The organism is Proteus genomosp. 6, from assembly GCF_040139785.1.
Classification (GTDB): Bacteria; Pseudomonadota; Gammaproteobacteria; order Enterobacterales; family Enterobacteriaceae; genus Proteus.
This window is the reverse complement of record NZ_JBEEVJ010000002.1, coordinates 1-52,762: the sequence shown is the minus strand read 5'-3', so window position 1 is coordinate 52,762 and position 52,762 is coordinate 1. Positions and strand designations below refer to the sequence as shown.

The 52,762-nt window shown below is 38.7% G+C and carries 49 protein-coding genes and 1 tRNA gene; 33 read left to right on the top strand and 17 right to left on the bottom strand.

Annotated features, from left to right (window positions below):
• Positions 1-35 precede the first annotated feature (35 nt).
• Positions 36-112: transfer RNA gene (locus ABN212_RS02835), tRNA-Met, on the bottom strand.
• A 296-nt stretch (positions 113-408) separates the two neighbouring features.
• Between ABN212_RS02835 and mltA the strand changes: the two genes are divergently transcribed.
• Both mltA and tcdA read left to right on the top strand, forming a co-directional pair.
• Positions 409-1,503 (top strand): murein transglycosylase A, encoded by a 1,095-nt coding sequence (mltA, locus tag ABN212_RS02830; protein ID WP_198620946.1) that lies wholly within the window; start codon positions 409-411, stop codon positions 1,501-1,503.
• 110 nt (positions 1,504-1,613) lie between these two features.
• Entirely contained in the window at positions 1,614-2,462 is an 849-nt protein-coding gene (gene tcdA / locus ABN212_RS02825) for a tRNA cyclic N6-threonylcarbamoyladenosine(37) synthase TcdA (protein ID WP_198630374.1), read from the top strand.
• 77 nt (positions 2,463-2,539) lie between these two features.
• Here tcdA and csdE read toward each other — a convergent pair whose 3' ends face one another.
• A complete protein-coding gene (csdE, locus tag ABN212_RS02820; RefSeq protein WP_198620945.1) occupies positions 2,540-2,980 on the bottom strand; it encodes a cysteine desulfurase sulfur acceptor subunit CsdE in 441 nt (146 codons plus the stop codon).
• A 5-nt stretch (positions 2,981-2,985) separates the two neighbouring features.
• Complete coding sequence (csdA, locus tag ABN212_RS02815) at positions 2,986-4,197, bottom strand: cysteine desulfurase CsdA (protein ID WP_198632346.1); 1,212 nt, start codon at positions 4,195-4,197, stop codon at positions 2,986-2,988.
• 663 nt (positions 4,198-4,860) lie between these two features.
• Between csdA and ABN212_RS02810 the strand changes: the two genes are divergently transcribed.
• Genes ABN212_RS02810 through rlmM form a run of 3 tightly spaced genes read left to right on the top strand, consistent with a single transcriptional unit; the run spans position 4,861 to position 7,310 of the window.
• The gene (locus ABN212_RS02810; protein WP_023582728.1) at positions 4,861-5,781 is read left to right on the top strand and encodes a transcriptional regulator GcvA; all 921 of its coding nucleotides are present in this window, start codon (positions 4,861-4,863) and stop codon (positions 5,779-5,781) included.
• A 43-nt stretch (positions 5,782-5,824) separates the two neighbouring features.
• Positions 5,825-6,220, top strand: a complete 396-nt coding sequence (locus tag ABN212_RS02805) for a DUF423 domain-containing protein (protein WP_036913817.1) — start codon at positions 5,825-5,827, stop codon at positions 6,218-6,220.
• The gene (gene rlmM, locus ABN212_RS02800; RefSeq protein WP_109373102.1) at positions 6,213-7,310 is read left to right on the top strand and encodes a 23S rRNA (cytidine(2498)-2'-O)-methyltransferase RlmM; all 1,098 of its coding nucleotides are present in this window, start codon (positions 6,213-6,215) and stop codon (positions 7,308-7,310) included. The genes ABN212_RS02805 and rlmM overlap by 8 nt, the downstream gene beginning before the upstream one ends.
• A 132-nt stretch (positions 7,311-7,442) precedes the next feature.
• Here rlmM and xni read toward each other — a convergent pair whose 3' ends face one another.
• The 3 genes from xni to queF form a co-directional block, all read right to left on the bottom strand.
• On the bottom strand, positions 7,443-8,192 hold the full coding sequence (gene xni, locus ABN212_RS02795; protein WP_349442840.1) for a flap endonuclease Xni: 750 nt from the start codon (positions 8,190-8,192) through the stop codon (positions 7,443-7,445).
• A 6-nt stretch (positions 8,193-8,198) separates the two neighbouring features.
• Positions 8,199-9,566: a nucleotide 5'-monophosphate nucleosidase PpnN gene (gene ppnN / locus ABN212_RS02790; protein ID WP_109373104.1), complete on the bottom strand. Its 1,368-nt coding sequence runs from the start codon at positions 9,564-9,566 to the stop codon at positions 8,199-8,201.
• Between the two features lie 90 nt (positions 9,567-9,656).
• Entirely contained in the window at positions 9,657-10,502 is an 846-nt protein-coding gene (gene queF / locus ABN212_RS02785; RefSeq protein ID WP_349442839.1) for an NADPH-dependent 7-cyano-7-deazaguanine reductase QueF, read from the bottom strand.
• 156 nt (positions 10,503-10,658) lie between these two features.
• On the opposite strand from queF, the gene syd reads away from it, so the two are divergent.
• The 6 genes from syd (at position 10,659) to ABN212_RS02755 (ending at position 16,716) form a co-directional block, all read left to right on the top strand.
• The gene (syd, locus tag ABN212_RS02780; protein WP_196532763.1) at positions 10,659-11,210 is read left to right on the top strand and encodes a SecY-interacting protein; all 552 of its coding nucleotides are present in this window, start codon (positions 10,659-10,661) and stop codon (positions 11,208-11,210) included.
• A gap of 465 nt (positions 11,211-11,675) precedes the next feature.
• Positions 11,676-11,999, top strand: a complete 324-nt coding sequence (locus ABN212_RS02775; protein WP_109373107.1) for a YqcC family protein — start codon at positions 11,676-11,678, stop codon at positions 11,997-11,999.
• An 8-nt stretch (positions 12,000-12,007) separates the two neighbouring features.
• Positions 12,008-12,772, top strand: coding sequence for a tRNA pseudouridine(65) synthase TruC (gene truC, locus ABN212_RS02770; protein WP_198626189.1), 765 nt, complete (start codon positions 12,008-12,010; stop codon positions 12,770-12,772).
• Positions 12,773-13,073: 301 nt separating this feature from the next.
• A complete protein-coding gene (gene ptsG, locus ABN212_RS02765; RefSeq protein ID WP_198620940.1) occupies positions 13,074-14,519 on the top strand; it encodes a PTS glucose transporter subunit IIBC in 1,446 nt (481 codons plus the stop codon).
• 158 nt (positions 14,520-14,677) lie between these two features.
• Positions 14,678-16,183 (top strand): hypothetical protein, encoded by a 1,506-nt coding sequence (locus tag ABN212_RS02760; RefSeq protein ID WP_349442838.1) that lies wholly within the window; start codon positions 14,678-14,680, stop codon positions 16,181-16,183.
• Positions 16,184-16,272: 89 nt separating this feature from the next.
• Positions 16,273-16,716, top strand: a complete 444-nt coding sequence (locus ABN212_RS02755; protein ID WP_349442837.1) for a flavodoxin — start codon at positions 16,273-16,275, stop codon at positions 16,714-16,716.
• 146 nt (positions 16,717-16,862) lie between these two features.
• Here ABN212_RS02755 and ABN212_RS02750 read toward each other — a convergent pair whose 3' ends face one another.
• The 4 genes from ABN212_RS02750 to map form a co-directional block, all read right to left on the bottom strand.
• The gene (locus ABN212_RS02750; protein ID WP_006535910.1) at positions 16,863-17,249 is read right to left on the bottom strand and encodes a DUF3461 family protein; all 387 of its coding nucleotides are present in this window, start codon (positions 17,247-17,249) and stop codon (positions 16,863-16,865) included.
• Between the two features lie 70 nt (positions 17,250-17,319).
• The gene (gene dapD, locus ABN212_RS02745) at positions 17,320-18,144 is read right to left on the bottom strand and encodes a 2,3,4,5-tetrahydropyridine-2,6-dicarboxylate N-succinyltransferase (RefSeq protein WP_160230642.1); all 825 of its coding nucleotides are present in this window, start codon (positions 18,142-18,144) and stop codon (positions 17,320-17,322) included.
• 34 nt (positions 18,145-18,178) lie between these two features.
• Complete coding sequence (gene glnD / locus ABN212_RS02740; protein ID WP_198626185.1) at positions 18,179-20,824, bottom strand: bifunctional uridylyltransferase/uridylyl-removing protein GlnD; 2,646 nt, start codon at positions 20,822-20,824, stop codon at positions 18,179-18,181.
• A gap of 157 nt (positions 20,825-20,981) precedes the next feature.
• On the bottom strand, positions 20,982-21,779 hold the full coding sequence (gene map, locus ABN212_RS02735; RefSeq protein WP_075671708.1) for a type I methionyl aminopeptidase: 798 nt from the start codon (positions 21,777-21,779) through the stop codon (positions 20,982-20,984).
• Positions 21,780-22,376: 597 nt separating this feature from the next.
• On the opposite strand from map, the gene rpsB reads away from it, so the two are divergent.
• The 19 genes from rpsB to tilS all read left to right on the top strand — a co-directional run bounded on the left by rpsB (position 22,377) and on the right by tilS (position 44,394).
• Complete coding sequence (rpsB, locus tag ABN212_RS02730) at positions 22,377-23,102, top strand: 30S ribosomal protein S2 (protein WP_023582712.1); 726 nt, start codon at positions 22,377-22,379, stop codon at positions 23,100-23,102.
• A gap of 135 nt (positions 23,103-23,237) precedes the next feature.
• A complete protein-coding gene (gene tsf, locus ABN212_RS02725) occupies positions 23,238-24,089 on the top strand; it encodes a translation elongation factor Ts (RefSeq protein ID WP_109373115.1) in 852 nt (283 codons plus the stop codon).
• Positions 24,090-24,225: 136 nt separating this feature from the next.
• Entirely contained in the window at positions 24,226-24,954 is a 729-nt protein-coding gene (gene pyrH, locus ABN212_RS02720) for a UMP kinase (RefSeq protein WP_023582710.1), read from the top strand.
• A 112-nt stretch (positions 24,955-25,066) separates the two neighbouring features.
• Complete coding sequence (gene frr, locus ABN212_RS02715) at positions 25,067-25,624, top strand: ribosome recycling factor (protein ID WP_109373116.1); 558 nt, start codon at positions 25,067-25,069, stop codon at positions 25,622-25,624.
• Positions 25,625-25,816: 192 nt separating this feature from the next.
• Positions 25,817-27,010, top strand: a complete 1,194-nt coding sequence (gene ispC, locus ABN212_RS02710; RefSeq protein WP_198626184.1) for a 1-deoxy-D-xylulose-5-phosphate reductoisomerase — start codon at positions 25,817-25,819, stop codon at positions 27,008-27,010.
• A 283-nt stretch (positions 27,011-27,293) separates the two neighbouring features.
• Positions 27,294-27,995, top strand: coding sequence for a polyprenyl diphosphate synthase (gene uppS, locus ABN212_RS02705; protein ID WP_232797595.1), 702 nt, complete (start codon positions 27,294-27,296; stop codon positions 27,993-27,995).
• A gap of 1 nt (position 27,996) precedes the next feature.
• Positions 27,997-28,860: a phosphatidate cytidylyltransferase gene (cdsA, locus tag ABN212_RS02700; protein ID WP_198620934.1), complete on the top strand. Its 864-nt coding sequence runs from the start codon at positions 27,997-27,999 to the stop codon at positions 28,858-28,860.
• A 9-nt stretch (positions 28,861-28,869) separates the two neighbouring features.
• Complete coding sequence (gene rseP / locus ABN212_RS02695) at positions 28,870-30,222, top strand: sigma E protease regulator RseP (RefSeq protein ID WP_349442836.1); 1,353 nt, start codon at positions 28,870-28,872, stop codon at positions 30,220-30,222.
• A gap of 39 nt (positions 30,223-30,261) precedes the next feature.
• Positions 30,262-32,655, top strand: a complete 2,394-nt coding sequence (gene bamA / locus ABN212_RS02690) for an outer membrane protein assembly factor BamA (protein WP_109373120.1) — start codon at positions 30,262-30,264, stop codon at positions 32,653-32,655.
• A gap of 92 nt (positions 32,656-32,747) precedes the next feature.
• Positions 32,748-33,245, top strand: a complete 498-nt coding sequence (locus ABN212_RS02685) for an OmpH family outer membrane protein (protein ID WP_036934019.1) — start codon at positions 32,748-32,750, stop codon at positions 33,243-33,245.
• Positions 33,246-33,248: 3 nt separating this feature from the next.
• Complete coding sequence (gene lpxD / locus ABN212_RS02680) at positions 33,249-34,277, top strand: UDP-3-O-(3-hydroxymyristoyl)glucosamine N-acyltransferase (protein ID WP_109373121.1); 1,029 nt, start codon at positions 33,249-33,251, stop codon at positions 34,275-34,277.
• 123 nt (positions 34,278-34,400) lie between these two features.
• The gene (gene fabZ, locus ABN212_RS02675) at positions 34,401-34,853 is read left to right on the top strand and encodes a 3-hydroxyacyl-ACP dehydratase FabZ (RefSeq protein WP_006535887.1); all 453 of its coding nucleotides are present in this window, start codon (positions 34,401-34,403) and stop codon (positions 34,851-34,853) included.
• Between the two features lie 3 nt (positions 34,854-34,856).
• Positions 34,857-35,660, top strand: coding sequence for an acyl-ACP--UDP-N-acetylglucosamine O-acyltransferase (gene lpxA / locus ABN212_RS02670; RefSeq protein WP_088494703.1), 804 nt, complete (start codon positions 34,857-34,859; stop codon positions 35,658-35,660).
• A gap of 7 nt (positions 35,661-35,667) precedes the next feature.
• On the top strand, positions 35,668-36,840 hold the full coding sequence (gene lpxB, locus ABN212_RS02665) for a lipid-A-disaccharide synthase (protein ID WP_349442835.1): 1,173 nt from the start codon (positions 35,668-35,670) through the stop codon (positions 36,838-36,840).
• Positions 36,840-37,430: a ribonuclease HII gene (rnhB, locus tag ABN212_RS02660; RefSeq protein WP_006535883.1), complete on the top strand. Its 591-nt coding sequence runs from the start codon at positions 36,840-36,842 to the stop codon at positions 37,428-37,430. Before lpxB ends, rnhB begins: the two co-directional genes overlap by 1 nt.
• Before the next feature lie 21 nt (positions 37,431-37,451).
• On the top strand, positions 37,452-40,934 hold the full coding sequence (gene dnaE, locus ABN212_RS02655) for a DNA polymerase III subunit alpha (protein ID WP_198620932.1): 3,483 nt from the start codon (positions 37,452-37,454) through the stop codon (positions 40,932-40,934).
• Positions 40,935-40,946: 12 nt separating this feature from the next.
• Positions 40,947-41,906 carry an acetyl-CoA carboxylase carboxyl transferase subunit alpha gene (accA, locus tag ABN212_RS02650; protein WP_109373124.1) on the top strand — a complete coding sequence of 320 codons (960 nt, stop codon included), beginning with the start codon at positions 40,947-40,949 and terminating at the stop codon, positions 41,904-41,906.
• Positions 41,907-42,146: 240 nt separating this feature from the next.
• Positions 42,147-42,890, top strand: coding sequence for an SDR family NAD(P)-dependent oxidoreductase (locus ABN212_RS02645; RefSeq protein WP_349442834.1), 744 nt, complete (start codon positions 42,147-42,149; stop codon positions 42,888-42,890).
• Between the two features lie 172 nt (positions 42,891-43,062).
• Entirely contained in the window at positions 43,063-44,394 is a 1,332-nt protein-coding gene (gene tilS, locus ABN212_RS02640; RefSeq protein ID WP_349442832.1) for a tRNA lysidine(34) synthetase TilS, read from the top strand.
• 33 nt (positions 44,395-44,427) lie between these two features.
• Here tilS and rof read toward each other — a convergent pair whose 3' ends face one another.
• Positions 44,428-44,688 carry a Rho-binding antiterminator gene (rof, locus tag ABN212_RS02635; protein ID WP_109373127.1) on the bottom strand — a complete coding sequence of 87 codons (261 nt, stop codon included), beginning with the start codon at positions 44,686-44,688 and terminating at the stop codon, positions 44,428-44,430.
• A gap of 262 nt (positions 44,689-44,950) precedes the next feature.
• Here rof and nlpE point away from each other — a divergent pair, with 262 nt between their 5' ends.
• The gene (nlpE, locus tag ABN212_RS02630) at positions 44,951-45,631 is read left to right on the top strand and encodes an envelope stress response activation lipoprotein NlpE (protein ID WP_160230640.1); all 681 of its coding nucleotides are present in this window, start codon (positions 44,951-44,953) and stop codon (positions 45,629-45,631) included.
• Between the two features lie 89 nt (positions 45,632-45,720).
• Here the strand turns inward: nlpE and proS are convergent, their stop codons facing one another.
• The 6 genes from proS to metN form a co-directional block, all read right to left on the bottom strand.
• Positions 45,721-47,436: a proline--tRNA ligase gene (gene proS, locus ABN212_RS02625; RefSeq protein WP_198620929.1), complete on the bottom strand. Its 1,716-nt coding sequence runs from the start codon at positions 47,434-47,436 to the stop codon at positions 45,721-45,723.
• Between the two features lie 479 nt (positions 47,437-47,915).
• Positions 47,916-48,623: a tRNA (N6-threonylcarbamoyladenosine(37)-N6)-methyltransferase TrmO gene (tsaA, locus tag ABN212_RS02620; RefSeq protein ID WP_349442830.1), complete on the bottom strand. Its 708-nt coding sequence runs from the start codon at positions 48,621-48,623 to the stop codon at positions 47,916-47,918.
• Positions 48,620-49,030, bottom strand: a complete 411-nt coding sequence (gene rcsF, locus ABN212_RS02615; RefSeq protein ID WP_109373131.1) for an Rcs stress response system protein RcsF — start codon at positions 49,028-49,030, stop codon at positions 48,620-48,622. The genes tsaA and rcsF overlap by 4 nt, the downstream gene beginning before the upstream one ends.
• Before the next feature lie 130 nt (positions 49,031-49,160).
• Positions 49,161-49,976 (bottom strand): MetQ/NlpA family lipoprotein, encoded by an 816-nt coding sequence (locus ABN212_RS02610; RefSeq protein WP_109373132.1) that lies wholly within the window; start codon positions 49,974-49,976, stop codon positions 49,161-49,163.
• A gap of 66 nt (positions 49,977-50,042) precedes the next feature.
• Positions 50,043-50,696: a methionine ABC transporter permease MetI gene (locus tag ABN212_RS02605; RefSeq protein ID WP_109373133.1), complete on the bottom strand. Its 654-nt coding sequence runs from the start codon at positions 50,694-50,696 to the stop codon at positions 50,043-50,045.
• Positions 50,689-51,720: a methionine ABC transporter ATP-binding protein MetN gene (gene metN, locus ABN212_RS02600; protein ID WP_099074391.1), complete on the bottom strand. Its 1,032-nt coding sequence runs from the start codon at positions 51,718-51,720 to the stop codon at positions 50,689-50,691. Before metN ends, ABN212_RS02605 begins: the two co-directional genes overlap by 8 nt.
• A 192-nt stretch (positions 51,721-51,912) precedes the next feature.
• Here metN and gmhB point away from each other — a divergent pair, with 192 nt between their 5' ends.
• Together gmhB and ABN212_RS02590 are read left to right on the top strand one after the other, a co-directional pair.
• Positions 51,913-52,479: a D-glycero-beta-D-manno-heptose 1,7-bisphosphate 7-phosphatase gene (gmhB, locus tag ABN212_RS02595; protein ID WP_109373134.1), complete on the top strand. Its 567-nt coding sequence runs from the start codon at positions 51,913-51,915 to the stop codon at positions 52,477-52,479.
• A gap of 86 nt (positions 52,480-52,565) precedes the next feature.
• On the top strand, positions 52,566-52,762 hold a 197-nt coding region (locus ABN212_RS02590; protein WP_349442829.1), incomplete at its 3' end, for a hypothetical protein.

Genomic DNA, 52,762 nt, shown 5'->3' with positions numbered 1-52,762 from the left:
CCGCGACTGATACTATAACTTACTGCTTTGTGAATTGGTTGCGGGGGCCAGATTTGAACTGACGACCTTCGGGTTATGAGCCCGACGAGCTACCAAGCTGCTCCACCCCGCGTCTCCACAGAGGGGCACTATACTCAGGATCTGCCGAGTTGCAAGTTTTTTATGAAATTTTTACAGTTTTCTTTTAAAAACGGTCAGAAATAACACATCAAGATGCAAATTTAGGCAGTTATACTCGTCATACTTCAAGTTATTTAGAGAGTATATACTTGATGTTTAAAAGTCATATTGATTGGGTGATAATAGAACGCAGGTACAACATGTATATTCATTATCTTTATTGATTTGGCTTTGGTATCTTTCTCATTCAAAATCAGTACTCAAATTTAGTTATTAAGCGGGAAAAAAATGGTTACTTGGCGAAAATCGTTAATTTTAGGTATGTTAGCGCTTGCCTTGACTGGATGTCATCGTCCAACAGAGCAAGGGCAACAGTATAAAGATGGAAAGCTTAAGCAAGATCTCATTGAGGTAAGTTCGCCAAATACACAAGGTACACCCATTAATGGCCCTGATTACTTACAACAAGTAAGCCAGATAAACCAAACATCATCCCGTTTATACAATAGCAATAAAGAAACTTATCAAGCGGTAGAAAACTGGTTACGATCTGGTGCTGATACTCGCCAATTACGCCAATTCAATCTTTCTGCATTTCAAATGGAAGGGGTTGATAAGTACGGTAATGTTCAATTTACTGGATATTACACACCTGTTCTTGAAGCCCGTTTAACGCAACAAGGTGAATTCCAATACCCTCTTTATAAAATGCCAGCTAATAGCCGTTCAAAGTTGCCGTCTCGTGCTGCTATTTATAATGGTGCATTAAGCCAATCTTTAATTGCAGCTTACAGTAACTCCATTATGGATAATTTTATGATGGAAGTTCAGGGAAGTGGTTATGTTGATTTTGGTGATGGTAAACCTTTAACGTTCTTTGGTTATGCAGGGAAAAACGGACACCCCTACCGTAGTATTGGTAAAGTGCTTATTGATAATGGCGAAGTAGAAAGAAAAGATATGTCTATGCTGGCTATCAGAGAGTGGGCAGATAAACATAGTGATACCGAAGTGAGAAAATTATTAGAAGAAAACCCTTCATTTGTTTTTTTCAAACCAGAGCCTTTTACACCGGTTAGAGGCGCTAGTGCTATCCCACTTGTTGCACTTGCCTCTGTGGCTTCTGACAGAAGTATTATTCCTGCCGGAACTGTGTTGCTTGCTGAAATTCCTGTACTTGATAATACCGGTAATTTTACAGGCGAATATCAAATGCGTTTAATGGTGGCATTAGATGTAGGTGGGGCAATTAAAGGGCATCATTTCGATATTTATCATGGAATTGGTAAAGATGCGGGTCATATGGCAGGTTTTTATAATCATTATGGGCGTGTTTGGGTATTAAAAAAATCACAACTTAACTCATTAAATCCTTCGTCATAAAAACGATTTGCTATTTATCTGTTCGTTATTAACGGTAAAATTATGCAAACGACATGGCTATGGATATTAAGAGCCATGATTATTTCTGTTATTTAGGTTGTTATCGCATTATGCAAAATTCATTATCAGATTCATATTTACAACGCTTTTCTGGAATAGGGCGACTCTATGGGCAAAACGCGTTGTCTTATTTTGCTCAGGCTCATATCTGTGTCGTGGGTATAGGTGGAGTTGGCAGTTGGGCTGCTGAAGCATTAGCACGTAGTGGTATTGGTGCCATCACCTTAATTGATATGGATGATGTGTGTGTGACTAACACTAATCGTCAAATACATGCGTTAAAAGAAAGCGTGGGTCAGCCTAAATGCGATGTGATGAAACAGCGTATTTTAGAAATTAATCCAGAATGCAAAGTGACTAGTATTGATGATTTTGTCACGGTTGATAATGTCGCTGAAATGATGAATAACGACTTTGATTATGTTATTGATGCAATTGATAGTGTAAGACCAAAGGCTGCATTATTAGCTTATTGTCGCCGTTATAAAATTCCGGTGATCACAACGGGTGGTGCTGGTGGACAAATCGATCCAACACAAATCCAAGTGGTGGATTTAGCAAAAACAATTCAAGATCCGTTAGCCGCTAAATTAAGAGAGCGTTTGAAATCTGATTTTAATGTCGTAAAAAATAGTAAGGGAAAATTAGGGATTGATTGTGTTTTCTCAACAGAACAACTCGTTTATCCACAAGGCGATGGTACGGTTTGTGCGGCAAAAAGTACGGCGGATGGTGTGAAACGTATGGATTGTTCAGCCGGTTTTGGTGCTGTAACGATGGTAACGGCATCGTTTGGTTTTATTGCGGTGTCTCATGCTTTGAAGAAGATGCTAGCAAAGGCGCAGCGTGCTCGTCATACTTCAAGTTGTAGCGTTGTTGACGGCGTTCATTCACACTAGTCACATACTGATGTATGCTCCTAGCGACTCATTCACTTTTCGCCTAGCTACATCTTGAATTATTTAGAGTATAAAACTTAATGCTGGGATGTGAGTGATTTCAATCGCGCGATAATTGCATTCACTCCGTCAGTGCGAGATTGGCTAATTTGATTAGCCAATCCTAATTGTTCAAAAATCGCTAACATATCGATATCAGCTATTTCTTGTGCCGTTTTATTTTCAACAGCGACTAAAATAATAGCCAGTAAGCCTTTTACAATACGACCATCGCTATCACCATAAACATGGTATTTGCCGTCATTATTTAATTCAACGCCTAGCCACACTCTGTTCTCACATCCTTTGATTTCTTTTTCTGTTGTTTTTAATTCATCAGGTAATGCAGGTAATTTACGAGAAAGTTGAATTAATTGGCGATATTTATCTTCCCATGCTTTTGATTTTTGAAAATCATTAAGCAAGATATCTAGGGTGATTTCATTGCCAAAAGGATGCTGTGTTGTAATGTTGGTCATGATAATTATTCGTCTTTTAAGAGTGTTAACGCAAAAATAACAGCGTCAATAAAGGCATCAATATCAGAAAGTTGATTATAAGGCATAAAAGAAATGCGTAAACAGCCTGAAATATTTAATGAATCAATAAGAGGTTGTGCGCAGTGTTGCCCTGTGCGTAATGCAATACCTTTCTCTGTGATTAATGTTGCTAAATCACTATGATGAACACCTTCGAAATTGAAAGAAACAATCGATGAATTGGTGGCTCGGTAACTGATAAACCCATTTAGCTCACTCAGACGCCTCTCTGCTTCTTCTGCAAGCTCAAGAGCATATTGGTTAGCATGATGCATATCTTGTTTTTCTAACCAGGCTAATGTGGCTGAAAATGCAATAACACCCGCAACATTAGGCGTTCCAGCTTCAAAACGCTGAGGAATAGGCGCGGGAGTAAATCCATCAAATGTTGCGTTAGTGAGCATCTTTCCACCACCATGCCAAGGTGCCATGTCTTTTAAATGTTTTCGTTTACCATAACAAATACCTAACCCATTAGGGCCATAAAGTTTATGAGCAGAAAAAACATAGAAATCGATATCAAATGCTGTGACATCTGTTGGGTGATGCGCAATACCTTGCGCTCCATCGACAACCAGTAAGCAATTATCATATTGATGAACGCATTGAGACACTTTATCTAATGCGATTTGAGCACCTGTCACATTCGACATTTGGCTAACAGCAACAATTCGTGTCCGCTTATTGATTAAAGCATTTAAGCTATCAATTGAAGGTAAAAAATGCTCCTCAATAGGCCAACGGATCACTCGAGCGCCTGTTTGTTCCGCTAGTATCAACCAAGGAATAAGGTTTGCATGGTGTTCTTGCTCACTAACAATTATTTCATCACCTGCTTGTAAGCGTGGACGAAAATAACCTTGAGCAATAAAGTTGAGTGATTCTGTGGTGCCTTTTGTCCAAATAATCGTATCACTATCAGCACTATTGATTAATTCGGTAACTTGTTGACGTGTCGCCTCATATTGTTGCGTTGTCTCTTTAGCATGCTGATATTGGCTACGGTGAACCGTCGCAAAATTATGGCGATAAAACGCATCTGAGGCTTCTATCATGGCGAGAGGCTTTAATGCAGTTGCTGCACTATCGAGATAAATAGTTTTTTCTTTAAGAGCAGGAAATTGTTGTCGAAATAAATCAGGTGAAAATACGTTCATAGTTAGGCTGTATTGGTAGACGAATAAATTTTCGTGATTTGTCGTTAAAAATAGGGCGTATAGATTATACGGTTAATTATATTTATTTATAACGGAAACCTAAAGGTACCCGTTTGTTATAAGTCATTGCGCTCATAATAACACGATTAAGATGATGAAAGTTCACTCAATAAAAAATCACTGAGATCAGATTAAGATCCTATTTTTTCTTGTTTTAATTTATTGGGGATAATTTGTAGTGAGTTTTTTTAGAATAAAGATGATAAGTTCATTATAAAAAATGGATGAAAACATCAAAACGGTATGTGTGAGTCATTCAAAAGTAGAGAAAAATAGGGAATAAAAAAAGCACCGCCTTGGCGGTGCACTATAAAATCACTATGGACAGACAGGGTAAATGTACAGGAAGTGAAAAAAAACAGTAGCATCAGCTACTAAGTCTGGAATTTCCAGACAACTTGCAAACACAACATCACAACCACAAAGCCAAAAGTTTCGCAGTATTACTACTACACAACTTTTCGTTCCGGCTTAGGAAGTGCGCTTACTATAGGTATTTACTGGCTAATCATCAAGGGACAATTTATAATGCTTCGCATAAAAAAAACTAATGATGAAAGTTAGGATCTACTAATAGCCAAAATAGGGGTTTAAGAACTGAATATGTCTAAACGTTTACCGCCATTAAATGCGCTTAGGGTTTTTGATTCAGCGGCACGTCATTTAAGTTTTACTAAAGCCGCTGAAGAATTATTTGTGACACAAGCAGCAGTGAGCCACCAAATTAAAACATTAGAAGAATTCCTTGGGCTAAAATTATTTAGAAGACGCAACCGCTCTCTTTTATTAACCGAAGAAGGGCAGAGTTATTACCTCGATATTAAGGAAATCTTTTCATCAATTAACGAGGCAACTCGCAAATTATTAGCTCGAAGCGCGAAAGGCGCACTTACTGTTAGCCTTTCTCCAAGTTTTGCTATTCAATGGTTAGTACCACGGCTATCTGGATTTAATCAAGCTTATCCGGGAATTGATGTGCGAATTCAGGCTGTTGATAGAGAAGAAGATAAGCTGGCTGATGATGTTGATGTAGCTATTTTTTATGGTCGAGGAAATTGGACTGGTTTACGTACAGACCGCCTTTATGCGGAATATTTGATCCCTGTTTGTGCACCATCTTTACTTACAGGTGAAAAACCACTAAAAACCCCATCCGATCTGATTTATCATACATTGCTACATGATACATCTCGTCGAGATTGGCAAGCTTATGTACGTCAATTAGAGATACAAAATCAGATAAATGTGCAACAAGGGCCTATTTTTAGCCATAGTTCAATGGTGATACAGGCCGCTGTACATGGACAAGGCGTTGCATTAGTTAATAATGTAATGGCACGTAGTGAAATAGAATCAGGTCGATTAGTAAGACCTTTTCCAGATGTCCTTGTTAGTAAAAATGCATTTTATTTAGTTTGCCAAGATAGCCAGGCTGAATTAGGTAAAATTGCGGCTTTTCGCCAATGGATTTTATCTCAAGCAGCGAATGAGCAAGAAAAGCTGGGTTTACTGACATCATCTTAATATTGCGATTGGCAAATATCTTCTAGATAGGAAGGAATAAACAGTGAATAGTCGTACATTGCTTATGTTTTCCGCGATTAGTGGCTTCTTTTATGTTGCTTTTGGTGCATTTGCAACTCATAAACTTGCACCGCATTTATCGCCACAACATTGGGAATACATTCAGTTAGCGATGCGCTACCAAATCGTCCATACCTTATTACTTGTCGGGATCGCGGCAATGTTAATGCGTAAAACCATTTTATGGTTTTATTGGGCAGGTATTTTCTTTGGTGTTGGTATTCTACTTTTCAGTGGTAGCCTTTATTGTATGGCGCTAACACAAGTTAGGTTGTTATCTTATTTTACGCCAATTGGTGGATTTAGTTTTCTTATTGGTTGGGCTTTAATTTTTATTGGCGCTTTGCGTCTAAGGGCACCGGCGTCTCGCCATGAATAAAGTTGCATTATATTGTCGCCAAGGTTTTGAAAAAGAGTGCGCGGCTGAGATTACGGATAAAGCAGGTCAAATCGGCGTTTATGGCTTTCCTCGTGTTAAAGAGGGAAGCGGTTATGTGATCTTTGAATGCTACCAAGAAGGTGAAGCAGACAAGATCGCGCGTGAAGTGAGTTTCCGTGAATTAATTTTTGCTCGTCAGATGTTTGTAACAGGTGAATTACTTAAAGATTTACCGCCAGAAGATAGAATCACACCGATTGTTGGAATGTTAAAAGGTGCTGTCGAAAAAGCGGGTGAACTTCGAGTTGAAGTTGCAGATACTAACGAAAGCAAAGAATTATTAAAATTCTGCCGTAAATTTACGGTGCCATTACGTAATCATTTACGTAATGAGAAAATTTTGCTGAAAGTAGAGAATTTTAGCCGCCCTATTATCCATGTGTTTTTTATTGCACCGGGATGTTGTTATGTTGGCTACTCTTATAGTTTTAATAATTCCGCATTTTATATGGGTATTCCTCGATTAAAATTCCCATCAGATGCACCAAGTCGTTCGACATTAAAACTTGAAGAAGCATTTCATATTTTCATTCCTTATGAGGAGTGGGAAGAGCGTTTAGCAAGTGGAATGAAAGCGGTTGATTTAGGAGCATGTCCCGGCGGTTGGACATATCAATTAGTGAAACGCAGTATGATGGTACATGCTGTTGATAATGGCCCAATGGCACAATCTTTGATGGATACAGGACAAGTTCGTCATCACCAAGTTGATGGGTTTAAATTTGAACCTACAACTAAAAATATCACATGGCTTGTTTGTGATATGGTTGAAAAACCAGCTAAAGTTGCTGCATTAATGACAACTTGGATTGCTAATGAATGGTGTCGCGAAGCTATCTTTAATCTAAAACTGCCAATGAAAAAGCGCTATGAGGAAGTCTCTCATATCCTTGAAAAAATAAAGTCAGAGTTAGCGGAAAAAGGGATCAACGTTAAGATCCAAGCTAAGCACCTTTATCATGATAGAGAAGAGATAACGGTTCATATTCAAAATATTTGGGCTGCTTATCGACCAGATCGTGAGTTCTAAAACTGTTCAAAGCACATCGATTTGTTGATGGCAATAAAAGGCTAAGTTTATAAAGAAACTTAGCCTTTTTTAATGGAAGCGAGTTATTCAAAGATATATTTGCTCGTTGAGTTTTAATAACTAAGAACTGAGCTATTTTAACCGTAACTGTTGTAGATTACCGTTTAATTGAATATCAGTACGTAATGTCGTGATTTTCCGACTGATAAATGCAGACTCTTTATGGGTAATAAGTTTGTTTTTCCATTTAGTCGGAACATCATCAATATGCCGATAGAGTGATTCTAGATCTGGGTGAATTTGTAAAAGTTCGGTAGCACTTTTAGGCCCAATACCAGGAACGCCTGCAACCTTACTGCTACTTACGCCTGTTAATCCCCAATAGTCGGTAAGTTGAGATGGCTCGACACCAAACTCAGCTCTAATAAATTCTAAATCTAACCAGCGTCGTTGAAAATAATCGCGTATACGAACAGAGGGCGAAAGCAACTGGCAATAGCCTTTATCCGTTGAAATAATCGTGACTCGAAAACCTGCACTTGCCACTTTAGTTGCCAATGTTGCGGCAACGTCATCAGCTTCATCACCACCTGAGTGCCAGCTCTGTATTCCTAAATTAAGTAACATTGCTTTAATTTCAGGTAATTGTTGTCGCAAGTCATCAGGCATTGGTGTGCGACCCGCTTTATAATCGGGTAACAGTTTATGTCGCCAGCTACCGTCTCTGTCGTCTTCGTCAAAAACTGCTACGGCATGAGTAGGTTGTGTGTGGCCAAGTAGTTGATTGACACTTTGTTCGCATACTGTAAGGCAGGAAGAACCTGATGCCGCATGAATGCGGCGGATCAGGTTTAAAGCATCAATAATCAGCAAATGTATCATAATAAATTAGCTGATAATCTCGTAACACGGTTGGTAAGCTGTACCACCGGGAAGTTTCATACGGTGTTGCTCAACAAAGCCTGCTAATAAAATATCCATGCGACGCATAATTTCGCTATCACCATGAATTTTATAAGGACCATGAGCTTCAATCGCTTTCATACCCACTTCTTTTACGTTACCCGCGACAATACCCGAGAAAGCACGACGTAAGTCAGCGGCTAATTTTTCTGGTGATTGATTTGTGCTTAGATTAAGTGATGCCATGTTTTCATGGGTTGGTTCAAAAGGATGTTGTAAATCAGCATTGATCTTCATTGACCAGTTAAAGCTATAAGCATCACCTGTGCTACGACGATTATCTTTTACCAATGGCATATATTTTTTCATGATACGAGCTACTTCAGGTGCATCATCAATAATGATTTGGTAATGACGACGAGCTTCGTCGCCTAATGTATTGGCGATAAAGTCATCTAATACATTAAAGTAGTCTGCACTTTCTTTAGGACCAGTTAAAATTAGTGGTAATACTTGGTCTTGGTTTTCTGGAGACATAAGAATACCAAGCAGATACAGCAATTCTTCTGCTGTTCCTACACCGCCTGGGAAAATAATAATACCATGTCCAATTCGTACGAAAGATTCCAGACGTTTTTCAATATCTGGCATAATAATCAGTTCGTTAACTAATGGATTTGGTGGCTCTGCCGCAATGATTGACGGTTCTGTCATACCAATAAAACGGCTATTTCTATAACGTTGTTGAGCATGACCCACAGCAGCACCTTTCATTGGTGCTTCCATTGCTCCGGGACCACAACCCGTACAGATATTAAGCTCACGTAGCCCTAATTCGTTACCTACTTTTCTGCCGTAAAGGTATTCAGTTTCATTGATTGAGTGACCACCCCAGCAAACGATCATATTAGGATCTTCATCAATATGAAGAGCTCGTGCATTACGCAAAATCGAGAAAATGGTATTAGTGATGTGAGTACTATTTTCTAAGTTCAGGTGAAGATCACGTTTTGCTGTTGTGATTTGTCCGTGAACAAACAATATGTCACGAAGCACTGCAAATAAGTTAGCTTGTAATGAGCGAATAATTTTTCCGTCAACAAAAGCGTCTTCAGGAGGATTGACTAACTCTAGTTTTACGCCACGTTCACGGCGCAGTACGTTAATATCAAAATCTTGGTATTTAGATAACAGTTCTTTACTACTATCAGTAAGGCTACCAGAGTTGAGAACAGCGAGAGAACAATTGCGAAACAGCTGATAAAGATCACTGCTTGCGGTTCTCTTTAGCATATCAACTTCTAGCTGTGAAAGCAGATCCATGGAACCTAATGGGCTGACATGAGTTATCACGTAGGACTCCTTTTTCTCCTGAAATAACAAACTGAAGTGCAACTGATCTTGGTATAACACAGATCATATTAACATACAGGCATTATTCCGTTATTGTCTGGCTAATCGACTAATTTCTGGAACAAACTCACAATTACTACGCCAAGGATTGATGTCTAATCCACCGCGTCGTGTATATCTTGCATAAACAGTTAATGTTTCTGGCGCACATAATTGCATGATATCGTGGAAAATTCGCTCAACACACTGTTCATGAAATTCATTGTGTTGTCTAAATGAAACTAAATAGCGTAGTAGTTTTTCACGATCAATCTTTTTACCCTTATATTGAATAGCAACTGAGCCCCAATCTGGTTGATTAGTAATAAGGCAATTTGATTTTAACAGATGGCTGACAAGGGTTTCTTCAACTAGTGTATCGGTTGTCGATTCGTTTAACCATTGCGCATCAAACTGATAATTATCAATTTCAATATCTTGTTCATCAATACACTCTCCAGCAAAATCAACAATAGGTTGTGATGTAAAATGCGAAAGTGGATAAATGGTTAGATTAACTTTGCCTTTAGCACAAGTCGTTAAATCTTTAAGTAAGGTTTTTTCGACGATATCCCAACTTTCAAAACGAGTTTGATTAAAACTATTGAGATATAATTTAAAACTTTTAGATTCAATAAGATTTTCAGTGGTTGCATCTAATTCAACATGACCAATAGCAACTTGTGGTAAGCCTTTGCTATTAAGCCATGAGAGCTCATACATGGTCCAAATATCACCACCATTAAAAGGTAAATTTTCAGCAGTTAAAGAGAGTGAATCTCGATTTAGGCTACGTGGTACACCTTGCAATAATCCGGCATCATATTGATCATGATATTGAGTCTCTTTGCCCAGAGATAATGCTTCAAGAGATTTATCACCTTGATATAAAGACATAATTTACATCCTAACTTTAGCTGAAAATAAAAGAAGGTTAATTATACTATTGAAACATCAATAGTATATGAATGCTTTATTTTTGATGCTCTGAATTAGTGACATAATCAGGTAACATAAAGGAAATTCTTATTTAAATAGATAAAACAGATAATCATGACTGAAAACATCTCCTCCGAACTAAAAGCCTTTACACAAAAGTATGTTGATTTATGGCAAGAAAAATCAGGCTTACCTCCTGCAAGTGAAGATCTTTATGGTGTTCCTTCTATTTGTATATCAAGAACAGGCGATGAAGTTGTTTACTGGTTACCGCAACCTTTTGTAGGAACAGATAAACTAGAAAAAGTTGAAAAAGCAATGGGGATTATTATTCGTCCTGAATTGCACAATTACTTTACCACTCAGTATGCTGGAGATATGCAGGTTCGTTTTAGAGAGATAGATTTCAGCTTGATCCAAGTGTGGAGTGAAGAGGATTTTATTCGCTTACAAGAAAACATTATTGGTCATTTGGTGACTCAAAAGCGTTTAAAACTTACACCAACATTGTTTATCGGCACCACAGATTCAGAAAATGAAATAATTTCTGTGTGTAATGTTTCGGGGGAAGTCATTCTTGAAACTTTCGGCAAACAGAAAAGAGAAGTTTTAGCTGAAAATTTATCTCTCTTTCTGTCAGAATTAGTCGCTGTATATAATGAGTGACGTAGTCTATAAACCTTTTTTCTTGTGAGATATGTCTTACAAAAAAGCGTGTGTTTTTTTATCAAAAAACGTCACTGATAAAAATATAATCGGTTTATTTAAATAGAACAATAAGTTATTAACTTATTGTTTTTATTTATAGTTATGGCTCTTTAATTGCTTTTGTTTTGTGGGTTGTTTAACTAATCAATTATTGGCATTCTACGTTCACCAAATAAGGGACTGTTTGGTGACCGATAAAATGTAGAGTAATCAAGGACACAGGAAATAGGATATTTCCATTAATGTGGATACGGACTTAATCACAGGGATAGATAAAAACGGTCTTGCTTGGATGCATGTGTTGTACAGACAACTATTTTTCTTGTCTAAAAGGAGTTTCGGCTCCTTTTATTTTTTTATTTGTTTTCTGCTATTCCATCCCAATGTTATCCTTATTCGTAAGTTTTATATAAGGGATAAATGATGACACCAGAACAACGCATTTTAGCAAAATTGCTCTTGATTGAAGAAGAGATGAAGAACATTGAGCTATGGCAATTAGAATCTCCTACTGAACAAGCATTTGAAAGTGTTGAGCCTTTCTGTATTGATACAATGAGTGCTCATGAATGGTTGCAGTGGGTATTAATTCCGCGATTGTCATCGATGATTGAAAACGAGATGCCATTACCTAATAAATTCGCAATCGCACCTTATTACGAAGAAGCATTTAAAGAAGATAAGAGTCGAGATGTTACTGATTTACTCAATCATTTGCGTGAACTTGACGCAATGTTTAAATCATAAGGTCGATAATGCTAGATATTATTTATCAAGATGAACATCTTGTTGCGGTGAATAAACCTGCGGGTTGGCTTGTTCACCGCAGTTGGTTAGATAGACATGAAACAGTGTTTGTGATGCAGACCCTAAGAGATCAAATAGGGCAACATGTTTTCCCTGTTCATCGTTTAGATAGGCCTACATCAGGTGTTCTATTAATGGCACTTTCTTCTGATGTTGCTAGAGCGCTATCTCAATCTTTTGAACAACATAAAACAGAAAAAATTTATCACGCTATTGTTCGAGGATACGTTGAAGAGGCGTCTGTTATTGATAGCCCTTTAGTCGAGGAGCTCGACAAAATTGCAGACAAATTTGCAACTCAACCTCCACAAATTCAAGATTGCGTGACGCACTGCCAGCCATTAGGAATTGTTGAAAAAGAGGTTGCGATTGGGCGCTATCCTACATCTCGATTTAGTTTATTAGAGCTACGTCCTGAAACGGGACGCAAGCACCAATTACGTCGCCATATGTCTCATATTCGACACCCAATTATTGGTGATACTGCTCATGGTGATTTACGTCAAAACCGTGGTGTTGTAAATCATTTTCAGTCTCATCGCTTGATGTTACATGCAAGCCATCTAAACTTAATTCATCCAATCACATTGCAACCACTTAACTTAACAGCTAAATGGGATCTGCCTTGGCAACACCTTATTAATCAATTTGGTTGGCGTGGATTAAGACCTGAATTAGAGCAGTATGGTGAAGATTTAGCTCATCATTTTTAATTCCTTTCTTAATTTCAAATATTACTTTCTTTGCGTGACTATTAAGGCTTTTTTACTTAAGTCTTAATGGCTTGCGCAAATTTATAATCTATTTTAACTATTTGTAAAATATATAATTCTATTAATTGATCTGATCACATGTTTGAAACGTGACAGCTATCATGTATTCATTAAGCGATTTATTTTATGATGTAAAATAAATAAGGCTTATCATTAGATAAGTTTATGAAATAAAACCCACACTACTTTAAACAAATAAAAACTTACAACATATAAAACCCACATTCCGGGAGTCTGCTTGATGTTTAAAAACCTATTTGTTGTTTTACAAAAAATCGGAAAGTCCTTGATGTTACCGGTATCTGTACTACCTATTGCCGGTATTTTATTAGGGGTTGGTTCCGCTGATCTTTCATGGATCCCTTCTTCTGTTTCTCAAGTTATGGCAGAGGCTGGTGGTTCGGTTTTCTCTAATATGCCACTTATTTTTGCCATTGGTGTTGCGTTAGGTTTTACCAATAATGATGGGGTATCAGCACTGGCCTCTGTTGTGGCGTATGGCATTATGTCTAAAACCATGATTGTGGTTGCTCCTTGGGTTTTAGGTTTAACACCAGCAGAAATTGAGGCTCAGCACCTTACTGATACAGGAGTATTAGGGGGGATCATCGCTGGTATTATTGCCGCTTCTATGTTTAATCGTTTTTATCGCATCAAATTACCTGAGTATTTAGGCTTCTTTGCTGGTAAGCGTTTTGTTCCTATTATTTCAGGTTTAATCGCTATTTTTGTTGGGATTATCTTAGCCTTTATTTGGCCTCCTATTGGTACAGCAATTCAACGTTTTTCTGAATGGGCTGCGTATCAAAACCCTGCTGTCGCTTTTGGTATTTATGGTGTTGTAGAGCGTGCATTAGTACCATTTGGTTTACACCATATCTGGAACGTGCCATTCCAAATGCAAGTGGGTGAATACGTAAATAGTGCAGGGCAAGTATTCCACGGTGATATTCCTCGCTATATGGCAGGTGATCCAACTGCGGGTATGTTGTCAGGTGGCTTTTTATTTAAGATGTTTGGTTTACCTGCTGCCGCGATTGCGATATGGCATTCAGCACGTCCAGAGAACCGTGTAAAAGTCGGTGGTATCATGATTTCTGCGGCATTAACTGCCTTCTTAACAGGGATCACAGAACCTATCGAATTCTCATTTATGTTCGTCGCACCTATTCTTTACGTTATTCACGCTATTTTAGCGGGCTTAGCATTCGTTATTTGTATCTTGTTAGGTATGCGTGATGGAACCAGTTTCTCTCATGGCCTAATTGATTTTATCGTATTGAGTGGTAATAGCAGTAAACTGTATCTATTCCCAATTATTGGCATACTCTATGCAATAACTTATTACTCTATTTTCCGTTTCTTAATCGTGAAATTAAACCTGAAAACTCCAGGCCGAGAAGTAGAAGATAAAAACGCGAAACAAGCGGATAAAAGTGCTATGGGACAATCTTTAGTCGCTGCGTTTGGTGGCAAAGACAATATCAGTAGTTTAGATGCTTGTATTACTCGTTTACGTATTGGCGTTAAAGAGATTGAAAAAGTCGATCGTGATGAGTTGAAAAGACTAGGTGCTGCAGGTGTTGTGGTTGTTGGCTCGGGTATTCAAGCGATTTTTGGTCCTAAGTCAGATAATCTAAAAACTGAAATGGATGAATATATTCGGTCTTTGGATTCTGGTAAGTGATAAATAATAGTCTTTAATTAAAATAACACGCTTAAATTTATTATTGGGCGTGTTTTTTTATATCATAGCGCATATGAATTAAACTCTTTTTTGAAATTATTATCTGCTATTCAATAATATTATGGTTGTAATATTATAATTGAATATGAGTAATAATAATGAAAATATATTTCGATAAGTTAGCAAAATTTTTACCTGCAAATGATAAAAGAGAGAATATGGTATTTTTACTATCTGAAAAAATAGCTAATTGTTTAAATTCATTACCTAAAAATAGTTTTTTTATTTTAAAACATAAAATTAGTAACGTTTATGTTGATAAGAATTTTTTCACTGAAATAAAAAGTGAATTAACTGATGTAATTAATAAATATATAGAGGGTAATATTCATCATTTAGATAAAATTAATGAGGCTAATAATAAATGCGGTGGTGTTTTTTTAGATAAAAAAAATATTAATTGTCTTACAGTTATAAACCTTAACTCATTAGATTCTGTAAAAAAGTTTATTGAGACTATAATTAGTGAAACAGGTTCTTCTTCTCTGAAAGATAAAATTCTTAATAAAGATAATAATCCAGCTATTAATTTATTTTTTGAGAAGGGTTTTTGGGGTGGATTTGAGAAAAAATCTATTAGCAAGTTAATTCAAGAGATAAAAAACAAAACAATAGAGTTAAATCCCGGGTGTAACCTACCTTTTATAATAGGTAAGAAAGAACATATACTTGTTAAGTTAGGTAATGTAGAAGCTGCTAATAATCAAGTTAAAATAGAAAATAAAGATGACAATAATATTGAAACTCATGTTAATAATACATTAAATAAAGAAAAAATTGAATCTGCGCTTACTAAATTTGAAATATCATTTAATTTTCTTAATGAAAATATCAATAAATTATATGATGTAATAAATAAATATTATAAATTTGCAAGTCTTAATAATGCTAATAATACCTTTGGCTTTATAAAGGATGGTGATGAAACGCTTGAGGATATTAATAAAGTTATTAATGAAAAAGACGAAGAACAATCTATAAAAAAACATTCGGATGTTTATAATGAATGTAATAAAAACTGTAAATTACTTAATGTATTTCATCAAGATTTCGTTAAAAAGTTTAGAGAAAAATCTTTAGAAAAAAATGATATTGATAAATTATCAGAAATGATAAAAAAAATTGAATCCAATACGGATTCCTTAGCGATTGAATTAAAATCTCTGGCATCTTTCTCTAATGCTTATAATAATTATGAAAATAAAATAAAAAATAAAGTTTCTAATATAGCAATCAAAAATAGCTCTTGCTGTTCGATTAATGAAATCACAACAAAAACAAATGAATGCTTATCATTATTAGATGGTTTTATAAAAAGAAAGGAGACGGGTTTTTTGTCTAAAGTGTATAAGTTCTTCTTTCCTAAAAAACATAATGAATCTTTGAGTCTATTAATTAATTATAAGAGTGAAATTAATAAGATATCATCTTATCTTAATAGTTATAAAGAAAAAAATGAATATTTTACTATCAATGATATTAGTTTAATGGTTACATCAAGGTTATCTAAAATAAATTACCCTGAAAGTTTATTAGGTTATTTATATGGAGAAAAGAGTAAGTGTAATAATTTCATTCAGTCTCTTTTTAAAAAGGATGACTGAATTTATTCTCATTGAGAATAAATTGACAATATTATATGTTTGATGCTTAGTTTATTAGTTATCAAACAGTATTAAGTGGGCTAAATATTATGGCTAAAATCGGTATTTTTGTAGGGACTGTTTACGGTAATGCATTAGCAGTTGCTGAAGAGGCACAGCGTATTTTACTTGAGCATAATCATCAAGCTAATGTTTACGAAGAAGGCACACTTGCAGATTGGGAAAAATATTCAACAGTACTTGTGATAACGTCAAGTACTGGGCAAGGTGATTTACCTGATACCATAGCTCCTCTATTTCATGAACTACGTGATAATGTAGGTTATCAACCAAACCTAAATTATGGCTTGATTGCCTTAGGCGATAGTAGTTATGACTATTTTTGTGGTGCAGGGATGCAATTTGATGAATTACTGCAAGAGCACCAATCAAAGCGTATTGGTGAAATATTAAAAATAGACGGTATGGATGTCGCGGAGCCAGAAGGATTTGCAATAGATTGGCTTGAAAACTGGGTTGGCCTATTAAATTAAGTAGAAAATAATCTGATATTTAATTGGTTAATAAAATAATGAGCCATATTCAGTATTTTAAAACACCGCTTGTTTCTATTTTATACAGTAACTAAGCGGTGTTTTTCTATAAAACTGACATACATAACAGTTAAAATGCCTTGTTATTAACGACGAGTCAGTTTTTCTAAATCGGCTTCGATTTCAGCAATTTTATTTGCTACAACGTGCTCAAGATGACGCAAGTCGTCCAGAATTTTATGTTTTAAATCGACTTCTACTTGGTCTTGTTGGCAAATTTGATCTAATTCTTCAATAACATAACGTAAGTTAGTATTGATTTCATTAACTTCTTTAAAACCTTGTCCTGATTGACCATCAGAAATTGTTTTACGTTGGCGTGGATATTTAAATTTTACGCTTTTTGCAAAGAATTCACCTTTATCTTTGCGAAAATAGATTTTTAAAATATCGTTGTTAGCTTCTTGGCGTAGAGTATAGCGGTCAATATCTTCAGGATGCGGGATCCCTAAATTTTTTAAATTATCGTACATATATTGGCACCTGATAGAAAGATGAGTGAAAGAATAGCGAACAGAATTAATTCTATCCGCTGTTCTTATATTAGTCGATAGTTCTTAACAATTCATTAATGCCTACTTTTCCACGCGTTTTAGCATCAACTTTTTTCACAATTACGGCGCAGTAAAGGCTGTAACTTCCATCTTTGGACGGTAAATTACCAGAAACAACAACAGAGCCAGCAGGGACTCGACCGTAATGAACTTCGCCTGTTTCTCTGTCATAAATTTTGGTACTTTGACCAATATAAACGCCCATTGAAATAACCGCGCCTTCTTCGACAATAACGCCTTCAACAATTTCAGAACGCGCGCCAATAAAGCAGTTATCTTCAATAATGGTTGGGTTTGCTTGTAGTGGCTCTAAAACACCACCAATACCAACGCCACCAGAGAGATGAACATTTTTCCCGATTTGAGCACATGAACCTACTGTTGCCCATGTATCAACCATGCTACCTTCATCAACGTAAGCACCAATGTTGACATAAGATGGCATTAAAACAGTGTTGCGAGCGATGTAAGCCCCTTGTCTAACTGCTGCGGGAGGAACAACACGAAAACCTTCTTTTTCAAAACGTGCTTGATCATAATCAGCAAATTTCATAGGTACTTTGTCAAAATAGCGACTTTCATTGCCATCTATCACTTGATTGTGATTAATACGAAAAGAGAGCAAAACTGCTTTTTTCAACCATTGATGAGTCACCCACTGACCATCAATTTTCTCCGCGACACGCAGTTTCCCGCTGTCTAGCAGTGCAATAACGCTATTAATGGCATCACGAATATGAGGCTCAACGTTGTTTGGAGTGATATCAGCACGATGTTCGAAGGCGTTATCAATAATAGATTGTAATGCTTGCATTAATAGTATTTCCTATATGTATTGTCGTGGGTTTCTATATTTTATCCTTTGAAACTAGGGCTTTTGTCAACCTTTCTACGACTTCATCCTTCATTTTTTGGTTTAATGCCTTATTTTCGCTATCGGTTAATACGAAGAAGTCCTCAACACGTTCGCCTATTGTGGTTATTCTGGCACCATGTAATGAAAGTGAAAGATCAGCAAACACTTTACCAATAATTGCTAATAATCCTGGACGATCTCGTGCAAATAGTTCCATATAGGTGCGCTTATTATGGTTAGAAGCGATAAAGTTAATTTTTGTCGGAACGTCAAAATGGCGTAATTTGGCGGGTAATGAGCGTGTTTTTGCATTGGCGTTATAAGGGGCGGATACAACTTGGATAAGAGCGTTGCGGATTGCATTATATCTATCAATTGCCAGAGGTTTACCATTAGGCTCTAACACAATAAAAGTATCCATAGCCATGTTATCGCGGTTAGTAAAAATTTGAGCGTTATGGATACTTAAATTGCGTCTATCCAATTCACCTGCAACAGATGCAAAAAGGGATGGTCTATCAGCACACCAAATAAAGATTTCAGTACCACCATGCTCAGTTTGTTGGCTGATTAGCACCATAGGTTCAGCGCTATTATGCTCAATTAATGCAAGCGCATGCCATGCAATTTGTTCTGGTGTATGTCGTAAAAAATAGTCGGCATGGCAACGTCCCCAAATTGCTTGCAATTTATCTTCATCAACCTGTTTCATTCGTAAAATAGTTAGTGCTTGCAAACGATGATGGCGAATACGTTCACGTAAATCGGGAATAGAGTGCATACCTTGGCGTAGCTGATTTTCTGTTGATAAAAAAAGTTCACGTAATAGGCTCTGTTTCCAGCTATTCCATAGGCTACTATTAGTTGCACAGATATCCGCAACCGTTAAGCACAAAAGATAACGTAATCGACTTTCATTTTTTACTTCTGATGCAAACTGAAAAATAATGTCAGGATCTTGAATATCACGTCGCTGTGCTGTAACAGACATAAGTAAGTGATGACTAACAAGCCATTCAACTAATGCCGATTCTCTTTGATTTAAACCATGTTGTTGAGCAAAATGAACGACATCTTGGGCTCCTAATACGGAGTGATCACCATGGCGACCTTTGGCAATATCATGAAAAAGTGCAGCTAAACGTAATAATTCAAGTTGAGGAAGTTTGGGATAAATATCAACACAAAGCGGATGTTGCTCGTGGTTTTCATAAGAATCAAAACTTTCCAGTTTTTGTAAAACACGAATTGTATGTTCATCAACGGTATAGGCATGGAATAAATCAAACTGCATTTGACCCACAATATTATTCCATTGTGGGAAGTAAGCCGCTAATACACTATGTTTGTGCATGGGAACGAAAGCACCAGAAACTGCACGAGGATGGCGCAAGATCTGCATAAAAACTTGACGTGCGAGTGGGTACTCACATAACGGCTGTACTAGATGCCGACGAGCGTAACGTAAATGGCGGAGTGTTGTTGAATAAATTCCAGTGATCTCTTTATGTTCCGCCATACGTAAAAAGAGGCGCATAATAGCGATAGGATCATCAAGGAAGCAACTGTCATCAACGACATCGATTAATGAGCCTCTTAGTTGAAATTCATTATCTAAAGGTCGCGGTTTTACATTAGGTTGCAGAGCAAGAATGGCTTCATCAAATAATTGAAGTAACATATCATTTAACTCACTGACACGACGAGTTACGCGATAATAATCCTTCATCATTTTTTCAACGGGCTGATTGCCTTCGCCTTCATAATTTAAAAGTTGAGCAACATTGAGTTGTCTATCAAACAATAGACGATTGTCATAGCGAGAAAGTACAAGATGGAGAGCAAAGCGAATTTTCCATAGTGTGTATTGGCACTCTAGTAGCTCTTGTCCTTCCGCTGGCGTTAAAAAGCCAAAGTTGACCATTTCAGAAACTGAAGCAGCACCAAAATGGCGATGTGCTACCCAAATTAGAGTGTGGATATCGCGCAGTCCACCAGGGCTGCTTTTGATATCAGGCTCTAGATTATAACTAGTGCTATGGTATCGTTGATGTCTCTGTTTTTGTTCTTCAACTTTTGCAGCAAAAAAATCAGGTGATGGCCAAAATCCTTGGCTAAAAATATGGTTAATTAATTGCTGATAAAGTGAATTATTCCCACAAATAAGACGTGCTTCTAGTAAGTTTGTTGCAACCGTTAAGTCTGAAAGACCTTCTAAAAGACATTCTTCCATTGTTCTAACACTGGCACCAATTTCAAGGCGTACATCCCACAGTAATGTAATGAGTTTGCTGACTTTATCTTCTGCTTCTGGTGATAAAGGTGTCTCACTTAAAAAGAGAAGGTCAATATCAGAAAGTGGATGTAACTCTTGCCTGCCATAACCACCGACCGCAATGATACTAAGGTCTGGATAATCGGATAATTGTGTATAGCGCCATAATTGTGTTAATAGTTGATCAATGAAATGGCTACGAGCTTGAAGTAATAAAGCGACATCAACATCATGGTGAAAAGCCTCTGTTAACCAAGACTGAAATTGTTCGATTGATTGCTTAAGTTCAGCACAATTTTGTGTATTTTCTGTCAGCAAAAAAGGGGAAGGGGGCGGAGTTTGAAATGCGTTTTTATGAGTCATTGTTCGTCTTCTTTCTCAATGTTTGCTTATGACATTAAGACTAATGTTAAAACGATAACCTGACTAGTAATTCTGCTGTTTCATAGCAAATAAAATAAAAAAAGCGACACATCTCGAAAAAATATGTCGCTTTTACATTTTTAGCTAAAAAAGAATCTTATTCGTTGACTAATACCGCAGAAATAAACGGTTCTTCTTCTTTGCGTAATGTCATGATTTCACAGCCATTATCGGTAACGACTAACGTATGTTCGTATTGTGCTGACCAACCTCTGTCTTTAGTTTTAACAGTCCAGCCATCTTTCATTGTACGAATACGGTAATCACCTGTGTTTACCATTGGTTCAATGGTGAATGCCATGCCTTTTTGTAACACAACACCGCTATCATCTGCATCGTAGTGTAGAACTTGAGGTTCTTCATGGAACCCTTCACCAATACCATGACCACAATATTCGCGAACAACAGAATAGTCATGACCTTCAACAAATTTTTGAATTGCTTTGCCAAGTTCACGTAAGCGAATACCTGGTTTAACCATTTTAATGGCAAGGTAGAGGCTTTCTTGGGTGATACGACATAAACGTTCACCTTGTATTGTTGGTTTACCTACGATAAACATTTTTGAAGTATCGCCATGAAAACCATCTTTAATGACAGTGACATCAATATTAACGATATCACCATCTTTAAGGATTTTCTCTTCGCTAGGAATACCGTGGCAAATAACATCGTTAACCGAAATACAGACTGATTTAGGGAAACCATGATAGTTAAGACAAGCAGGAATAGCCTGTTGTGCGTTAACAATATGTTCATGACAAATACGGTCTAATTCAGCGGTGTTTACGCCAGGTTTTACGAACGGTGCGATAATTTCAAGAACTTCTGCCGCAAGACGACCTGCGACGCGCATTTTTTGAATATCTTCTTCTGTCTTGATTACAATAGCCATTTGAGTTCTTCGTCTAGATTAAAAGCCACAATACGAATTAGATAACACACTTTGTTGTATTCATATTTTGTATTGCAGGTTAAATGAATGATGATGAGAAATAATTCTGATTACCATTTATAATATCAGCAGAAAGTAGGCGTGCCAATAAAGAGGATATGTGCAATCTGTCTGATATCGAGAATAATGACGAACATTACGCCTTCTTAATCTGATTGTCTTTACATATTGCGCTTTTCTATTTGGTGTTTTTCTAGCAAATTGATATTAGAGCAATATTTCTCATCATTGCGTTAGTCTCGCTTTTTTCTTTGTTCAAATGATGTGTTTTTATGTCAAATAAGCCCGTGGCAAACGCAAGTAATAGTGGTTTCTTGAGGTTATTTATGGTATAAAGCGCGCCGGAGTTCTGTTATTGCATCACACTGTGAGTAATAGCCGTAAATCTGAAACATTCAATTGTGTTAATTACACACACAAATCGGCACATAACGCCGGGGTGCTCTTATGTAAAGGCCAAACCTTTACAGCTGATGAGTCGGTCGTATGGGATTTGTGGACGAAATAACCCCAAATTTAAATTTATAGAGGTCTAAAATGGCAACTGTTTCAATGCGCGATATGCTGCAAGCCGGTGTTCACTTCGGTCACCAAACTCGTTACTGGAATCCAAAAATGAAACCATTCATCTTTGGTGCGCGTAACAAAGTTCATATCATTAACTTGGAAAAAACTGTTCCAATGTTCAATGAAGCTTTGGTTGAACTGAACAAAATTGCTTCTCGTAAAGGCAAAATCCTGTTTGTTGGTACTAAGCGCTCTGCCGTTGAAGCTGTTAAAGAAGCAGCAGAAAGCTGTGACCAGTTTTATGTAAACCACCGCTGGTTAGGCGGTATGCTGACTAACTGGAAAACTGTTCGTCAGTCAATCAAACGCCTGAAAGATTTAGAATCACAATCTCAGGACGGTACTTTTGACAAACTGACCAAGAAAGAAGCGTTAATGCGTTCTCGTGAACTTGGTAAGTTAGAAAACAGCCTGGGTGGTATCAAAGACATGGGCGGTTTACCTGACGCTCTGTTTGTTATCGATGCTGAACACGAACACATTGCTATCAAAGAAGCAAACAACCTGGGTATTCCAGTATTTGCTATCGTTGATACTAACTCTGATCCAGATGGTATCGACTTCATTATCCCTGGTAATGACGATGCAATCCGTGCGGTTAAATTATATCTGACCGCCGCAGCTACAGCTGTTCGTGAAGGTCGTTCTCAAGATCTGGCTGTTCAGGCTGAAGAAGGCTTAGTCGAAGCTGAATAATAAGGCATGCTCGTAAGAGCCCTTATTTAACCAGGTATTGCTATATATTGGTTAGGGGGCCTCAATAGGCCCCCTTTACACATCTGCTATGAGAACATCTATGGCTAGTCCATAGAAAAGTCGAGGAAGAAACAAATGTCTGGAATTACCGCTGCATTGGTAAAAGAACTGCGTGAACGTACTGGCGCAGGCATGATGGAATGTAAAAAAGCGCTAGTTGAAGCTAATGGTGATATCGAATTAGCAATCGACAACATGCGTAAATCAGGTCAAGCTAAAGCTGCTAAAAAAGCAGGCCGTGTTGCTGCTGAAGGTATCATCCTTGCAGAAGTTGCTGCTGATGGTAAATTCGGTGCGCTGGTTGAGCTGAACTGTGAAACAGACTTCGTTGCTAAAGATGCTGGTTTCATCGCTTTCGGTAAAGAAGTTATGGCTGCTGTATTAGCAGACAAAACTGATGATATCGATGCTCTGAAAGCTAAATTCGAAGAAGCACGTACTGCATTAGTTGCTAAAATCGGTGAAAACATCAACATTCGTCGTGTTGCTGTATTAGAAGCTGACGAATTAGGTACTTACCTACACGGTGCTCGCATCGGTGTTCTAGTTTCAGCTAAAGGCGCTAACGAAGAACTGATCAAACACATTGCTATGCACGTTGCTGCAAGCAAACCAGAATATGTTCGTCCTGAAGATGTTCCTGCTGATGTTGTTGAACATGAGCACCAAATTCAGATGGATATTGCAATGCAATCAGGTAAACCACGCGAAATCGCAGAAAAAATGGTTATCGGTCGCATGAACAAATTCACCGGTGAGATTTCTCTGACTGGTCAGCATTTCGTAATGGATCCAAGCAAAACTGTTGGCGAACTGCTGAAAGAAAACAATGCTGATGTTATCAACTTCGTTCGTTTCGAAGTTGGTGAAGGTATTGAGAAAGTTGAAGCTGATTTCGCAGCTGAAGTTGCTGCAATGAGCAAATAATAACGCTTAGCGTTAACAGAACCGCCTAATGGCGGTTCTGTTTTGTTGTAATCTCCACTGGCTGTTTGCTTTTTTTTGTTAAAAAGAGAAGCTATCTAAAACCTCCAATTAACTAATCTGCTTAGGACAGAACACCATGGCTACCAATGCAAAACCTGTATATCAGCGAATTTTATTAAAGCTGAGTGGCGAAGCCCTGCAAGGCGCAGAAGGTTTCGGTATCGATGCGAGCGTACTTGATCGCATGGCTCAGGAAATCAAAGAACTCGTTGAATTAGGTATACAAGTCGGTGTCGTAATTGGCGGTGGTAACTTGTTCCGTGGCGCGGGTCTTGCTGCGGCAGGTATGAACCGTGTTGTGGGTGACCACATGGGAATGCTCGCGACAGTAATGAATGGTTTAGCAATGCGTGATTCATTGCACCGTGCTTATGTAAACGCACGCCTTATGTCTGCATTTCCACTGAATGGTGTCTGCGATAACTACAGTTGGGCAGAAGCAATTAGCTTATTACGCCACGGTCGAGTCGTTATTTTCTCGGCTGGTACAGGTAACCCATTCTTTACTACCGATTCAGCTGCGTGTTTACGCGGTATTGAAATTGAAGCTGACGTTGTATTAAAAGCAACGAAAGTGGACGGCGTTTATTCTGCCGATCCAACCAAAGATCCTGATGCAGTACTTTATGAAACACTGACTTATCAGGATGTATTAGAACGTGAATTGAAAGTCATGGATCTTGCTGCATTCACATTAGCCCGAGATCATAATTTACCTATCCGCGTATTCAATATGAATAAACCGGGTGCATTACGTCGGGTTGTAATGGGTGAAAGTGAAGGAACTTTGATTTCTCACGCTTAATACACAGAGACAACGGTATAATTTGGCGCTAACATCTAGAGTACGCCAATTCATTTATGTCGATATGATTTCATATCGACTGGAAGATAACCAGTTCCCAAGGGTTTATAACGTGATTAATGAAATCAAAAAAGATGCTCAAGAACGCATGGATAAAAGCGTTGAAGCACTAAAAAGCCAGATTAATAAAGTTCGTACTGGTCGTGCGTCTCCTAGCCTTTTAGATGGCATTGTAGTTGAATACTACGGAGCGCCAACGCCATTAAACCAAGTTGCTAACGTTGTCGCAGAAGATGGCCGTACACTGGCAATCACTGTATTCGACCGTACTTTAGCACCAGCTGTTGAAAAAGCGATTATGGCATCAGATTTAGGTTTAAATCCTTCATCTGCTGGCACCATTATCCGTGTTCCACTGCCTCCGTTAACTGAAGAACGTCGTAAAGACTTAATCAAAGTTGTTCGTGGTGATGCAGAACAAGGTCGCGTTTCTGTTCGTAATATCCGTCGTGATGCTAACGATAAAATAAAAGCATTACTGAAAGATAAAGAAATCAGCGAAGATGATGAACGCCGTTCACAAGATGACATTCAGAAGTTAACTGACATGTTCATTAAAAAAATTGATGATGCATTAGCGCTGAAAGAAGCAGAGTTAATGGAATTCTAATTTTTATATCTTTTTTCGATAATGCCGCTCTTTAGCGGCATTATTTTTAATTATTTATTTGAAAATTCGTGCTTAATACCTTCTTTTGTCACATTATTTATTAAAGTTTTCATCTTTAATCCTCATTTACCTTGCCATACTGATATAATTCTCTTTAATTAAAACGTTGTAGACATACTGATTGATTAATAAATGAAACAAATAACTATATTAGGCTCAACAGGATCTATCGGAACTAGCACTCTTTCCGTAATTGAAAATAATCCTGATGAGTATCAGGTCCTTGCTCTAGCCGCAGGTAAAAATGCAGACAAGATGGCACAGCAGTGCCTTGCTTTCCAGCCTAAATACGCTGTGATGTCTGATGAAAAAAGTGCAAATCAACTTAAACAGTTACTCGCTAATACATCTTGTAAAACAGAAATTCTATCTGGCTCTCATGCGATCAATGAAATTGCAGCTCTTGATGAAGCTGATCAGGTCATGTCTGCTATAACTGGTGTTGCAGGATTAAAACCGACACTTGCAGCCATTGAAAAAGGCAAAAGAATTCTGTTAGCGAATAAAGAATCACTGATAACGAGTGGGCGTCTTTTCTTTGATGCGGTTGCTAAATATGGTGCGACAATTTTACCCATTGATAGCGAACATAATGCAATTTATCAAAGCTTACCTAAAGCAATCCAAGAAAATCTAGGTCATGCGTCTTTAGCGAATGAAGGTGTGACAAGCATTTTGTTAACAGGCTCTGGTGGGCCATTTCGCTATACGCCATTAGAAGAGCTGGATGTAATGACGCCAGATCAAGCGTGTGCGCATCCAAATTGGTCTATGGGGCGTAAAATTTCGGTTGATTCTGCAACGATGATGAATAAAGGGCTTGAGTATATTGAAGCTCGTTACTTCTTTAATGCTTCTGAAGAAGAAATGGAAGTTATTATTCATCCACAATCTGTCATTCATTCAATGGTTCGCTATCGAGATGGCAGTATTATCGCTCAAATTGGTGAGCCCGATATGAGAACACCAATTGCGTACTCAATGGCTTATCCTCATCGTACTCAATCTGGTGCAAAAGCATTAGATTTCTTTGAGATTCAATCTCTAGAGTTTATTCGCCCAGATTATCAACGTTACCCTTGTTTAGCACTTGCTATTGAAGCGTCAAAACGTGGGCAAGCGGCAACAACAGTGTTAAATGCGGCTAATGAAGTGGTTGTTGATGCATTTTTACACGAAAAAGTGAAATTTACTGATATTGCTAAAATTAATCGCAAAGTTGTTGAACATTTTGACCTATCAGAGCCTCAAAGTATTAATGATGTCCTAGAAATTGATAAATTAGCAAGATTAGAAACTCATCAGATAATCACCCAATTTGTATAATGGTGATTATATTTAATATAGGGTGTTTGTTCGTCTTTCTGGCTAATGGTATAGTTGCCGAATCACTAAAGACAATAATGAAAATTAACAGTTCATTACTAAGGCTATCGCTTTAGCAACTTTGAGGCTTTGCCAAAGGCCGTGGGTGACACGGTTTTTTTTTGTGCATAGGTTATCCGAAGAGGACTGTCTGTATCAGTATCAGATTAGCAAAGGGTTAAATTGAGTGAACTTATCCAGTGATGATTCATCCGCATCAAAACCAAAGCATGTTGCTATCATTATGGATGGCAATGGACGCTGGGCAAAAAAGCAAGGGAAGCTCCGAGTAACGGGGCATCGCGCGGGAATTAAAGCAGTTCGGGATGCAGTTAGCTTTTCCGTAAAACACAAAATTGAATCGCTAACGTTATATGCATTTAGTAGCGAAAACTGGAATAGACCAGAGCAGGAAGTGAGTTCTCTCATGGAGTTATTCGTTTTCGCTTTAGATAACGAAGTGAAGAGCCTGCATAAACATAATGTTAAATTAACGGTTATTGGTGATATTAGCCGTTTTAGCCGTCGTTTACAGGACCGAATTAAAAGTTCTGAGGCACTCACTGCGAATAATACAGGGCTTAATTTAAATATTGCGGCTAATTATGGCGGTCGGTGGGATATTACTCAAAGCGTAAAACAATTAGCGACATCCCTCGCAAAAGGGGAAATTAGTCTCGAAGATATTAATGAAAATGCAATATCTTCACATCTTTGCTTGCATAATCAGCCTGAAGTCGATCTTGTTATTCGTACAGGTGGTGAGCATCGTATAAGTAATTTTCTTATTTGGCAGATTGCTTATGCTGAGCTTTATTTTACACAGGTTTTATGGCCTGATTTTGATGAACAAGTTTTTCAGAATGCATTAGATGCTTTTGCTAAACGGGAAAGACGTTTCGGTGGTACTACATCAGAAACAGATACTATAAATCTGGGAGGATAACTTGCTTAAGTATCGTGTCATCACCGCATTAATTTTAATCCCTATTGTTATTGCTGCACTATTTCTACTTCCTCCAGCAGGTTTTGGATTAGTGATTATCGCAATATCAGGCTTAGCGGGTTGGGAATGGGCACAATTTATTGGCTGGCATTCTCAAGGCAAACGTATTGCAACAGGGATCGGTTTTGCTGCATTGTTACTCGTTATGCAGTTTTCTTTACCTAATTTTGACCACCTACTAGACACTCCAATGATAAAAAATGGTTTGTGGGCGGGTTTAATTTGGTGGGTAGCAGCAATTTTATTAGTTGTAAGTTATCCTAATTCAGCCAATATGTGGAAAAATTCAGTTTTTATTAAGCTATTGTTCGGTATATTGACGATTGTTCCCTTTTATTGTGGCATGATGGCGCTGCGTATGCTGGGTTATAACACTGACACTTATACAGGCGCATGGTGGTTACTGTATGTCATGTTATTAGTTTGGGCTGCTGACTCTGGAGCTTATGCTTTCGGACGTTTAATTGGAAAACATAAAATGGCGCCTAAAGTATCCCCAGGTAAAACCCTCGAAGGGTTAGTTGGTGGGTTGATTACGGCAGGTGTTGCATCGTGGTTATTTACTTATTTTGCACCTGTGACTGAAGTACCCAATAACTTGTTATTAATATCTGGCGTTGTCGTCATAGTATCGGTATTTGGTGATCTAGCAGAAAGCATGTTTAAACGTGTTGCAGGCATTAAAGACAGTAGCCAATTGATACCGGGACATGGTGGTGTGCTTGATAGAATTGATAGTTTGACTGCGGCTATCCCAGTCTTTGCAGGATTGGTCTTTCTGATTTCTTCTGGCTTTAAACTATAAAGGTAAGTAATGGGTATCCTGTGGAATCTTGCCGCATTTATTATCGTTTTAGGTATTTTAATTACGGTACATGAGTTTGGACATTTTTGGGTAGCTAGGCGCTGTGGTATTTATGTCGAGCGTTTTTCTATTGGTTTTGGAAAAGCAATTTGGCGCAAAATAGATAAACATGGCACTGAATTTGTTATCGCATGGATACCTTTGGGTGGCTATGTAAAAATGTTAGATGAAAGAGTCGCTGAGGTTGCACCTGAGCGCCGTCATCTTGCATTTAATAATAAAACAGTTGGTCAGCGTGCTGCGGTTGTTGCCGCAGGACCTATTGCCAACTTTTTGTTAGCGATTGTCGCCTATTGGATAGTTTTTATGATAGGTGTTCCTGCATTAAAACCTATAATTGCAGACATTCGTCCGAATTCTATCGCAGAACGAGCAAAATTAACGCCTGGAATGGAACTAAAATCCGTTGCAGGTATCGAAACGCCTGATCAGAATGCAGTTCGTTTAGCGTTAGTTAGTCAAATTGGTGCCAAAGAGGTTTCATTCGTTGTTTCAGATCTAAATTCTCTTTCTGAGAGTGAGAATATACTGAATTTACAACAATGGAATTTTGATCCTGAAAAACAAGATCCTATCTTGTCCCTAGGGATAATGCCTGTTGGCGCAAGGTTAGACTCAAAGATTATTGAAGTTACGGAAGGCTCCGCTGCTGAAAAAGCGGGTTTACAGGCAGGGGATCGTATCGTTAAAGTTGACGGTCAGCCAATTGATACATGGCATCCATTTACTTATTTTGTTCGACAAAGTCCAAATAAAGTCTTGGAGCTTCTTGTTGAACGTAACGGCTCGTCGTTGATGTTGAATATTACACCGACAGCTGTTGCACTGAAAGATGGTACTGAAGTAGGGCAAGTTGGTGCGCAATTGCAAATATTACCTCCTGATGAGCAATATTTGATAATGCAGCAATACAACCCATTTTCAGCGCTCTATGAAGCATCTGATAAAACATGGCAGTTGATGGGTTTAACTGTCAAAATGATTGGCAAGTTAGTGGTTGGTGACGTCAAATTAACTAACCTTAGTGGACCTGTTTCTATCGCGAAAGGCGCAGGAATGTCTGCTGATTCTGGTTTTGTTTATTATTTGATGTTTATGGCGCTTATCAGTGTCAATTTGGGGATCATTAACTTGTTTCCCCTGCCTGTCCTAGATGGCGGGCACCTGCTTTTCCTGGTTATCGAGAAGATAAAGGGAGGGCCGGTATCTGAGCGTGTACAAGATTTCTGTTATCGTATTGGTATTATGGCACTGATGCTTTTAATGGGACTTGCACTTTTCAATGATTTCTCTCGCTTATAATTGGTAAGCAGGGACCGGTTAGGAAAACACAAAACAACGATGGCGATGAAAAAGTTGCTTATAGCGTCGCTGCTGCTGGGCAGCGCCACTGCATACGGTTCAGACGGATTCGTAGTTCAGGACATTCAATTTGAAGGTCTTCAACGCGTCGCCGTTGGTGCAGCATTACTGAACATGCCTGTCCGAGTTGGAGACTCGGTCGGTAATGATGATATCAGCCGAACTATCCGTTCATTATTTGCGACAGGGAACTTTGATGATGTTCGTGTCCTGCGTGACGGAAATACACTGATTGTTCAAGTAAAAGAGCGTCCAACTATTGCCAGCATTACTTTCTCTGGTAACAAAGCAATCAAGGAAGAGATGCTAAAACAGAATCTTGATGCTTCTAACATTCGTATCGGTGAAACACTTGACCGCACAATGCTAGCGAATATCGAGAAAGGGCTTGAAGATTTCTATTATAGTGTTGGTAAATATAATGCAACTGTAAAAGTGGTTGTTACACCTCTTCCTCGTAATCGTGTTGACTTAAAACTCGTGTTTGCAGAGGGTGTTTCAGCAACTATTCAGCAAATCAACATTGTTGGTAATAAAGCATTTTCTACTGCTGAGCTCGTTAACCGTTTCCAATTACGTGATGATGTTCCTTGGTGGAACTTAGCGGCTGATGAAAAATATCAGAAGCAAAAACTGGCTGGTGACTTAGAAACATTAAGAAGCTTCTATCTTGATCGTGGTTATGCACGTTTTGATATTGAATCGACGAATGTCAGTTTAACGCCAGACAAAAAGGGAATTTACATTACCATTAACCTGAAAGAAGGTGATAAATACACAGTAGAAAATACTGAAGTCAATGGTAATACGGCGGGCTACACTAAACAAATTGAAGAGCTTATCGAAATTGCACCTGGTTCTCTTTATAATGGCGCGCAAGTCACTAAAACAGAAAATGATATTAAAAATCTGTTAGGTCGTTATGGATATGCTTATCCTCGCGTTATGACAAACCCTGAAATTAATGATGAAAATAAAACCGTGAAACTGCATGTAAACGTAGATGCAGGAAACCGTTTCTATGTTCGTCAAGTCCGTTTCGCTGGTAATGACATCACTAAAGACTCTGTTTTACGTCGTGAAATGCGTCAAATGGAAGGTGCATGGTTAGGTAGCGATTTAGTTGAACAAGGTAAAGAGCGTTTAAATCGTTTAGGTTATTTCGAAACGGTTGAAACAGAAACTCAGCGTATTCCAGGTTCTCCTGATCAGGTTGATATCGTTTATCGTGTCAAAGAGCGTAACACAGGCTCTCTTAACTTTGGTGTCGGTTTCGGTACTGAAAGTGGCGTGAGCTTCCAAGTAGGTGTTACTCAAGATAACTGGTTAGGTACAGGTAACGCAGTTGCTATTAACGCGAGTAAAAATGATTACTCAACTTACGCAGAATTATCTGTGACTGACCCATACTTTACCGTTAATGGTGTGAGTTTAGGCGGTCGAGTTTTCTATAATGACTTCCGCGCTAATGATGCTGATTTATCTGGTTATACCAATAAATCTTATGGTGTAGATGGTACATTAGGCTTCCCAATTAATGAATATAACTCAGCACGTCTTGGCTTAGGCTATACTCATAATGGTCTGTCACGTATGGAACCGCAGGTTGCAATGTGGCGTTACCTAGAAAGTATGGGTGAAAATCCAGGCTTTGATAAACGTGAATCGTTTAATGCTGATGACTATACTGTCAGTATGGGGTGGACATTTAATAACTTAAACAAAGGTTTCTTCCCAACATCAGGTGCGAGAAGTAACTTAAGTGGACGTGTGACTGTACCAGGCTCTGACAACAAGTACTATAAAGTCACTTGGGACGGTATGTACTATTACCCAATTAATGAGAAAGAGTCTTGGGTAACCTTACTTAAAGGTCGTTTAGGCTACGGTGATGGTTTAGGTGGTAAAGAATTACCATTCTATGAAAACTTCTATGCAGGTGGTTCGGGTACAGTTCGTGGTTTCCGTTCAAATAATATCGGGCCTAAAGCGGTTTACCTTGATGCAAATGGTAAGCCAAAACCAGGTGAGCCATCTAGCGATGCTATCGGTGGTAACGCAATGGCTGTGGCAAGTTTTGAGCTGATCACTCCAACGCCATTTGTAGATGATAAATACTCATCTTCAGTCAGAACCTCTCTGTTTGTTGATGCAGGTACGGTGTGGGATACTAAGTGGAGTAGCACTAACTCAGCTTGGACAGCAGGTATGCCTGATTATAGCCGTGCAAGTGATATACGTGTTTCAACCGGTGTTGCGTTACAATGGTTATCTCCTTTAGGTCCGTTAGTATTCTCTTATGCTAAGCCAATAAAAGATTACGAAGGCGATAAATCAGAGCAATTCCAGTTTAATATTGGTAGAACGTGGTAGCGATGTAAGTAAAGTTGATGCCTGATTCACAATGCTGAAAAAGGCATCCGATTTCTGACAAAAAATTATTTTTGGTTTTAAGGAGTTTAATCGTGAAAAAATTGTTATGTGCCGCTGCCCTAGGAATGGCATTGACCATGTCAGCAGGTGTTCAAGCCGCAGATAAAGTAGGTGTTGTGAACATCGGTCAAGTTCTCCAACAAATTCCTAACCGTGATGCGGTAGAGAAACAATTGGAAAATGAATTCAAATCACGTGACACTGAATTGCAGAACTTAGGTAAAGCATTACAGACAGCTGTTGAGAAATATCAAAAAGACGCGCCAACTATGAATGCAACACAACGTGCAAATACAGAGAAAGATCTGGTTGCTAAACGTGAAGCATATGCACAAAAAGCACAAGCTTTTGAGCAAGACTTTAGCCGTCGTCAAGCTGAAGAACGTAACAAAATCATGAAACGTGTATTAGACGCTGTTGATGCAGTAGCGAAGAAAGAAGGCTATGATGTGATCCTTGATGCTAACACTGTACCTTATTTCGCAGATGGTAAAGATATTACTGCTCAGGTTCAAAAACAGGTTAAATAATAGATGTTTTCAATTCGATTAGCTGATCTTGCTCAGCAGTTGAATGCACAGTTACACGGCGATGGTGATATCACTATCGCCGGTCTTGCTTCAATGAGCCTAGCAAATAGCGAACAAATTACATTTCTTTCCGATAGTCGCTATCGTGAAAAATTAAGTGAATGTCAGGCTGCTGCTGTTGTATTAACAGAAGCTGATCTTCCGTTTTGTCCCGTTGCCGCACTTGTGGTGAAAAACCCGTATCTTGCCTATGCTCAAATGGCACAGATAATGGATACAACACCGCAGCCAGCACAAGATATCCATCCAAGTGCTGTTATTTCTCCTGACGCTAAGTTAGGAAAAAATGTATCAGTGGGTGCAAATGCCGTTATCGAATCTGATGTTATCCTTGGTGATAATGTTGTGATTGGTGCCGGTTGTTTTGTGGGTAAAAAAGCACATATTGGCGATAATAGCCGTTTATGGGCAAATGTATCTATTTATCATGAAGTTATCATTGGTAAAGATTGTTTGGTTCAGTCAGGTACTGTGATTGGTTCAGATGGTTTTGGTTATGCTAATGAACGTGGTAATTGGATCAAAATTCCACAATTAGGTTCAGTAGTGATTGGTGATCGCGTTGAAATCGGTGCATGTACTACAATCGACCGAGGCGCATTAGATAACACAGTTATCGGTAATGGTGTTATCATTGATAACCAGTGCCAAATCGCACATAACGTTATTATTGGTGATAATACCGCAGTTGCTGGTGGTGTCATCATGGCGGGTAGCCTAAAAATAGGCCGCTATTGTATGATTGGTGGAGCAAGTGTTATCAATGGTCACATGGAAATCTGTGATAAAGTCACGGTAACAGGTATGGGAATGGTAATGCGTCCTATCACTGAGCCGGGTGTTTATTCTTCAGGAATTCCGCTGCAATCGAATAAAGCATGGCGTAAAACCGCAGCTCTTGTGTTGCGAATTGATGAAATGCAAAAAAGGCTCAAGTCGCTTGAACGTCAAGTAGAAAGTAGCGACAAGTAACAATATACGTCATTGACGAATGTTACCCATTTTGCGACCTGCGGGTTAACTCACTTTTTGAGTCACAGCAGGTCGTGTCATTATTAATTAGACTCAGTTTTATTAGACAGGAAGAGTATTGCAATGAGTGAGAATCATACTCTGCAAATCGAAGAAATTTTAGATTTACTTCCACACCGTTACCCATTCTTATTGGTTGATCGTGTCCTTGATTTTGAAGAAAAGAAATTTCTAAGAGCAGTAAAAAATGTATCTTTTAATGAGCCTTTCTTTCAAGGTCACTTTCCAGGAAAACCAATTTTTCCGGGCGTACTGATCCTCGAAGCCATGGCACAGGCAACGGGTATTTTAGCATTCAAAAGCGTAGGAAAGCTGGAACCTGGTGAACTCTACTATTTTGCTGCTATTGACGGTGCTCGCTTTAAACGTCCTGTCTTACCTGGGGATCAAATGATCCTAGAGGTAGAATTCATTAAAGAACGTCGTGGTGTTGCTCGCTTTAAAGGCGTCGCTAAAGTTGATGGGGAAATTGCTTGCGAAGCTGAAATGATGTGTGCTCGCCGCCGTGAGGTCTAGCCTATGATAGATAAATCCGCAGTAATTCACCCTTCCTCAATTATTGAAGAGGGTGCGGTAATCGGTGCTAATGTTCGCATTGGCCCTTTTTGTGTCATTGGTGCTAACGTTGAGATTGGTGAAGGTACTGACATCAAATCTCATGTTGTTATCAATGGGCACACACGCATTGGCCGAGATAATCAGATTTATCAATTCACTTCTATCGGTGAAGTTAATCAGGATCTGAAATATCGTGGTGAACCAACGCAAGTCATTATTGGTGATCGAAACCTTATTCGTGAAAGTGTGACTATCCACCGTGGAACAACCCAAGGTGGCAATATCACAAAAATTGGTAACGATAATCTACTGATGATTAATACCCACGTCGCACATGATTGTATCATTGGTGATCGTTGTATTATTGCAAATAACGGCACACTGGGTGGTCACGTCACTTTAGGTGATTTTGTGATTATCGGTGGTATGAGCGCCGTTCATCAGTTTTGCCAAATTGGCTCTCATGTGATGGTCGGTGGATGTTCAGGCGTGGCACAAGACGTTCCTCCTTTTGTTATTGCACAAGGAAACCACGCGACGCCTTATGGGCTGAATATTGAAGGATTAAAGCGCAGAGGTTTTGCTAAAGAAGATCTTCATGCAATTCGTAATGCTTACAAAGTACTTTACCGTAATGGTAAAACACTGGAAGAAGCGCGTGAAGAAATTGGACAATTGGTTGCTGATAATAATAATCCGCATGTCAAACTGTTCAGTGATTTTCTGGAGAACTCAGCAAAATCTAACCGCGGTATCATTCGCTAATTAGGATATGACCTTGTCAGGCCAATTATCTACTACTCAGTGTCCGTTAGTTATCGGCTTAGTTGCTGGTGAAACGTCCGGTGATATCTTGGGCGCGGGATTAATCCGCGCTCTAAAACAAATGCATCCCAATGTTCGCTTTGTCGGCGTTGCTGGACCTCTTATGCAAGCTGAAGGTTGTGAAGCTTGGTATGAGATGGAAGAGCTTGCCGTCATGGGGATCGTTGAAGTTCTCGAACGATTACCTCGCTTATTAAAGATCAGAAAAGATCTCACTCAACGATTCTCAGAATTAAAACCAGATGTTTTCGTGGGGATTGACGCACCTGATTTTAATATCACTCTTGAAGGTCGTTTAAAGCAAAAAGGGATCAAAACTATTCACTATGTCAGTCCATCTGTGTGGGCTTGGCGTCAAAAACGTGTTTTCAAAATTGGTAAAGCGACAGATCTCGTCTTAGCTTTTCTGCCTTTTGAAAAAGCGTTTTATGATAAGTATCAGGTTCCTTGTCGTTTTATTGGTCATACAATGGCTGATGCCATAGCCTTAAATCCAGATAAAAAGGCTGCTCGTGAACATCTAGGGATATCTGAAGAAATCCCTTGTCTAGCACTGCTTCCTGGTAGTCGTCATGCTGAAGTTGAAATGCTAAGTGCTGATTTTATAAAAACAGCACAGTTACTAAAACAGCAAATCCCCTCTCTTCATATTGTTGTGCCATTAGTTAATGCTAAGCGACGAGCCCAATTTGAACAGATACATCAAAATGTGGCACCAGAACTTGAAATACAACTTCTTGATGGGCAAGCAAGAGAAGCAATGACAGCGAGCGATGCAACATTGTTAGCATCAGGCACAGCTGCATTAGAATGCATGTTAACGAAATGCCCGATGGTTGTTGGCTATCGCATGAAACCATTTACTTTCTGGTTAGCAAAAAGGTTAGTTAAAACGCCTTATGTCTCGTTACCTAATTTGTTAGCTGGCCGAGAAATTATCAAAGAATTATTGCAAGAAGAGTGCGAACCCTCAGCGTTAGCACAACAACTTTTACCTCTTTTAACCGATGAAGAAAAAGTACGTCAATTAAAAGAGATATTTTTACAGCTACATAGTGACATTCGTTGTAATGCGGATGAGCAAGCAGCAAATGCAGTATTAGAATTGGTAGAAAAATAATGGAATTTGTATATCCAAAAGCAAATCTTATTGCTGGAGTTGATGAGGTTGGTCGAGGCCCATTAGTCGGTGCAGTAGTTACCGCTGCTGTTATTCTTGATCCAGCAAATCCAATTGAAGGATTAACAGACTCCAAAAAGCTAACAGAAAAAAAGCGTAATGCTCTTTATGACGAAATAAAAGAAAAAGCATTATGCTGGGCGATAGGCCGTGCAGAGCCAGAAGAAATTGATGAATTAAATATTCTTTGGGCAACCATGAAAGCAATGGAACGTGCTGTTGCGGGATTATCAATAACACCTGATATGGTCTTAATTGATGGTAATCGTTGCCCTAAATTACCAATGGCCTCTCAAGCGGTTATAAAAGGTGATAGTTTAGTTCAAGAAATTAGTGCAGCTTCTATTCTTGCTAAAGTGACTCGTGATAGAGAAATGGAAGAGTTAGATAAGCTTTACCCTGATTATGGTTTTGCTAAACATAAAGGGTATCCAACTGTTTTCCATATGGAAAAACTAGCCTTATTAGGGGCAACACCCTATCATCGAAAAAGTTTTGCGCCTGTAAAACGTGCTTTAAATTTAAAGTAATCCACAGAGTAATTAAACACTATGGCAGATCCTCGTTTTATCCATCTTAGGGTACACAGCGATTATTCAATGATCGATGGATTGGCAAAAACAGGGCCTCTTGTGAAGAAAGTGGCTTCGCTGGGAATGCCTGCTTTTGCGATTACTGATTTCACTAACTTATGTGGGTTAGTGAAATTTTATGGTGCTGCACATGGTGCTGGCATTAAACCTATCATTGGTGCTGATGTTTACCTTGAAACAGAATTATTAGGTGATGAATATGCTCATCTTACTATTCTTGCCCGTAATAATGTAGGCTACCAAAACCTCACTTTATTGATTTCAGAAGCTTACAAACACGGTTATGGTGCTGTTGGACCGACGATTAAACAAGAGTGGTTAACAACCTACAAAGAAGGGCTCTTGTTGCTTTCTGGCGGTAGAATGGGGGATGTGGGTAAGTTCCTACTTCGCGGAAATCGCGCTTTAGTTGATCAGTGCCTTGAATATTATCAAACTCATTTTCCCGATAGTTATTATCTAGAGCTTATTCGTACAGGCCGTACTGATGAGGAAACTTATCTTCATGAAGCAGTAGCACTGGCTTCTGAAAAAGGTCTGCCCGTCGTTGCAACCAATGATGTCTGTTTTCTCGACAGTGATGATTTTGACGCACATGAAATTCGTGTCGCAATTCATGACGGTTTTACGTTATCTGATCCCAAACGTCCTAAGAATTATAGTCCTCAGCAATATATGCGCACAGAAGAAGAAATGTGTGAATTATTTGCTGATATACCTGAAGCATTAGAAAACAGTGTTGAAATCGCTAAACGCTGTAATGTCACGATCCGCTTAGGGGAATACTTTCTTCCACAATTCCCAACAGGGGATATGAGCACAGAAGATTTCCTCGTCAAAAAATCGAAAGAAGGTTTAGAAGAACGCTTAGCCTTTTTATTTCCCGATCCTGAAGAGCGACAAAAAAGACGCCCTGAATATGATGAGCGTCTTGATATTGAGCTGCAAGTGATTAACCAAATGGGATTCCCTGGTTACTTCCTGATCGTGATGGAATTTATTCAGTGGTCTAAAGATAACGGTGTTCCTGTAGGACCAGGGCGTGGTTCTGGTGCTGGTTCATTAGTCGCTTACTCACTCAAAATCACTGACCTTGATCCTCTTGAATTCGACTTACTTTTCGAACGTTTTCTTAACCCAGAACGTGTATCGATGCCAGACTTTGACGTCGATTTCTGTATGGAAAAACGCGATAGAGTTATCGACCACGTTGCTGAAATGTATGGTCGAGATGCGGTATCTCAGATCATTACATTTGGTACGATGGCGGCGAAAGCCGTTATTCGCGATGTTGGCCGTGTTTTAGGACACCCTTACGGTTTTGTTGATAGAATTTCAAAACTCGTTCCTCCTGATCCAGGTATGACGCTGGAAAAAGCGTTTGCAGCCGAGCCTCAATTACCAGAAATTTATGAAGCCGACGAAGAGGTTAAATCTCTTATTGATATGGCTCGTAAATTAGAAGGTGTGACGCGTAATGCAGGTAAACACGCGGGTGGTGTCGTTATTTCACCAACGAAAATCACCGATTTTGCGCCACTTTATTGTGATGCTGAGGGAAATAACCCCGTTACACAATTTGATAAGAACGACGTTGAATACGCGGGTCTTGTTAAATTCGACTTCTTAGGTTTAAGAACACTAACCATCATTAACTGGGCATTAGAGATGATTAATGCCCGACGAGCTAAAAAATCTCTCGAACCTGTTGATATTTCGGCGATCCCATTAACGGATCAGCGCAGTTTTGACATGTTGCAGCGTTCAGAAACGACCGCGGTATTCCAGTTGGAATCTCGTGGTATGAAAGATCTCATCAAACGCCTACGTCCTGACTGTTTTGAAGATATGATTGCACTTGTTGCCCTATTTCGTCCGGGGCCATTGCAATCAGGCATGGTAGATAACTTTATTGACCGTAAACACGGTGTTGAAGAGATCTCATATCCTGATGTTAAGTGGCAACATGAAAGCTTACAGCCCGTTCTAGAACCAACCTATGGTGTTATCCTATACCAAGAACAAGTTATGCAAATTGCACAGGTTCTTGCGGGATATACGCTAGGTGGCGCGGATATGTTACGACGCGCAATGGGTAAGAAAAAACCTGAAGAAATGGCAAAGCAACGCTCTGTTTTTGAAGAGGGTGCTATTAAAAACGGTGTCGATGGTGAGCTTGCCATGAGGATCTTTGACTTGGTGGAGAAATTCGCCGGTTATGGATTTAACAAATCACACTCAGCAGCGTATGCATTAGTTTCTTATCAAACATTGTGGCTAAAAGCCCACTATCCAGCTGAATTTATGGCTGCTGTAATGACGGCTGATATGGATAACACTGAAAAAGTGGTGGGATTGGTTGATGAATGTTGGAGAATGGGCTTAAAGGTTCTTCCTCCTGATATTAATAGTGGTCTTTATCATTTCCACGTAAATGATGAAGGCGAAATCGTTTATGGTATTGGTGCCATTAAAGGTGTGGGTGAAGGGCCAATTGAAGCGATTGTAGAGGCGCGTCAGCAAGGCGGTCACTTTAAAGATATTTTTGATCTCTGTGCTAGAACAGAAACCAAAAAATTGAATCGCCGAGTGATGGAAAAACTGATAATGTCAGGCGCATTCGATAAGCTGGGACCTCATCGTGCTGCTTTAATGTCTTCATTAGAAGATGCATTAAAAGCCGCAGACCAACATGCCAAGGCTGAAGCAATAGGCCAATCGGATATGTTTGGTGTGTTAGCTGAAGCGCCTGAACAAGTTGAGCGTTCTTATGCCAATATACCTAAATGGCCAGACCAAGTCGTTTTAGAAGGTGAGCGAGAGACGTTAGGTTTATATTTAACAGGTCATCCGATCACACGTTATTTAAAAGAAATTGAACGATATGCGGCAGGAACGCGTCTAAAAGATTTAGTACCAACACCTCGTGGTCAAATGGTGAAGGTAGCAGGCTTAGTACTTGCTTCTAAAGTATTTACAACGAAACGTGGAAATCGGATCGGCGTTTGTACCTTAGATGATCGTTCAGGTCGCTTAGAAATTATGTTATTTTCTGATGCATTGGATAAATACCAACATTTATTAGAACAAGACAAGATTTTAATTGCTACTGGGCAGGTCAGCTTTGATGATTTCAATGGTGGGCTTAAAATGACAGTCCGCGAACTTATGGATATCAACGAAGCCCGTGAAAAATATGCACGAGGACTTGCTATCTCATTATCAGACAGGCAAATTAATGAGCAATTATTAAATCGTCTTCGCGGCGTTTTAGAACCTCATCGTTCAGGCACGATACCGGTTCATCTTTATTTTGAAAAGCATGATGCCTGCGCACGTTTACGATTTGGCGCGACTTGGCGTGTAACGCCAACAGATATGCTTTTAACGGATCTGCGAACTCTGCTGGGTAATGAGCAGGTAGAATTAGAATTTGACTAAAATAGGAATGTTATGAGTCTTAATTTTCTGGATTTTGAACAGCCAATTGCCGAGTTAGAAGCGAAAATTGATTCGCTAACCGCAGTTAGCCAACATGATGAAAAAATTGATATTAATATCGATGAAGAAGTTTCACGCTTAAGAGAAAAAAGCCTAGAGCTAACGCGTAAGATTTTTTCTGATCTTGGTGCATGGCAAGTAGCACAACTTGCACGTCATCCATTAAGACCTTACACACTGGATTATATTCATCGTATCTTTACTGACTTCCAAGAATTAGCAGGCGACCGTGCTTATGCTGATGATAAAGCCATTGTTGGTGGTATCGCTCGTTTAGATGGTCGTCCAGTGATGGTTATTGGGCACCAAAAAGGGCGTGAAACGAAAGAGAAAATCCGCCGTAACTTTGGTATGCCAGCGCCAGAAGGCTATCGCAAAGCGCTTCGTTTAATGGAAATGGCGCAACGTTTTAATCTTCCTATTATCACTTTTATTGATACTCCAGGTGCTTATCCTGGTGTTGGTGCTGAAGAGCGCGGTCAATCAGAAGCGATTGCACGTAACTTACGTGAAATGTCACGCTTTGGCGTGCCAATCATCTGTACTGTTATTGGCGAAGGTGGTTCTGGTGGTGCACTGGCCATTGGTGTTGGTGATAAAGTGAATATGCTGCAATACAGCACCTATTCTGTTATTTCACCAGAAGGTTGTGCATCTATCCTTTGGAAAAGTGCTGATAAAGCACCATTAGCCGCAGAAGCGATGGGTATCACTGCAAATCGTTTAAAAGAGCTTAAGCTGATTGATACAGTTATTCCTGAGCCTTTAGGTGGCGCACATCGTCACTATGATGAAATTGCAGCGTCTTTAAAAGCACAAATCAAAGCTGATTTAGACGAGTTAGATGCATTTGAATCAGAAGAGCTAACAAACCGTCGCTACCAACGTTTAATGGAATACGGTTACTGCTAATAGCACCACGTTATTCAAAAAGTAAAAGAAAACCTCATGTTTGATAACATGAGGTTTTTTTGTCTCTAAAAACTATCCTCATTGAGATAATAAAATGAGGTTATATTCACTATAATGCATTATATATCAATGTGTTAAGTTGATCTCAAAAACAATATTAATTCACTTTTTTACTAAAAGAATAATCAACCCTATCTATTATTTTATAGGGTCATTTACTTCTTTTGTGAGGAAAAAGCGATGATATCGTTTAATGGTAAGGTTGGGATAATTACAGGTGGTAATAGCGGGATTGGATTAGCTTCTGCGGAAAAGTTTCTATCTTTAGGCGCATCTGTTGTTATCACTGGCAGTAATTTAACCCGAGGACAAAAAGCAGAAAAATACCTAAAAGAAAAAGGGCTTTCGGGTGAATTTATACAAATGGATGTGAAAAGTGAAAAAGAGAACGAACAACTTATTGATTATGTAGTAAATAAATATGGGCGACTGGATTTCATCTTTGCTAATGCTGGTATTTTAACTGATAACATCGCAGATAAATTAGAATATGAAAAATGGAAAGGAGTATTAGACGTTAATCTTAATGGGCTCTTTCTGATTAATCGTGCAACTATTCAATATTGGCTGAAAAACAAACTATCAGGTGCAATTGTTAATTGTAGCTCGATTTGCTCTTTTGTTGGTCAACACGAGTTTCCTGCCTATTGTGCATCAAAAGGTGGTGTTAAATTACTGACACAAACACTTGCTATTGATTATGCAAGCAAAGGTATTCGTATTAATGCGGTTTGTCCAGGTTATATTGATACACCTTTATTAGAAGGGCGTGAACTAGATAAGCAAAAGTTGGCGACATTGCACCCGATTGGTCGTCTTGGTACGCCAGAAGAAGTGGCTAATGTTGTAGCATTTTTGGCTAGTGACGCAGCTTCGTTTGTCACTGGAGCCTCTTATTTGGTCGATGGTGGTTTTACAGCATAAATAGCTTTTGTTCAAAGGCAGAATAATCAATATTCTGCTTTCTTTGGCTCTTTCTATGAGCCATTCAAGATCCTTGGATATGGTATTAATTGCAGGAATGCTTTGTATTCGTGCAAAATCAGCTAGAAAAGCTTAACATAATCATCTGAATTCACAGATAAATGATAATGCTATGGAACTGGAAAACTGTTCACTTCTTGAAGAAATCAAACAACAGATTGATCCTTACACTAAAATTTTGGTGGGTTTTAGTGGTGGGGTAGATTCAACAGTTTTATTGCATGGGCTTGTTCGTTTGCGTGATGAATTCCAGTTACCTTTAGAATTAACAGCTATCTATATTCATCATGGATTAAATATCAAAGCAGATGATTGGCTTGCCCACTGTAAACAATATTGTCAGAAATGGCGTGTCGATTTTATCAGTGAAAAAGTGAATGTAGACCCTAAAGAAGGCGGTCTTGAGAATGGTGCAAGAGAGGCGCGTTATCAAGCTTTTCGCCGATATTTACAGCCACAACAAGTATTAGTGACTGCTCAACACCAAGATGATCAAGCTGAAACTTTTTTACTGGCTTTAAAGCGAGGCAGTGGCCCTGCTGGATTGTCTTCAATGCCTGCCAAGATGGTGTTTGAGAATGGTTATTTACTTCGACCATTACTTAATATTACTCGTGAGCAAATCGAGTCCTATGCGACAGAGCAACGATTAATTTGGATAGAAGACGATAGTAATCAAGATGATCGTTATGATCGCAATTTTTTACGATTGCGTGTTATGCCCTTACTAGCTCAACGTTGGCCTCATTTTTCACAAGCGGTAACTAGAAGTGCTGCATTGTGTGGTGAACAAGAAGCACTACTAGACGAATTATTAGACTCTGAACTTAATAGTTTAATGGACAGTGAACACAGCTTAGATATTAATCAACTTGCCCATTGTAGTGTTATAAAGCGCAATGCTTTACTGAGGCGCTGGTTTGCTAAACACAATAAAACCATGCCTTCAAGACAACAAATATTACGACTATGGCAAGAAGTGGCTTTAGCCAAAGCGGATGCTGAACCTAGATTACAATTTTATCAAGATGAAGTCAGACGTTATAAACAGCGCCTTTATCTAGTTCCAATCATTAAAGAGCCTGCTGAGCATGCTATTGAGTGGTCGCTCAATGAGCCTTTATGTTTACCTAATGGATTAGGTGCTCTATCACTCGTAGCCGAAACTGGAAAAAACACTGTCAGAAAGCCTTCGAGTGATGAAAAAGTCACTGTGCGTTTTGGTTTAACACAAGCATCTTTACGTATTGTAGGGCGAGAGCATGCTCGACATAGTAAAAAGATTTGGCAAGAGCTTGAAGTTGCACCTTGGCGTAGAACCCGGATCCCTTTGATTTATTATAATGATACGTTAATTGCAGCTATTGACACATTTGTTACTTTTGAGGGAAAAGCAACATCAGAACACGCTATTACTATTGAGTGGCGAAAGGCTCATGAATGAACAACCGCCAGTTGGCGGTTGTTCTTTATTCGGTTATTCCGATTTTATAACAATTGTCCCAAGTTCGGGATTAGAAAAGCTGGCAATAACATCCAGTCGTAAATCTTTAGAGCCTTCAGACGTTTTGACTTTTAGGTATTCAACTTTCTTGCTTAAGAAAAGGTCATCCGCAACACCTTCAATAAGCTCACCATCATGCAGTTCAATATGGAGCGCTAAACCACGCTGGCATGCTAACTCCAGATACTCATAATCATCACAGTTAATTGGTTGATATTCTGTATTTGTTGACATATTCCCTCACCACTCTTTCGTGGCGGTGTTGCCGCCAGTGAATAATTCAGAATAAAATCATTATGCTGTTATTCGATGTGAGCACAATAGTTATTATAATAATTTTCTGAAATAGTTCTTTATTCGAAGTGATTTGAGAAATAATTAACAATTATGGGTGCATTTATCTTAAAGCTTGTTTTATTGCCCCCTTTTATTTTAAAAAATGTTAGAATCATATAGAGAATGATTTATTAAAAAGTACCCAGAATGTAGGGAGTCGATGATGGGGAAAAAATTTTTATTTGCAGCCGTTGCTGCTGGGTTATTTATACTGTCAGGTTGCCAAAATAATATTGGCTTATCACTTGATGGAAAAATTGTAGACCAAACTTACAACAGTATTCTGCCTTGTGCCGATTGCTCTGGCATCGACACGACAATTCTTGTTAATCAAGATGGCTCTTATGTTATGGAGCAAAGCTATCAAGGTTCACCTGATGATAAACGTAGTTTCTTTGAATCAGGAACATGGGTATTAGGTAAAGATAAGCTGACATTGACTAATAGTTATGGTGAGAAGAGCTATTATTTACCTCGTGAAGATAAATTAGTCATGCTTGATATTGATGGCAATGTTATTAATTCAGAACTAAATTATACTTTAGCTAAGGTTCAACCTAAACAGCTTGCCGGCGAGTTCACTTATTTTGCTGATGCAGGTACGTTTAAAGATTGCCAATCAGGGCGTGTTTACGCAGCCAGTGGTATTGAATTGGAAAAAGGCTATTTCTCAACGGGTGTTGAGGGTGGAACACCTGTTTACCTCGAAGTAAATGGTTATTACAGTATTCGTCCTTCAATGGAAGACGGTCAATATGACCGAGCTTTAGTTGTTGCAGATGAAAAACCTCGTTTTAATCGTCATGGTTCTTGTGGAAATCATCGTGGTAGCAGAAGCTAAGTTTTAGTTATTCTATTCCTAATAAAAAACCCGCTTTTGCGGGTTTTTTGTTGCTCAATGAAGCCTCTTATCGTCAAGAGGCTTAATGATTAAGCGAGTTGCTCTTTGATAAAGGCAACAACATCATCAACATTGACTAGTGATTTATCATCACTACGACGTGCTTTATATTCGATTTGATTGTTATCGAGGTTACGATCACCAATCACGATCGTGTGTGGAATACCGATAAGTTCCATATCAGCAAACATTACACCCGGACGTTCTTTACGATCATCAAACAGAACATCAATACCTTGAGCACGTAATTCGTCATAAAGTTTGTCAGCGACTTCTTTAACACGATAAGAACGATGCATATTCATTGGTAAAATAGCAACTTGGAATGGTGCAATCGCATCTGGCCAAATAATACCGCGAGCATCATGATTTTGTTCAATAGCGGCAGCAACAATACGAGTTACACCGATACCATAGCAGCCCATAGTAACGATTTGGTTATGACCTTCTTCGTTTTGTACGGTTGCTTTTAATGCTTCTGAATATTTTGTGCCAAGTTGGAAGATATGACCAACTTCAATACCACGTTTGATTAGTAATGTTCCTTTACCGTCAGGGCTTGGATCGCCTTCAACAACATTACGGATGTCTGCAATTTCAGCAACAGGTAGGTCACGCTCCCAGTTGATACCAAAATAGTGTTTACCATCAACGTTTGCACCTGCACCGAAATCACTCATCACAGAAACAGAACGATCCATAATAACAGGTAGTGGCAGATTAACTGGGCCTAATGAACCTGGACCTGCATTTACAGCTTGGCGAATCTCAGCTTCAGTAGCGAAAGTTAAAGGTGCTGCAACGATAGCGCATTTTTCTGCTTTAACTTCATTAAGTTCGTGATCGCCACGGACTAATAATGCAACTAATGGGTGACCACTCTCTTTTGTACCATGAACAATCAGTGTCTTAACTGTTTTTTCAATTGGTAGATTGAATTGTTCAACTAATTCAGCAATTGTTTTAGCGTTTGGTGTATCCACTAAACGTAATTCTTCAGTTGCAGCAGCTCGTGGAGTTGCAGGCATTACTGCTTCTGCTAATTCGATATTGGCTGCATAGTCAGAGCCAGTTGAGAAGACGATGTCATCTTCACCGCTGTCTGCTAAAACTTGGAATTCATGAGAGGCATTGCCACCGATAGAGCCTGTATCTGCAAGTACTGGACGGAAATCTAAACCAATACGTGAGAAAATTTTGCTGTAAGCTTCATACATTCTGTCGTAAGTCTCTTGTAAAGACTCTTGAGAGATATGGAAAGAGTAAGCATCTTTCATGATAAATTCACGAGAACGCATAACACCAAAACGAGGGCGTACTTCGTCGCGGAATTTAGTTTGAATTTGATATAAGTTCAGTGGAAGTTGTTTGTAAGAGGTAATTTCATTACGAACAATATCAGTAACAACTTCTTCATGAGTTGGGCCTAAAACGAATGGGCGCTCACCTCTATCTGAAAAACGCAGTAATTCAGGGCCATACTGTTCCCAACGACCACTTTCTAGCCATAAGTCAGCGGGTTGAACAACGGGCATTGAAATCTCAAGAGATCCTGCGTTGTCCATCTCTTCACGAACAATTTTTTCAATTTTTCTTAGAACACGAACCCCTGTCGGCATCCAATCATAAAGACCAGAAGCGAGTTTACGGATCATGCCTGCGCGAAGCATAAGTTGATGGCTGACAATTTCTGCATCAGCAGGTGTCTCTTTTAAAGTAGAGAGCAAATAGTGGCTAGTACGCATTATTAGGTTCCATTAGAACAAAAATACTTAGGCTGACTGTCACGCCAGTCTATATCAATATAATTAGAGAAAGACTCTAGAGCGTGTTGATCTTTGCTGCTTATTTTTACAGCAAAAGAAATTTATAAAACAAGCAACATATTCAACTATTTTGGGTTTGGGCATTGATTGATATTAACAATGACCACTTAAAAATAAAAACAGCCCTACGGGTTCGATTAAAAGACGTTTCACTCATTTTATTCTGCATTGAGAGGCGCTAGCTTAGTTCACTAGGCGGCGAGCCCCTCTCCTTGCCTAAAATGCTTTTAATTCGAATAAAAATCGACCATCAAAGGTCAACACGCTCTAGTCTACCAGTGACTTAGGTCTGCCAAAAGGGGCAAAGCATTTTTTTCAATCTGATTTGTCTAAAGACATGAGAATGACTCTCAGATTAGATTATTCATGATAGCAATATCAATGAAGATAATAGCAAGTTACCGCGGTTCTACACTAAGAACAAGTGTCTGTTGTCCATTGACTTGCCAGCGAACATTGAATTCGAGTAAGTGTACTGCATAAATTCTATCACTTTGTTCTCCCTTTTTATAAGCAGGACGAGGATCTTGCTGTAATACTTGGGTAATAAAGCGTGAAAGATGAGGGTATTCACTTGCATAGTGTTGCAGTTGTTCGGATGCAATCTGTGAAAAGAAAACTGGCATTTCGTTATTAGGGGCTTCTTGTGCAAACCCTGCAATCGCATTTGGACGAGATTCTGCAAACGGTAAATAAGGTTTGATATCAAGAATAGGAGTGCCATCCACTAAATCGAGACTGCCTAATTCTAAAATAACAGACTGATTTTCGGTATTTACTTTTTTTAATTCAACTAACGACATACCAATTGGATTAGGACGAAAGGTTGAACGGGTGGCGAAAACGCCAATCTTTGCGTTTCCACCCAATCTCGGTGGGCGAACCAAAGGATGCCAACCTTGTTGTGCTGTTTGGTGAAAAATAAACAGTAACCAAAGGTGGCTAAATTGTTCTAAACCTCTGACTGCATCGGGGTGATTATAAGGGGTATGTAGAATAAGTTGACCGCCGCCATCCTGGACTAATCCAGGTTGGCGTGGAACGGCAAATTTTTCTTTATAAGGGCTTGAAATATACCCTATAGGATTCATTTGGTAGGTGTTCATTTTGTAATGAGTAGGGCTGTGCCTTCACAAATGGCGGATTGATAGCAACCTAAGCCTGTGACAATTTGGCATTCATGCAATAAAACGGCATTCGCATTTTTGTAAGCCGCTTTTGTTGCCATTCTTTTTTTAGCAATAGGTAAGCTTGCTGGTGGGTCTTGTAATGTTTGACGACAAGACTCGCCAGCGACAATACCGAGATCTTTAAAAGGTGCACCTAAAAGGTCTTCTGTTTTTTCAACAATACGCACTGAAGGTAAAGTTTGTGACCTCGGTTTTTGTGGTTGTCCTGGTTTATTTAAACGCATATCCGTAAATTTAGACTGATCAACATCAGATGATTTTTGCATTGAACAGCCTGTCATAAACAGCGCCATGATGCCAAGAAGTAGCAAGCGCATGTGCATGGGTTATATCCTCTTTATTATTGTCTATACAAAAATTAAACGGCACTAATTTAATGCAAATTAGCCAAGTAAAAAAGAGAAAGGCGAACAAATGTCCGCCTTTTTTATAATTAAGTTAAATTTTAACGTATTACCAGCCTTTTACAGCACCGCCGTTAAAGATTTTATTTGCAGCACTATCAACTTCATCAGTTTGGTAAGCTTGAATAAATTTCTTCACATTCTCACTGTCTTTATTATCTTCGCGAGCAACAATGATATTTACATATGGAGATTCTTTGTCTTCAACAAAAATACCGTCTTTTGCTGGTGTTAAGTTTACTTGGCTTGCATAAGTGGTATTGATTACCGCCAAATAGATTTTTTGATCATCTAATGAACGTGGTAATTGAGGTGCTTCTAATTCTACTAATTTTAGATTTTTAGGATTTTCAATAATATCTAAAGAAGTCGGTAATAAGCCTACACCATCTTTTAATTTAATTAATCCCACTTTTTCTAATAACAGCAGTGAACGACCTAAGTTAGTTGGATCGTTAGGGATAGCCACTTGAGCGCCATCAGGTAAATCAGCTAAATCAGTAATTTTTTTAGAGTAACCCGCGATAGGGTAAATAAACGTATTTCCTACTGCAGTAATCTTGAAATTACGATCTTTAATTTGTTGATCCAAATAAGGCTTGTGTTGGAATGCATTAAGATCGATATCACCACGACTTAATGATTCATTAGGCATTACGAAGTCATTGAAAGTAACGAGTTCTACATCAAGACCATATTTATCTTTAGCAACTTGTTTTGCTACTTCTGCAACTTGTTGTTCAGAGCCAGAAATAACACCAACACGAATATGGTTTGGATCTTTTTCTTTTTCACCACAACCAGCTAATACTAATGCGCCAACTAAAGCACTTACGACTGCGAGCGATTTAAATTTCAATGACATACATTTACCCTTATTTGATCTGTTAATTAAAAGGTTTCGATTTAATAATTGAAACCTTCAATCTAATTATTTATGTGTTGTCAGCTTCACTAAGCGATCGCCGAAAAACTGAATGATAAAAACAAGAATAACGAGTAGAACAATCACAATATTCATTACAGTTGCATTATAGCCAACGTAACCATATTGATAGCCAATTTGACCTAAACCACCTGCACCAACAGCACCACCCATCGCTGAGTAACCCACTAATGTAATTAGTGTAATGGTTGCAGCATTAATCAAGCCTGGTAAAGATTCTGGTAATAAAATTTTCTTAATAATTTGCATTGGTGTTGCACCCATAGAACGAGATGCTTCAATTAATCCTTGTGGGATTTCCAATAGCGTATTTTCGACCATACGAGCAATAAAAGGTGCTGCGGCAACAGTTAATGGCACGATGGCTGCTTGCAAGCCAATAGATGTTCCTACAATCAAGCGAGTAAAAGGGATCATCCATACTAGTAAGATAATAAAAGGGATAGCCCTAAAAATATTCACAAGTGCTGAGATAACACGATAGGCAGGTGGATTTGCCATAATTTGTTCAGGACGAGTGACATAAAGTAAAACACCAAGTGGTAGCCCGATGACAAAACCAAAGAAGCCTGAAACGAAGGTCATGACTAAGGTTTCCCAGATCCCACTAATTAATAAATAAACCATTCCTTCAGACATAACCGAGAACCTCTACTTTCACATGATGCTCTTCTAAAAACGCAATCGACTTTTCAGTATTACCATTCTTACCGTGTAGCTCAGCTAACATCACGCCAAACTTCACACCACCGGCATAGTCCATTTGTGAACTTAAGATATTAATATCTGCGTCAAAACGACGAGCAACGATGGACATTAATGGTGCATCAACGGATTGACCGTTAAATTCAAGTTTCAATAATGGGAACAAACCTTCTTCCCACTCTGGTTTCATACGTTCTTTGTAATCTTCAGGAATATCCAATTGTAGTGTTGATTGGATAAAAGCCTGAGAAACAGGTGTTTTTGGATGAGAGAAAACTTCACTCACTGCATCACTTTCAACTAATTCACCACCACTTATTACTGCGACTTGATCACAAATGCGTTTTACAACGTCCATTTCATGAGTGATTAATAAAATGGTGAGGCCTAAACGACGGTTAATGTCTTTCAGCAATTCTAAAATAGAACGTGTTGTTGCTGGATCAAGTGCGCTGGTGGCTTCATCACACAACAAAACGTTGGGTGAATTTGCTAATGCACGCGCTATTGCAACACGTTGCTTTTGTCCACCAGATAAGTTTGCTGGGTAATACTCTTTCTTATCTGATAAACCAACTAATTCAAGTAATTCATTAACACGTTTATTAATCTCAGCGCGAGGTGTGTTATCAAGTTCTAATGGCAGTGCCACATTATCAAATACGGTACGTGAAGACAGTAAGTTGAAATGTTGGAAAATCATGCCAATACCACGACGTGCTTTCGTTAATTCTTTATCAGATAACTTTGTGAGATCACGCCCATCAACAAGCACTTCACCTGAAGTGGGTTTTTCTAACATATTCACACAACGTATAAGTGTACTTTTACCCGCACCTGACGATCCGATAACACCAAAAATCTGCCCTTGTGGCACATGCAGGTTAATATTTGATAGCGCTTGTATAGAACGCTCTCCCTGCTTAAATACTTTGTTTATATTCGTCAGTTTAATCATGTTTTTCTTTATATAAGTAGATATGGGACATAAAGACTATTCTGCCCGAGTTAAAATAGATGTTAAGGCGTCTAGACGGCTAAGTCAATAAAAAAGAGTTGAAGACTAATAAAGAAAGAAAGCCGTGGATATCATTCTCTATATAAGAAAAAACATGCGATACTAATAAAAATATCTAAATGGAGTAATGCTGTGAGCAAGGGGATTTCTGCGATTTTCTTAGATCGCGATGGAACTATTAATATAGACCATGGTTATGTGTCTGAAATTGATAACTTTGAATTTATCGATGGCGTGATTGAGGCAATGGCTGAATTAAAAGCTATGGGATATGCCTTGGTACTAGTGACTAATCAATCGGGCATTGGGCGTGGCTACTATAGTGAAGATCAATTTTTACACCTAACAGAGTGGATGGATTGGTCTTTGGCAGATAGAGGTGTTGATTTAGATGGTATCTATTATTGTCCTCATCATCCTGACGCCACTGTAGAAGAATATAAGAAAGAATGTGATTGTCGCAAACCAGCCTCAGGTATGTTTATGGATGCAAAAGCACAATTAAACATCGATATGGCTTCTTCTTATATGGTTGGCGATAAAAAAGAAGATATGTTGGCAGCAAAAACTGCGGGAGTGGGTCATAAAATTCTTGTTCGCACTGGAAAAGAGATAACTGAAGAGGCACAACAGTGTGCAGATTTTGTTCTCGATAGCCTTGCAGACTTGCCAAAATGGCTAAAAAGCCACAAAAAATAGGCACTTCGTTTAATTTACCAACAAACGAACATTTTTTTTAAAAAAACTATTGCCAGCCTCAGAAAACTCCCTATAATGCGTCCTCGTTGTCACGGCACAGGGCGCTAAGCGAACTGACTGAGAGAACGAAGAAAAAAGTGAAAAGCCTTGAAAATAAACGCTTGACACTGAATGAGGAAGATGTAGAATGCACCTCCTCGCAACAACGCAGAAGACCGGAAACGGCAGCGAATGTTGCACTGCTCTTTAACAAATTATCAGACAATCTGTGTGGGCACTCGCA

What these genes read in the sequence shown, in the direction of transcription:
- mltA (WP_198620946.1), top strand. Translation starts at nt 409, where the DNA reads ATGGTTACTTGGCGAAAATCGTTAATTTTAGGTATGTTAGCGCTTGCC.
- tcdA (WP_198630374.1), top strand. Translation starts at nt 1,614, where the DNA reads ATGCAAAATTCATTATCAGATTCATATTTACAACGCTTTTCTGGAATA.
- csdE (WP_198620945.1), bottom strand. Translation starts at nt 2,980, where the DNA reads ATGACCAACATTACAACACAGCATCCTTTTGGCAATGAAATCACCCTA.
- csdA (WP_198632346.1), bottom strand. Translation starts at nt 4,197, where the DNA reads ATGAACGTATTTTCACCTGATTTATTTCGACAACAATTTCCTGCTCTT.
- ABN212_RS02810 (WP_023582728.1), top strand. Translation starts at nt 4,861, where the DNA reads ATGTCTAAACGTTTACCGCCATTAAATGCGCTTAGGGTTTTTGATTCA.
- rlmM (WP_109373102.1), top strand. Translation starts at nt 6,213, where the DNA reads ATGAATAAAGTTGCATTATATTGTCGCCAAGGTTTTGAAAAAGAGTGC.
- xni (WP_349442840.1), bottom strand. Translation starts at nt 8,192, where the DNA reads ATGATACATTTGCTGATTATTGATGCTTTAAACCTGATCCGCCGCATT.
- queF (WP_349442839.1), bottom strand. Translation starts at nt 10,502, where the DNA reads ATGTCTTTATATCAAGGTGATAAATCTCTTGAAGCATTATCTCTGGGC.
- syd (WP_196532763.1), top strand. Translation starts at nt 10,659, where the DNA reads ATGACTGAAAACATCTCCTCCGAACTAAAAGCCTTTACACAAAAGTAT.
- ABN212_RS02775 (WP_109373107.1), top strand. Translation starts at nt 11,676, where the DNA reads ATGACACCAGAACAACGCATTTTAGCAAAATTGCTCTTGATTGAAGAA.
- truC (WP_198626189.1), top strand. Translation starts at nt 12,008, where the DNA reads ATGCTAGATATTATTTATCAAGATGAACATCTTGTTGCGGTGAATAAA.
- ptsG (WP_198620940.1), top strand. Translation starts at nt 13,074, where the DNA reads ATGTTTAAAAACCTATTTGTTGTTTTACAAAAAATCGGAAAGTCCTTG.
- ABN212_RS02760 (WP_349442838.1), top strand. Translation starts at nt 14,678, where the DNA reads ATGAAAATATATTTCGATAAGTTAGCAAAATTTTTACCTGCAAATGAT.
- ABN212_RS02755 (WP_349442837.1), top strand. Translation starts at nt 16,273, where the DNA reads ATGGCTAAAATCGGTATTTTTGTAGGGACTGTTTACGGTAATGCATTA.
- ABN212_RS02750 (WP_006535910.1), bottom strand. Translation starts at nt 17,249, where the DNA reads ATGTACGATAATTTAAAAAATTTAGGGATCCCGCATCCTGAAGATATT.
- dapD (WP_160230642.1), bottom strand. Translation starts at nt 18,144, where the DNA reads ATGCAAGCATTACAATCTATTATTGATAACGCCTTCGAACATCGTGCT.
- glnD (WP_198626185.1), bottom strand. Translation starts at nt 20,824, where the DNA reads ATGACTCATAAAAACGCATTTCAAACTCCGCCCCCTTCCCCTTTTTTG.
- map (WP_075671708.1), bottom strand. Translation starts at nt 21,779, where the DNA reads ATGGCTATTGTAATCAAGACAGAAGAAGATATTCAAAAAATGCGCGTC.
- rpsB (WP_023582712.1), top strand. Translation starts at nt 22,377, where the DNA reads ATGGCAACTGTTTCAATGCGCGATATGCTGCAAGCCGGTGTTCACTTC.
- tsf (WP_109373115.1), top strand. Translation starts at nt 23,238, where the DNA reads ATGTCTGGAATTACCGCTGCATTGGTAAAAGAACTGCGTGAACGTACT.
- pyrH (WP_023582710.1), top strand. Translation starts at nt 24,226, where the DNA reads ATGGCTACCAATGCAAAACCTGTATATCAGCGAATTTTATTAAAGCTG.
- ispC (WP_198626184.1), top strand. Translation starts at nt 25,817, where the DNA reads ATGAAACAAATAACTATATTAGGCTCAACAGGATCTATCGGAACTAGC.
- uppS (WP_232797595.1), top strand. Translation starts at nt 27,294, where the DNA reads ATGGATGGCAATGGACGCTGGGCAAAAAAGCAAGGGAAGCTCCGAGTA.
- rseP (WP_349442836.1), top strand. Translation starts at nt 28,870, where the DNA reads ATGGGTATCCTGTGGAATCTTGCCGCATTTATTATCGTTTTAGGTATT.
- bamA (WP_109373120.1), top strand. Translation starts at nt 30,262, where the DNA reads ATGGCGATGAAAAAGTTGCTTATAGCGTCGCTGCTGCTGGGCAGCGCC.
- lpxD (WP_109373121.1), top strand. Translation starts at nt 33,249, where the DNA reads ATGTTTTCAATTCGATTAGCTGATCTTGCTCAGCAGTTGAATGCACAG.
- fabZ (WP_006535887.1), top strand. Translation starts at nt 34,401, where the DNA reads ATGAGTGAGAATCATACTCTGCAAATCGAAGAAATTTTAGATTTACTT.
- lpxA (WP_088494703.1), top strand. Translation starts at nt 34,857, where the DNA reads ATGATAGATAAATCCGCAGTAATTCACCCTTCCTCAATTATTGAAGAG.
- lpxB (WP_349442835.1), top strand. Translation starts at nt 35,668, where the DNA reads ATGACCTTGTCAGGCCAATTATCTACTACTCAGTGTCCGTTAGTTATC.
- rnhB (WP_006535883.1), top strand. Translation starts at nt 36,840, where the DNA reads ATGGAATTTGTATATCCAAAAGCAAATCTTATTGCTGGAGTTGATGAG.
- dnaE (WP_198620932.1), top strand. Translation starts at nt 37,452, where the DNA reads ATGGCAGATCCTCGTTTTATCCATCTTAGGGTACACAGCGATTATTCA.
- accA (WP_109373124.1), top strand. Translation starts at nt 40,947, where the DNA reads ATGAGTCTTAATTTTCTGGATTTTGAACAGCCAATTGCCGAGTTAGAA.
- ABN212_RS02645 (WP_349442834.1), top strand. Translation starts at nt 42,147, where the DNA reads ATGATATCGTTTAATGGTAAGGTTGGGATAATTACAGGTGGTAATAGC.
- tilS (WP_349442832.1), top strand. Translation starts at nt 43,063, where the DNA reads ATGGAACTGGAAAACTGTTCACTTCTTGAAGAAATCAAACAACAGATT.
- rof (WP_109373127.1), bottom strand. Translation starts at nt 44,688, where the DNA reads ATGTCAACAAATACAGAATATCAACCAATTAACTGTGATGATTATGAG.
- nlpE (WP_160230640.1), top strand. Translation starts at nt 44,951, where the DNA reads ATGATGGGGAAAAAATTTTTATTTGCAGCCGTTGCTGCTGGGTTATTT.
- proS (WP_198620929.1), bottom strand. Translation starts at nt 47,436, where the DNA reads ATGCGTACTAGCCACTATTTGCTCTCTACTTTAAAAGAGACACCTGCT.
- tsaA (WP_349442830.1), bottom strand. Translation starts at nt 48,623, where the DNA reads ATGAACACCTACCAAATGAATCCTATAGGGTATATTTCAAGCCCTTAT.
- rcsF (WP_109373131.1), bottom strand. Translation starts at nt 49,030, where the DNA reads ATGCACATGCGCTTGCTACTTCTTGGCATCATGGCGCTGTTTATGACA.
- ABN212_RS02610 (WP_109373132.1), bottom strand. Translation starts at nt 49,976, where the DNA reads ATGTCATTGAAATTTAAATCGCTCGCAGTCGTAAGTGCTTTAGTTGGC.
- ABN212_RS02605 (WP_109373133.1), bottom strand. Translation starts at nt 50,696, where the DNA reads ATGTCTGAAGGAATGGTTTATTTATTAATTAGTGGGATCTGGGAAACC.
- metN (WP_099074391.1), bottom strand. Translation starts at nt 51,720, where the DNA reads ATGATTAAACTGACGAATATAAACAAAGTATTTAAGCAGGGAGAGCGT.